The 56145-nt window shown below is 73.7% G+C and carries 52 protein-coding genes and 3 pseudogenes (1 of these 55 cut by a window edge); 36 read left to right on the top strand and 19 right to left on the bottom strand.

Going from position 1 to position 56145, the window contains the following annotated elements:
- Positions 1–91 precede the first annotated feature (91 nt).
- Both V1J52_RS06490 and V1J52_RS06485 read left to right on the top strand, forming a co-directional pair.
- Positions 92–1552 carry an MFS transporter gene (locus tag V1J52_RS06490; RefSeq protein WP_330138623.1) on the top strand — a complete coding sequence of 487 codons (1461 nt, stop codon included), beginning with the start codon at positions 92–94 and terminating at the stop codon, positions 1550–1552.
- Positions 1553–1878: 326 nt separating this feature from the next.
- Positions 1879–2934, top strand: a complete 1056-nt coding sequence (locus tag V1J52_RS06485; RefSeq protein ID WP_330138622.1) for a chitinase — start codon at positions 1879–1881, stop codon at positions 2932–2934.
- 80 nt (positions 2935–3014) lie between these two features.
- On the opposite strand, the gene V1J52_RS06480 is transcribed toward V1J52_RS06485, so the two are convergent.
- The 5 genes and pseudogenes from V1J52_RS06480 to V1J52_RS06460 form a co-directional block, all read right to left on the bottom strand.
- Positions 3015–3353 carry an FG-GAP repeat domain-containing protein gene (locus V1J52_RS06480; RefSeq protein WP_330138621.1) on the bottom strand — a complete coding sequence of 113 codons (339 nt, stop codon included), beginning with the start codon at positions 3351–3353 and terminating at the stop codon, positions 3015–3017.
- 64 nt (positions 3354–3417) lie between these two features.
- Positions 3418–3972: pseudogene (locus tag V1J52_RS06475) on the bottom strand (YdcF family protein); the annotation flags it as partial.
- Positions 3972–4177, bottom strand: a pseudogene (locus V1J52_RS06470) (GntR family transcriptional regulator); the annotation flags it as partial. The pseudogenes V1J52_RS06475 and V1J52_RS06470, both read right to left, overlap by 1 nt.
- A gap of 152 nt (positions 4178–4329) precedes the next feature.
- Positions 4330–4992, bottom strand: coding sequence for a peptide-methionine (S)-S-oxide reductase MsrA (gene msrA / locus V1J52_RS06465; RefSeq protein WP_330138620.1), 663 nt, complete (start codon positions 4990–4992; stop codon positions 4330–4332).
- 29 nt (positions 4993–5021) lie between these two features.
- Positions 5022–6218 carry a hypothetical protein gene (locus V1J52_RS06460; protein WP_330138619.1) on the bottom strand — a complete coding sequence of 399 codons (1197 nt, stop codon included), beginning with the start codon at positions 6216–6218 and terminating at the stop codon, positions 5022–5024.
- A gap of 32 nt (positions 6219–6250) precedes the next feature.
- Between V1J52_RS06460 and V1J52_RS06455 the strand changes: the two genes are divergently transcribed.
- Complete coding sequence (locus V1J52_RS06455; protein ID WP_330138618.1) at positions 6251–7393, top strand: cystathionine gamma-synthase; 1143 nt, start codon at positions 6251–6253, stop codon at positions 7391–7393.
- A gap of 90 nt (positions 7394–7483) precedes the next feature.
- On the opposite strand, the gene V1J52_RS06450 is transcribed toward V1J52_RS06455, so the two are convergent.
- Positions 7484–8005 carry a MarR family winged helix-turn-helix transcriptional regulator gene (locus V1J52_RS06450; protein WP_330138617.1) on the bottom strand — a complete coding sequence of 174 codons (522 nt, stop codon included), beginning with the start codon at positions 8003–8005 and terminating at the stop codon, positions 7484–7486.
- Positions 8006–8319: 314 nt separating this feature from the next.
- Here V1J52_RS06450 and ilvA point away from each other — a divergent pair, with 314 nt between their 5' ends.
- The 3 genes from ilvA to V1J52_RS06435 all read left to right on the top strand — a co-directional run bounded on the left by ilvA (position 8320) and on the right by V1J52_RS06435 (position 11564).
- Positions 8320–9537 (top strand): threonine ammonia-lyase, encoded by a 1218-nt coding sequence (ilvA, locus tag V1J52_RS06445; RefSeq protein ID WP_330138616.1) that lies wholly within the window; start codon positions 8320–8322, stop codon positions 9535–9537.
- Positions 9538–9699: 162 nt separating this feature from the next.
- Positions 9700–10692, top strand: a complete 993-nt coding sequence (locus V1J52_RS06440) for an ATP-binding cassette domain-containing protein (RefSeq protein WP_330138615.1) — start codon at positions 9700–9702, stop codon at positions 10690–10692.
- Between the two features lie 38 nt (positions 10693–10730).
- Positions 10731–11564 (top strand): ABC transporter permease, encoded by an 834-nt coding sequence (locus V1J52_RS06435; RefSeq protein WP_330138851.1) that lies wholly within the window; start codon positions 10731–10733, stop codon positions 11562–11564.
- 390 nt (positions 11565–11954) lie between these two features.
- Here the strand turns inward: V1J52_RS06435 and greA are convergent, their stop codons facing one another.
- Both greA and V1J52_RS06425 read right to left on the bottom strand, forming a co-directional pair.
- Entirely contained in the window at positions 11955–12452 is a 498-nt protein-coding gene (greA, locus tag V1J52_RS06430; protein WP_330138614.1) for a transcription elongation factor GreA, read from the bottom strand.
- A 197-nt stretch (positions 12453–12649) separates the two neighbouring features.
- Positions 12650–13069, bottom strand: a complete 420-nt coding sequence (locus V1J52_RS06425; RefSeq protein ID WP_330138613.1) for a DUF4307 domain-containing protein — start codon at positions 13067–13069, stop codon at positions 12650–12652.
- A 117-nt stretch (positions 13070–13186) separates the two neighbouring features.
- Between V1J52_RS06425 and mca the strand changes: the two genes are divergently transcribed.
- On the top strand, positions 13187–14059 hold the full coding sequence (mca, locus tag V1J52_RS06420) for a mycothiol conjugate amidase Mca (RefSeq protein ID WP_330138612.1): 873 nt from the start codon (positions 13187–13189) through the stop codon (positions 14057–14059).
- 4 nt (positions 14060–14063) lie between these two features.
- Positions 14064–14306 carry a hypothetical protein gene (locus V1J52_RS06415; protein WP_330138611.1) on the top strand — a complete coding sequence of 81 codons (243 nt, stop codon included), beginning with the start codon at positions 14064–14066 and terminating at the stop codon, positions 14304–14306.
- A gap of 55 nt (positions 14307–14361) precedes the next feature.
- Here the strand turns inward: V1J52_RS06415 and V1J52_RS06410 are convergent, their stop codons facing one another.
- A complete protein-coding gene (locus tag V1J52_RS06410) occupies positions 14362–17643 on the bottom strand; it encodes a tetratricopeptide repeat protein (RefSeq protein WP_330138610.1) in 3282 nt (1093 codons plus the stop codon).
- 391 nt (positions 17644–18034) lie between these two features.
- On the opposite strand from V1J52_RS06410, the gene V1J52_RS06405 reads away from it, so the two are divergent.
- The 4 genes from V1J52_RS06405 (at position 18035) to V1J52_RS06390 (ending at position 22918) form a co-directional block, all read left to right on the top strand.
- Positions 18035–18598 (top strand): DUF2087 domain-containing protein, encoded by a 564-nt coding sequence (locus V1J52_RS06405; RefSeq protein WP_330138609.1) that lies wholly within the window; start codon positions 18035–18037, stop codon positions 18596–18598.
- 392 nt (positions 18599–18990) lie between these two features.
- Positions 18991–21033 (top strand): thioredoxin domain-containing protein, encoded by a 2043-nt coding sequence (locus V1J52_RS06400; RefSeq protein WP_330138608.1) that lies wholly within the window; start codon positions 18991–18993, stop codon positions 21031–21033.
- A gap of 123 nt (positions 21034–21156) precedes the next feature.
- Positions 21157–22368, top strand: a complete 1212-nt coding sequence (locus V1J52_RS06395) for a pyridoxal phosphate-dependent aminotransferase (RefSeq protein ID WP_330138607.1) — start codon at positions 21157–21159, stop codon at positions 22366–22368.
- A 136-nt stretch (positions 22369–22504) separates the two neighbouring features.
- Positions 22505–22918 carry an SCO4983 family protein gene (locus V1J52_RS06390; RefSeq protein ID WP_330138606.1) on the top strand — a complete coding sequence of 138 codons (414 nt, stop codon included), beginning with the start codon at positions 22505–22507 and terminating at the stop codon, positions 22916–22918.
- An 82-nt stretch (positions 22919–23000) separates the two neighbouring features.
- On the opposite strand, the gene V1J52_RS06385 is transcribed toward V1J52_RS06390, so the two are convergent.
- A complete protein-coding gene (locus tag V1J52_RS06385) occupies positions 23001–24824 on the bottom strand; it encodes a phosphoenolpyruvate carboxykinase (GTP) (RefSeq protein WP_330138605.1) in 1824 nt (607 codons plus the stop codon).
- Between the two features lie 322 nt (positions 24825–25146).
- Between V1J52_RS06385 and trhA the strand changes: the two genes are divergently transcribed.
- Positions 25147–25899 carry a PAQR family membrane homeostasis protein TrhA gene (gene trhA / locus V1J52_RS06380; RefSeq protein WP_330138604.1) on the top strand — a complete coding sequence of 251 codons (753 nt, stop codon included), beginning with the start codon at positions 25147–25149 and terminating at the stop codon, positions 25897–25899.
- 148 nt (positions 25900–26047) lie between these two features.
- On the opposite strand, the gene V1J52_RS06375 is transcribed toward trhA, so the two are convergent.
- Together V1J52_RS06375 and V1J52_RS06370 are read right to left on the bottom strand one after the other, a co-directional pair.
- Positions 26048–27619, bottom strand: coding sequence for an N-acyl-D-amino-acid deacylase family protein (locus V1J52_RS06375; RefSeq protein WP_330138603.1), 1572 nt, complete (start codon positions 27617–27619; stop codon positions 26048–26050).
- Positions 27620–27656: 37 nt separating this feature from the next.
- A complete protein-coding gene (locus V1J52_RS06370) occupies positions 27657–28988 on the bottom strand; it encodes an alanine racemase (protein ID WP_330138602.1) in 1332 nt (443 codons plus the stop codon).
- Between the two features lie 167 nt (positions 28989–29155).
- Here V1J52_RS06370 and V1J52_RS06365 point away from each other — a divergent pair, with 167 nt between their 5' ends.
- The 6 genes from V1J52_RS06365 to V1J52_RS06340 all read left to right on the top strand — a co-directional run bounded on the left by V1J52_RS06365 (position 29156) and on the right by V1J52_RS06340 (position 34836).
- Positions 29156–30217, top strand: coding sequence for a sugar kinase (locus V1J52_RS06365; RefSeq protein ID WP_443075740.1), 1062 nt, complete (start codon positions 29156–29158; stop codon positions 30215–30217).
- Positions 30214–31026 (top strand): IclR family transcriptional regulator, encoded by an 813-nt coding sequence (locus V1J52_RS06360; RefSeq protein ID WP_330138601.1) that lies wholly within the window; start codon positions 30214–30216, stop codon positions 31024–31026. Before V1J52_RS06365 ends, V1J52_RS06360 begins: the two co-directional genes overlap by 4 nt.
- The gene (locus tag V1J52_RS06355; protein WP_330138600.1) at positions 31023–31436 is read left to right on the top strand and encodes a RidA family protein; all 414 of its coding nucleotides are present in this window, start codon (positions 31023–31025) and stop codon (positions 31434–31436) included. The genes V1J52_RS06360 and V1J52_RS06355 overlap by 4 nt, the downstream gene beginning before the upstream one ends.
- 147 nt (positions 31437–31583) lie before the next feature.
- Positions 31584–32489 carry a S1 family peptidase gene (locus V1J52_RS06350; RefSeq protein WP_330138599.1) on the top strand — a complete coding sequence of 302 codons (906 nt, stop codon included), beginning with the start codon at positions 31584–31586 and terminating at the stop codon, positions 32487–32489.
- Positions 32490–33011: 522 nt separating this feature from the next.
- A complete protein-coding gene (locus V1J52_RS06345) occupies positions 33012–33338 on the top strand; it encodes a serine/threonine kinase C-terminal domain-containing protein (RefSeq protein WP_330138598.1) in 327 nt (108 codons plus the stop codon).
- 103 nt (positions 33339–33441) lie between these two features.
- Positions 33442–34836 carry an Nramp family divalent metal transporter gene (locus tag V1J52_RS06340; protein ID WP_330138597.1) on the top strand — a complete coding sequence of 465 codons (1395 nt, stop codon included), beginning with the start codon at positions 33442–33444 and terminating at the stop codon, positions 34834–34836.
- Positions 34837–34875: 39 nt separating this feature from the next.
- Here the strand turns inward: V1J52_RS06340 and V1J52_RS06335 are convergent, their stop codons facing one another.
- A complete protein-coding gene (locus V1J52_RS06335) occupies positions 34876–36597 on the bottom strand; it encodes a chitinase (protein ID WP_330138596.1) in 1722 nt (573 codons plus the stop codon).
- Positions 36598–36918: 321 nt separating this feature from the next.
- On the opposite strand from V1J52_RS06335, the gene V1J52_RS06330 reads away from it, so the two are divergent.
- From V1J52_RS06330 to V1J52_RS06275, 12 genes are all read left to right on the top strand, one after another.
- Positions 36919–37986, top strand: coding sequence for a hypothetical protein (locus V1J52_RS06330; RefSeq protein ID WP_330138595.1), 1068 nt, complete (start codon positions 36919–36921; stop codon positions 37984–37986).
- Between the two features lie 113 nt (positions 37987–38099).
- Entirely contained in the window at positions 38100–38813 is a 714-nt protein-coding gene (gene cpaB, locus V1J52_RS06325) for a Flp pilus assembly protein CpaB (protein ID WP_330138594.1), read from the top strand.
- Between the two features lie 8 nt (positions 38814–38821).
- A complete protein-coding gene (locus tag V1J52_RS06320) occupies positions 38822–40093 on the top strand; it encodes a CpaE/TadZ family protein (RefSeq protein ID WP_330138593.1) in 1272 nt (423 codons plus the stop codon).
- Between the two features lie 3 nt (positions 40094–40096).
- Positions 40097–40498, top strand: coding sequence for a TadE/TadG family type IV pilus assembly protein (locus tag V1J52_RS06315; RefSeq protein WP_330138592.1), 402 nt, complete (start codon positions 40097–40099; stop codon positions 40496–40498).
- Positions 40495–40947: a TadE/TadG family type IV pilus assembly protein gene (locus V1J52_RS06310; RefSeq protein ID WP_330138591.1), complete on the top strand. Its 453-nt coding sequence runs from the start codon at positions 40495–40497 to the stop codon at positions 40945–40947. The genes V1J52_RS06315 and V1J52_RS06310 overlap by 4 nt, the downstream gene beginning before the upstream one ends.
- Positions 40948–40965: 18 nt before the next feature.
- Complete coding sequence (locus V1J52_RS06305; protein WP_330138590.1) at positions 40966–42303, top strand: TadA family conjugal transfer-associated ATPase; 1338 nt, start codon at positions 40966–40968, stop codon at positions 42301–42303.
- An 11-nt stretch (positions 42304–42314) separates the two neighbouring features.
- Complete coding sequence (locus V1J52_RS06300; RefSeq protein ID WP_330138589.1) at positions 42315–43259, top strand: type II secretion system F family protein; 945 nt, start codon at positions 42315–42317, stop codon at positions 43257–43259.
- A 30-nt stretch (positions 43260–43289) separates the two neighbouring features.
- Entirely contained in the window at positions 43290–44177 is an 888-nt protein-coding gene (locus V1J52_RS06295; protein ID WP_330138588.1) for a DUF5936 domain-containing protein, read from the top strand.
- A gap of 290 nt (positions 44178–44467) precedes the next feature.
- A complete protein-coding gene (locus V1J52_RS06290; RefSeq protein WP_330138587.1) occupies positions 44468–44635 on the top strand; it encodes a hypothetical protein in 168 nt (55 codons plus the stop codon).
- A gap of 62 nt (positions 44636–44697) precedes the next feature.
- Positions 44698–45276, top strand: a complete 579-nt coding sequence (locus V1J52_RS06285) for a pilus assembly protein TadG-related protein (protein ID WP_330138586.1) — start codon at positions 44698–44700, stop codon at positions 45274–45276.
- 27 nt (positions 45277–45303) lie between these two features.
- Complete coding sequence (locus V1J52_RS06280) at positions 45304–45885, top strand: hypothetical protein (protein ID WP_330138585.1); 582 nt, start codon at positions 45304–45306, stop codon at positions 45883–45885.
- A gap of 11 nt (positions 45886–45896) precedes the next feature.
- Positions 45897–46511 (top strand): OmpA family protein, encoded by a 615-nt coding sequence (locus tag V1J52_RS06275; RefSeq protein WP_330138584.1) that lies wholly within the window; start codon positions 45897–45899, stop codon positions 46509–46511.
- Positions 46512–46638: 127 nt separating this feature from the next.
- Here the strand turns inward: V1J52_RS06275 and V1J52_RS06270 are convergent, their stop codons facing one another.
- The 4 genes from V1J52_RS06270 to V1J52_RS06255 all read right to left on the bottom strand — a co-directional run bounded on the left by V1J52_RS06270 (position 46639) and on the right by V1J52_RS06255 (position 49451).
- Positions 46639–47445 (bottom strand): AarF/UbiB family protein, encoded by an 807-nt coding sequence (locus V1J52_RS06270; RefSeq protein WP_330138583.1) that lies wholly within the window; start codon positions 47443–47445, stop codon positions 46639–46641.
- Between the two features lie 201 nt (positions 47446–47646).
- Entirely contained in the window at positions 47647–47811 is a 165-nt protein-coding gene (locus V1J52_RS06265) for a hypothetical protein (protein WP_330138582.1), read from the bottom strand.
- A gap of 156 nt (positions 47812–47967) precedes the next feature.
- Positions 47968–48849 carry an NsdA family TPR-like regulatory protein gene (locus tag V1J52_RS06260; protein ID WP_330138581.1) on the bottom strand — a complete coding sequence of 294 codons (882 nt, stop codon included), beginning with the start codon at positions 48847–48849 and terminating at the stop codon, positions 47968–47970.
- Between the two features lie 251 nt (positions 48850–49100).
- Positions 49101–49451 (bottom strand): hypothetical protein, encoded by a 351-nt coding sequence (locus V1J52_RS06255; protein WP_330138580.1) that lies wholly within the window; start codon positions 49449–49451, stop codon positions 49101–49103.
- Between the two features lie 321 nt (positions 49452–49772).
- Here V1J52_RS06255 and V1J52_RS06250 point away from each other — a divergent pair, with 321 nt between their 5' ends.
- Positions 49773–50567, top strand: coding sequence for an SDR family oxidoreductase (locus V1J52_RS06250; RefSeq protein WP_330138579.1), 795 nt, complete (start codon positions 49773–49775; stop codon positions 50565–50567).
- Positions 50568–51086: 519 nt separating this feature from the next.
- Complete coding sequence (locus tag V1J52_RS06245) at positions 51087–51515, top strand: OsmC family protein (protein ID WP_330138578.1); 429 nt, start codon at positions 51087–51089, stop codon at positions 51513–51515.
- Between the two features lie 113 nt (positions 51516–51628).
- Here V1J52_RS06245 and V1J52_RS06240 read toward each other — a convergent pair whose 3' ends face one another.
- On the bottom strand, positions 51629–52003 hold the full coding sequence (locus tag V1J52_RS06240) for a DUF192 domain-containing protein (RefSeq protein ID WP_443075728.1): 375 nt from the start codon (positions 52001–52003) through the stop codon (positions 51629–51631).
- Positions 52004–52047: 44 nt separating this feature from the next.
- Between V1J52_RS06240 and V1J52_RS06235 the strand changes: the two genes are divergently transcribed.
- The gene (locus V1J52_RS06235; RefSeq protein ID WP_330138577.1) at positions 52048–52776 is read left to right on the top strand and encodes a prepilin peptidase; all 729 of its coding nucleotides are present in this window, start codon (positions 52048–52050) and stop codon (positions 52774–52776) included.
- A 175-nt stretch (positions 52777–52951) separates the two neighbouring features.
- On the opposite strand, the pseudogene mgrA reads toward V1J52_RS06235, so the two are convergent.
- Positions 52952–54001 (bottom strand): annotated as a pseudogene (mgrA, locus tag V1J52_RS06230) (L-glyceraldehyde 3-phosphate reductase).
- 223 nt (positions 54002–54224) lie between these two features.
- Between mgrA and V1J52_RS06225 the strand changes: the two are divergent.
- On the top strand, positions 54225–54992 hold the full coding sequence (locus tag V1J52_RS06225; RefSeq protein ID WP_330138576.1) for an isoprenyl transferase: 768 nt from the start codon (positions 54225–54227) through the stop codon (positions 54990–54992).
- Positions 54993–55299: 307 nt separating this feature from the next.
- Positions 55300–56145: the 5' portion of an RNA 5'-3' helicase PhoH2 gene (phoH2, locus tag V1J52_RS06220; protein ID WP_330138575.1), read on the top strand. 486 nt of this gene lie beyond the right edge of the window; the window shows 846 of its 1332 coding nt (coding positions 1–846); its start codon is at positions 55300–55302; its stop codon lies beyond the right edge, outside the window.

Genomic DNA, 56145 nt, shown 5'->3' with positions numbered 1-56145 from the left:
GGGGGCACTGCCCCGGCGTGCGCCACACGACGCGGTCCGGGCGTGTGCCACGCGACGCGTCCGGGGCGGGAGCCACGCGACGCGGCCTAGCATGACGGGCATGGCCGAGACACCCGCTGACGTACGGATACCCCACGCAGGCCCGCCCCGGCGGCGGAACCCGCCGCTGTGGGCCGTCGTGGTGGCCGCGTGCGCGGGCCAGTTCCTCGTCGTCCTCGACGTCTCCGTCGTCAACGTCGCGCTGCCCGCCATGCGCGAGGACCTGGGCATGAGCCCGTCCGGCCTCCAGTGGGTCGTCAACGCCTACACCATCACCTTCGCCGGTTTCATGCTGCTCGGCGGCCGGGCCGGTGACCTCCTCGGCCGCAAGCGCACCTTCCTGACCGGCCTCGGCCTGTTCACGGCGGCCAGCCTCGCGGGCGGCCTCGCCCAGGAGTCCTGGCAGCTGCTGGTCGCCCGCGCGGCGCAGGGCGTGGGCGCTGCCGTCCTGTCCCCCTCCACGCTGACCCTGCTCACGGTCACCGTCGCGGAGGGCCCGGCACGCAACCGGGCCATCGGCACCTGGATGGCCGTGGGCGCGGGCGGCGGCGCGGCGGGCGCCCTCATCGGCGGCGTCCTCACCGACCTGCTGTCCTGGCGCTGGGTCCTGCTGGTCAACGTGCCGATCGGCGTGCTGGTGCTCGCCGCCGCCTCCGTCTGGCTGGTGGAGAGCCGCGCGGAGGAACGGCGGCGCCTGGACGTGCCCGGGGCGGTGCTCGTCACCGCCGGGCTCGCCTCGCTCGCCTACGGGATCGTGCAGACGGAGTCCGCCGGCTGGACGTCCGCCGCCGCGCTGGTCCCGCTCGGCGCCGGACTCGTCCTGCTGGCGGCCTTCGTGGCGGTCGAGGCCAGGACCCGGGCGCCGCTCATGCCGCTGCGGCTCCTGCGCCTGCCGTCGGTGTGGGCGGCCAACACCGCCATGTTCGCCTCCGGCGCGGCGATGTTCTGCTCCTGGTACTTCCTGTCCCTCTACATGCAGAACGTGCTCGACTTCGCGCCCATCGAGGCCGGGCTCGGCTTCATACCGCTCTCCCTGACGATCGTCCTCGCCTCCAAGCTCGCGCCGCGCCTGATGGCCTGGGCGGGCGCGCGGAACCTCGCGGTGGCCGGTGCGCTGGTCTCGGCGGGCGGCTACCTGTGGCAGAGCGCCATGGACGCCGACGGCACCTACCTGGGGACGGTCCTCGGGCCGGGCCTCACGATGATGCTGGGCGCGGGTCTGGCGGCCACCCCGCTGGCCGCGATCGCCACCTCCGGCGCCCCGGCGGCGGACGCGGGCATCGTCTCCGGGCTGGTCAACACCGCCCGCGTCATGGGCGGTTCCGTCGGCCTCGCCGCGCTCTCCACCCTGGCGGCCGCCCGCACGGCGGGCGGGGAGAGCGCCGAGGCCCTCGCCTCCGGCTACGGCTTCGCCTTCCAGGCTGGGGCGGTGGTGCTGGCCGCCAACGCGCTCCTCATTCGGCTCGCCCTCCCCTCCGCCCGGCGCCCCGCCCCCGGCAGCACGACCGGGTGACCGCGGCCGGGCCCCGGAGCGGGGCATTGGTTCAGACCTCTTGACGGAAGGTCTGGACCTTTCTACGGTGAGCTGCGTCACACCTGCCCTCCCGGCCACCCAGGGGCCGGGAGGACGGATGCGGCGCGGCGCGAGCGGGCCCGTGCGGCCACGCCACCGGTCGCCCCGGCGAGCCGTCCGGACACCGCGCCCTTCCGCGACCACGTCCCCAGCGCACCACGTCCCCGAGCCGCACCGGCGAGCCGCCCGGCGCCTCCGCCCCCCCACGAGGCCGCGCCGCCGCGTGCCCCGCGCCCGTGGTGCGGCCCGTCCGAAGGGAGCACAGCATGATCGGCCGGAAGTTACGCCTGCTGGGCGCCAGCCTCGCGCTGGCGTGCGTCACACAGGCACTCGGCGCCTCGGCGGCCCACGCCGCGCCCCAGGACGCCACCTGCGCGGTCAAGCCGAAACCCCAGGGCAAGGTGCTCCAGGGCTACTGGGAGAACTGGGACGGCGCGGCCAACGGCGTCCACCCGCCCTTCGGCTGGACACCCATCACCGACAGCCGCATCCGCCAGCACGGCTACAACGTGCTCAACGCCGCCTTCCCGGTGATCCGCTCCGACGGCACCGTCCTGTGGGAGGACGGCATGGACCGCACGGTGCGGGTCCCGAGCCCCGCCGAGATGTGCGAGGCCAAGGCGGCGGGCCAGACGATCCTGATGTCCATCGGCGGCGCCACCGCAGGCATCGACCTCAGCTCCCGTGCCGTCGCCGACCGCTTCGTCGAGACGATCGTGCCGATCCTGAAGACGTACAACTTCGACGGCATCGACATCGACATCGAGACAGGCCTCGTCGGCAGCGGCGACATCAGGCGGCTGTCGCCCTCGCAGGCCAACCTGATCCACATCATCGACGGCGTCCTCGCCCGGATGCCGTCGGACTTCGGGCTCACGATGGCCCCCGAGACCGCCTACGTCACCGGCGGCAGCGTGGTCTACGGCTCCATCTGGGGCGCGTACCTCCCCGTCATCAAGAAGTACGCGGACAACGGCCGCCTGTGGTGGCTGAACATGCAGTACTACAACGGCAGCATGTACGGCTGCTCCGGCGACTCCTACCCGGCCGGCACCGTCCGCGGGTTCACGGCGCAGACGGACTGCCTGAACGACGGACTCGTGATCCAGGGCACCACGATCACCGTCCCCTACGCCCAGCAGGTCCCGGGCCTGCCCGCCCAGCCCGGCGCGGGCGGCGGGCACATGGCGCCGAACCTCGTCGCCCGGGCGTGGAACGCCTACGACGGCGCGCTGAAGGGCCTGATGACGTGGTCCGTGAACTGGGACGGCTCCCGGGGCTGGACCTTCGGCGACAACGCCAAGGCCCTCCAGCGCCGCTGAACAGCCCCGGCGCCACCGCCCGGTCCGGCGTTCCCCTCCCGGCGCCTGACCGGCGGGAGCGCCGGTGAGCGGCCGGGCGTCTAGACGAAGCCGTTGAGGCCCCACCACTCGCCGTCGGTCCGCTGACCCGCCGCCAGCGAGCCGTCGCCCCGGCCCCGGCAGGTGACCAGCCAGCCCCAGTGCCCCGCGCCGCCCCCGATCACGTACCACTCGTCGGTCACCGTGGCCAGGTCAGGACGCCCGTCACCGGAGAAGTCGCCGACCGACATGAGATCCGACCTGGCGTTCCAGCCGCCCGAAGCGATCAGCTTCCGCGCACCGACCCGGCCGGCGGAGGTGCCCGGGCAGAACCACAGCCTGCCCGTGGACGCCTCACGGGCGTACAGGTCGGGACGGGCGTCGCCGTTCACGTCACCCATCCCGCCCGAAGGCCACCTCAGCATCAGCCGGGACGGGGTTTCGTCGTGCCGTGCGGTGAGTGCGTCAGTTGTCGGTGACGAGCCGGCTGGTGTACCCGGCGGCCCGGAGCCGTCCGTAGGCGGTGCGGACGTCGTCGGGTACGGGCATGCCGATCATGAATCCCTTGCGGGGGTATACCAGGAGCCGTTGCAAGGCGCCGACGAGCATGCTGAGGACCCGTTCGGTGTCCTTGATGGTGTCGAGGTACTCGGTGAAGCTCATCGGTGTGGACGCGCAGACGAACTCCACGCCGGGCCACAGCCTCCGGGCCGTGGCGTAGGCCCGCCGTTCCTCGTACGGCTTGGTCACCAGGAGCACCGAGTCCACCGGCACGTCCGCCTCGCGCAGCACGTGCCGCGAGAAGACGATGTTCTCCCCGGTGTTCCGCGCCCGCGTCTCGACCAGCACGACGTCCTGCGGCACCCCGGACGCCAGTGCCCGCTCCCGGTAGTGCACGGCCTCGCCCCGCGGCATCGACGCCCGGGTGGTCGGGCTGTTGGCACCGGTGAAGACGATGAGCGGCACCAACCCGCGCCGGTACAGCGCGACGGCAGTGTCCGCGACTCCCAGGTCGTGGCTCCTGCGTCGTACAGGACGCGGAAACCCCCGCACCGGCCGGCGGGTCCCGGCGTCGCGTCGACCAGTCGTGTCCCTTCCACGTGTGCGGGGAGGTAGTAGCTGGTCAGCGTGTGCGTGGGCTGGTCGCCGTCCTTGACGAGCCGGGCTCGCGCGTCACCGTCTGCTTCTGCTCGTCCCGTCGGTACGCCCGCCCGGACGCCAGGCGGCCCACGGCGCCCGGCCGGGCCTGCGCTCATGTCTTGGCTCCGGCCGGGGCGTGACCCGGCCGTGTGCCGCCGGGGCGGACGGCGGCACACGGCGGACGTCAGCCCGACCGTACCCGCGGGGCGGGCCGGTCAGGGGTGCGGGGAGTGCCGGTCAGCCTTCCGCGCGGACGACGCCGACGGGGCAGGAGACGCCCGTGCCGCCGATGCCGCAGTAGCCGGTGGGGTTCTTGTCCAGGTACTGCTGGTGGTAGCCCTCGGCGGGGTAGAACGGGCGGCCGTCGGCGGGGAGGATCTCGGTGGTGATGTCGCTGTAGCCGGAGGCGGCCAGGAGGCGCTGGTAGGCGTCGCGGGAGGCTTCGGCCTCCTCCTGCTGGGCGGTGGAGTGGGTGTAGACGGCCGAGCGGTACTGGGTGCCGACGTCGTTGCCCTGGCGGAAGCCCTGCGTCGGGTCGTGGGACTCCCAGAACAGCTTCAGAAGGCGCCCGTAGCTCACCTTGGCCGGGTCGAAGACGACGCGGACGGCCTCGGTGTGGCCGGTCATGCCGGAGCAGGTCTCCTCGTAGCTGGGGTTCGGGGTGTGGCCGCCCTGGTAGCCGACGAGGGTGGTCCAGACGCCGTCCTGCTGCCAGAAGATCCGCTCGGCGCCCCAGAAGCAGCCGAGGCCGAAGTCGGCGGTCTCCAGGTGCTCCGGGTAGGGGCCGAGGAGCGGGGTGCCGAGGACGGTGTGGCGTTCGGGGACGGAGTAGGCCGGTTCGGCGCGGCCCCGGAGGGCGTCCTCGGGGGAGGGGAGGGGGTTCCTGCGGTGGGTGAACATCGTCGGGCTCCTGGAAGGTGACGGCGGTGTCATTGCGAGGGGGGCGGCGGCGCGGTGGCCGCGTCGCCGTCGCGGCGTTCGTAGCCGGCGACGGCCAGGGCGCGGTAGGCAGCGTAGGCGGCGGCCGGTTCGGGCGACTCGACCCACGGCAGGGCGCCGACATAGCCGTCCACGGCCTGGACGGCCTGCATGGCCTCCTCGTAGCGCTCGGCGCGGACGAGGAAGCAGACGAGCAGGTGCAGGACGTGGGCGCGGACGGGGTGGTCGTCGTCGGCGCCGTCCACCGCGTACTCGGCCGCCTCGATGGCGTCGCGGACGACCTGGCTCTGGTACATGCCGCGCACCAGGTTGGCGTCGGGCAGGTGGTCGTAGACGGCGAACAGCGGCAGTGCGGGCAGCAGGCTGCCCTCGGGGGCGCGGGCGGCGGCGCCCTCGGCGAAGGCGTAGGCGTCCTCGCGGGAGCCGTGCCACTTCTGCGACCAGTAGGGCAGGGCGGCCAGGTGGGCGCCCATGTGGTGCGGGGCGCGGCGGACCACCTCGTCCCACAGGGCCTGGAAGTCGGCGCGGCGGTCGCCGAGGGCGCGGGCGGCGAAGAGTTCGGTGATGTACGGCGTCGGGTCGGCCTCGGCGAGCGCCGCCGCCTCGCGGGCGGCGTTGCGGGCCTCCTCCAGGACGATGCGGTGGTCGGCGGAGCCGGGGTCGGCGAGGGCCTGCCAGACGAGGAACTGGGCGTACACCTGGGCGGCGCCGCGGTCCCCTGGCTGCTGGGCGCGCCAGTCGCGCAGCCAGCGGGCGTCCTGCTGCCGGGCCTCGCTGGGGGCGTTCTTGGTGAAGGAGACGGTGGAGAGGTCGGCCGGGTCGGCCGGTGCCTTCGGGGGGCCCTCGGCGGCGCGGGCCCGGGCCAGCTCCATCGCGGCCGCGCCCGCCGCGGACTGGACGCGCTGCCAGCGCAGCTCCCAGTCGTCGTCGGTCAGGGCCAGGAGGCGGGCCATCGGCTGCCAGTCCTGGGTCCGCTGGGTCTCGGTGAGGGCGTCCACCAGCTCGTGGTCGGGACCCGGCAGGCGCACGTCGAGTTCGTCCGCGGGGACGAAGCCGTACGCGCCGGGGTCGTTCGACCGGGTCATTCCGCCCATCGCCTCCTTGGCGGCCTTGCGCCGCCGCACGGCCGGCAGGACGAAGAAGCCGACGACGCCGCCGACGAGCAAGAGGAACACCACGAACTCCATGGCTCCACGGTACGGCCGTTTAGGCTCGGCGTATGAGCCACCAGCACTTCGAGACGCTTGCCATCCACGCGGGGCAGGAGCCGGACGCCGCGACCGGCGCGGTCGTGCCCCCGATCTACCAGGTGTCCACCTACAAGCAGGACGGGGTGGGCGGGCTGCGCGGCGGCTACGAGTACAGCCGCTCGGCGAATCCGACGCGCACCGCGCTGGAGGAGAACCTCGCCGCGCTGGAGGGCGGCGCGCGGGGGCTGGCGTTCGCGTCGGGCCTCGCGGCGGAGGACTGCCTGCTGCGCGCCGTCCTCACCCCGGGCGACCACGTCATCATCCCGAACGACGCCTACGGCGGCACCTTCCGGCTGTTCGCCAAGGTGGCCGAGCGCTGGCAGGTGCGCTGGTCGGTGGCCGACACCTCGGACCCCGACGCGCTGCGCGCGGCGCTCACCGACCGGACGAAGGTCATCTGGGTCGAGACGCCGAGCAACCCGCTGCTGGGCGTCACCGACATCGCGCAGGCCGCGGACGTCGCCCGCGGGGCCGGGGCGCGGCTGGTGGTGGACAACACGTTCGCCAGCCCCTACCTCCAGCAGCCGCTGGCGCTGGGCGCGGACGTGGTGGTGCACTCGACGACGAAGTACATGGGCGGCCACTCCGACGTCGTGGGCGGCGCGCTGGTCACCGCGGACGCGGGGCTGGGCGAGGAACTGGCCTTCCACCAGAACGCCATGGGCGCCATCGCCGGGCCGTTCGACGCGTGGCTGGTGATGCGCGGGGTGAAGACGCTGGCCGTGCGCATGGACCGGCACTGCGCGAACGCGGCGCGCGTCGCGGAGATGCTGGAGGCGCACCCGCAGGTGACGGAGGTGCTGTACCCGGGGCTGCCGGGCCACCCCGGGCACGAGGTGGCGGCCAAGCAGATGCGGGCGTCCGGCGGGATGATCTCCTTCCGGGTCGCCGGTGGTGAGGAGGCGGCGGTGGAGGTGTGCGACCGCACCGAACTGTTCACCCTGGGGGAGTCGCTGGGCGGCGTGGAGTCGCTGATCGAGCATCCGGGACGCATGACGCACGCCTCCGCCGCGGGTTCGCTGCTGGAGGTGCCGGGCGACCTGGTGCGGCTGTCGGTGGGCATCGAGTCCGCGGACGACCTCGTCGCCGACCTGACGCAGGCGCTGCGGTAGCGCCCGCACGGCGCACCGCCGCGCGGCCTTCCGGGCGCGGCGGTGCGGGGCCCCGTCGGAGGACGGGCGCCGAAGGACGGGGCCGGGCGCTCAGGACGCGGGGACGCCGGGGGAGTGCAGTTCCGACAGCGCGTCGTTGAACCGGGTCAGCAGGGCGCAGAAGGCGTCGCGCTCCTCGGCCGTCCAGTCCTCGGTCAGCAGCGCCATCAGCGCCCGGCGGGACGCCCGCACCTGCTCCAGCCGGGCGGCGCCGCGCGCGGACAGCTCCAGCACGACGGCGCGGCCGTCCTCCGGGTGGGACGTGCGGTTGACCAGGCCCGAGTCCACCAGGGGGGCGACCTGGCGGGTGACGGTGGAGGAGTCGATGCCCATGCCGGACGCCAGCGCCTTCACGCCGGTGGGGCCGTCCTGGTCGAGGCGGTTGAGGAGCAGGTAGGCGGCGCGGTCCATGGAGTTGCGCGCCTGTCCGACGCCGCCGAGGCGGGTCTGCTCGGCGCGCCGCGCGAAGACGGCTACCTGGTGTTGCAGTGTCTCGAACGCCGGTTCTGCGGGGGGTGTCTCACCGGCGGGGCGGGGTACGGAGGGTGTCGTCATGTCCGGTTGCGTGGGCATGGCCGGGGTGCTCGCTTCTGTGGACGTTCGGCTTACGACGTGCATCGGTACGGCGGGGGATCGGTACGGCGGATTCGGGTACGGCGGCCGGCGCGGTGCGCGTGCTGCTCGGTGCGGTGCGCGTGGTGCCGCCGTGGGGGTGGTTCGCGTGGGTGCGGGCCGTTTTGTGTGTTGCTCGGAGTGTTTGGGCGTGCGGTTGCGGTGAGGGTGGCCACAGGGTACGCGGGTTGGGCGCGTCCCGTACCGGTGCTGCGGGTAACGACCTCGCAGCGCCACCGGTCGAGGGCCCCGGGCGGCGCTGCGAGGATGGCCGCATGGATGACGTTCCCCGTTCCCTCACCGTCGATGACGTACGGGCCGCCCACAAGGCGCTCTCCGGGGTCGCCCGGGTCACGGCGATGGAGGGCAGCCGCCACCTGACCGGTCTGGTCGGCTCCCCGGTCCATCTCAAGTGCGAGAACCTGCAACGTACCGGTTCGTTCAAGATCCGCGGCGCGTACGCCCGGATCGCGGCCATGCCCGCCGAGGAGCGGGCGCGCGGCGTGGTCGCCGCGAGCGCCGGGAACCACGCGCAGGGCGTCGCGCTCGCCGCCTCGCTGCTGGGGGTGCGCTCGACGGTGTTCATGCCGGTGGGCGCCCCGTTGCCCAAGCTGGCCGCCACCCGCGAGTACGGCGCGGACGTGCGGCTGCACGGGCACGTGGTGGACGAGGCGCTGAGCGCCGCCCAGGAGTACGCGGCGAGCACCGGCGCCGTGTTCATCCACCCCTTCGACCACCCGGACATCGTCGCCGGGCAGGGCACCGTGGGGCTGGAGATCCTGGAGCAGTGCCCCGAGGTGCGCACGATCGTCGTCGGTGTGGGCGGCGGCGGGCTGGTGGCCGGGATCGCGCTGGCGGTCAAGGCCCTGCGGCCCGACGTGCGGGTGGTGGGCGTGCAGGCGGAGGGCGCGGCGGCGTACCCGCCCTCGCTCGCGGCCGGACACCCGGTGTCGCTGGACGCGGTCTCCACGATGGCCGACGGCATCAAGGTGGGGCGGCCCGGCGACGTCCCGTTCAAAATCGTTGGCGCTCTGGTGGACGAGGTCCGTACGGTTTCGGAGGACGCGCTGTCGAGCGCGCTGCTGCTGTGCCTGGAGCGGGCGAAGCTCGTGGTGGAACCCGCGGGGGCCAGTCCGGTGGCGGCGCTGCTCACCGATCCGGAGTCGTTCGCCGGGCCGGTGGTGGCGGTGCTGTCGGGGGGCAACGTCGACCCGCTCGTGATGCAGCGCACGCTGCGGCACGGCATGGCGGCGGCGGGCCGCTACCTGTCGCTGCGGCTGCGGCTGTCCGACCGTCCGGGGGCGCTCGCGGCGCTGCTGGCCGAGTTGTCAGTGGCCGACGCTAACGTCCTCGACGTCAGCCATGTCCGGACCGATTCCCGGCTCGGGCTCACCGAAGCGGAGGTGGAGCTGCACCTGGAGACGAAGGGTCCCGAGCACTGCGCCGAGGTGACGGCGGCCCTGTGTTCGGCGGGGTACACGGTGCGCGGCTGACGGCGGAACCCGGGGCCGCGGGCCCGGCAGTGACGCGATACATCGCGTTGTACTACGGTACGCGTACTGCGTCGTCTCGCCCCTCCGTCCCCAGATGCCTCACATTTCCGGCGCACGTAACATTCCGTATATATCCCCCCAAACCTTGGGAGAAACCACGACATGCCAGGCGCCATTTACGCCGAAGGTCTGGTGAAGACGTTCGGCGAGGTCAGGGCTCTGGACGGCGTCGACCTCGATGTCCCCGAAGGCACGGTTCTCGGTCTGCTCGGCCCGAACGGCGCCGGCAAGACGACGACCGTCCGCGTGCTCACGACCCTGCTCCGGCCGGACAGCGGCCGGGCGGTCGTCGCCGGGCTCGACGTGCTGAAGCAGCCCACCGACGTCCGCCGGTCCATCGGCCTCTCCGGCCAGTTCGCCGCCGTCGACGAGTACCTCACCGGCCGTGAGAACCTCCAGATGGTCGGCCAGCTCTACCAGATGTCCGCGAAGGACGCGAAGAAGCGTGCCGTCGAGCTGCTGGAGCGGTTCAACCTCGCCGACGCCGCCGACCGCACCGCCAAGACGTACTCCGGCGGCATGCGGCGGCGCCTCGACCTGGCCGCCGCCCTGGTCGTCAGCCCGCCGGTGATGTTCATGGACGAGCCCACCACCGGGCTCGACCCGCGCAACCGGCAGCAGCTGTGGGACGTCATCCAGGAGCTGGTCGCCGGCGGCACCACGCTGCTGCTGACCACCCAGTACCTGGAGGAGGCCGACCGCCTCGCCGACGACATCGCCGTCGTCGACCACGGCAAGGTCATCGCCCGCGGTACCTCCGACGAACTGAAGGCCCAGACGGGCGGCGAACGCATCGAGGTCGTCGTGCACGGGCGCGACCGCATCGGAGAAGCGCGCCGGATACTCGCCGGACGCGCCCTGGGCGGCGGCGAGGTGGCCGTCGAGGAGCACACCCGCAGGCTGACCGTGCCGGTCAGCGGCGGCGCCAAGCTGCTCGCCGAGGTCATCCGCGACCTCGACGCGGAAGGCATCGAGATCGACGACATCGGGCTGCGCCGCCCCACCCTGGACGACGTCTTCATCTCGCTCACCGGCCACGCCGCCGAGCAGCGGGCGGACGAAGGAAGCGACACGGACACGGAGGTCGGCAAGTGAGCGCCACGGCGGGTGCCGCGGACACGAAGCGGCAGGCGGTGGCCCCCCGGGGCCGCGGCGGGATCGGCCAGTCCCTCAAGGACTCGCTGATCATCGCCAAGCGCAATCTCATCCGGATGATGCGCATTCCCGAGGTCGTCATCTTCGGGCTGTTCCAGCCCATCATGTTCGTGGTGCTGTTCAGCTACGTGTTCGGCGGCTCCATGGCGATCGGAGGCTCCACCAACGCCGAGGACTACCGCAACTTCCTGATGGCCGGCATCTTCGCCCAGACGGTCACCTTCGCCACCGCGGGCGCCGGCGCGGGCATCGCCGAGGACATGCACAAGGGACTCGTCGACCGGTTCCGCTCCCTTCCCATGTCACGCGGCGCGGTACTGACCGGGCGCACGCTGGCCGACCTGGTACAAACGGCCCTGACCCTGCTCGTCCTCGCGATAGTCGCCCTGTTCGTGGGCTGGCGTACCGGCTATGCGGAGCCCACCAACCTGGGCAACGTCCTCGGCGGCTTCGCCCTGCTGCTCTTGCTCGGCTACGCCTTCACCTGGATCGGCGCGCTGATCGGTCTGACCGTCCGCACTCCCGAGGCGGCGACCTCGGGCGGCCTGATCTGGCTGTTCCCGGTGACGTTCGTGTCGAACGCCTTCGTGGACCCCAGCCAGATGACCCCCTGGTTGCGACACGTTGCCGACTGGAACCCGTTCAGCGCCACTGTGCAGGCGTGTCGTGAACTCTTCGGCAGCCCAGGAGTGCGGGCCTCGGACGCCTGGCCGATGGAGCACCCGGTGTGGGCCTCGCTGATCTGGTCGGTCGTGATCATCGCCATCTTCCGCACCCTCGCGGTCCGCAAGTACCGCCAGGCAGCCGGTTAGTCCACGGCCTCGCTGGAACGAGTCCGCCGCCTTCTGCCGTCGAGGGCGGCGGACTGCTCTCGCACCGGGCAAGCGAAGGATTCTCCCTCCCGCTGGCCCTTCAGGCCACCCGCCCACCCTCATGCTGCAGGCCATCCGAGAACGCAGGATGGAAACGTGCAGGCTCACGGGCGCCCTGATAGCCGGACCCGTCTGGTTCAGGCCCGCTGACCGGCTTGTTGTCGCTTGCTGCACCGGCGGGGGATTTCGCTGCCGTCGAGTCGGGCAGCGAACCGATGTGCCCGCTCAGCGGACGGCGAAGCCCCCGGCGGCTCGGTCACGAGCCAGGCCGGGGGCTTCGGCGTGCGTGCGGCGCGGGGCGCCGGTCGGCGGGCGGCCGGTCGGCGGGCGTCAGCCCTGGTAGGGCTTCGCCTCCAGGATCCTGACCGTCGCCTTCTTGCCGTTGGGCAGCTCGTACTCGGCGTCGTCGCCCACCTTCCGGCCGTTCACGCCGCCGCCGAGCGGGGACTGCGGGGAGTACGTCTCCACGTCCGTGCTGGCGTACTCGCGGGAGGCGAGGAGGAAGGTCAGCGTGTCGTCCGGGTCTCCGTCGAAGGCGATGGTGACGACCATGCCGGGGGCCACGACACCGGTGTCCGCGGGGGCCGCGCCGACCTGGGCGTTCTCCAGGAGCTGGGTGAGCTGGCGGATGCGCAGCTCCTGCTTGCCCTGCTCCTCCTTGGCCGCGTGGTAGCCGCCGTTCTCGCGCAGGTCACCCTCTTCGCGAGCCGCCTCGATCTTCTTGGCGATCTCGGTGCGTGCGGGACCCGACAGATACTCCAGCTCCGCCTTGAGCTGGTCGTACGCCTCCTGAGTGAGCCAGGTGACGTTGTCGCTGGTCTGGGTCACAGGTGCTCCTTGCGGGTACTGGGGATATAAGCAAACGCCCTGTCCAGACGATGGTGCCTGACTGGACGGGCGAAACATCGACCATAACAATTTCCGGGAAAAACGGAAGATGGCGTGACGTGCGCGTGCCGGGCGCGGCACAGGACCGCCCCGCCGCCCCCGGGGCCTGCGGGCCGCGGGCGGCGGGGGCGGTCCCGTCAGTCCCGCAACGGGCGGCAGCCGACGAGTTCGGTGGCGTAGGCGCGGTCCGTCGTCCGCAGCGTCACGACGCGGTCCACGCGGCGCTCGCCCCCGGCGAAGGTGTAGTCGGCCCGGCCGACCTCGGCCTTGTCGACGGCCAGCGCGCGCACCGAGCACACGCCCGTGAGACCGGCGTCCTTGCGGACCTCCAGGTGCGCCCGCACCTCGCTGTCCGAGACCGTCTCCGACTTGATCACCTCGGCGCTCACCGCGCCGGCCTCGGTGACGTAGGAGTACCCGAACCAGCCCAGCAGCGCCAGGAAACCCGTGCCGAGCACCGCGCCGACGATCTTCAGCTGCCGGTCGGTGCGGGCGTCGTCGTCCCGCCCGGACCGGCCGTAACGGCCTGCCGGGGGACGTTGCTGCTGGTCAGCCATGGTCGCGTCCAGTCGTGTCCGTACCGCTGCGATGCGGGGCGGGACGGGGAATAGATCCGGGTGCTGCTTGAGTCACTATAGAAGCCGTGTTCCGTCACCAGTAACGAGGATCGAGCCTTGACTGAGCAGCTCCGACTCATGGCCGTGCACGCCCACCCCGACGACGAGTCGAGCAAGGGCGCGGCGACCATGGCGAAGTACGTGTCCGAGGGGGTGGACGTGCTGGTCGCGACGTGCACGGGCGGTGAGCGCGGCTCCATCCTCAATCCCAAGCTCCAGGGTGACGCCTACATCGAGGCGAACATCCACGAGGTGCGCCGCAAGGAGATGGACGAGGCCCGCGAGATCCTGGGCGTCAAGCAGGCGTGGCTCGGCTTCGTCGACTCCGGCCTGCCCGAAGGGGACCCGCTGCCGCCGCTGCCCGAGGGCTGCTTCGCCCTCCAGGACGTCGCGGAGGCGGCGGGGGCGCTGGTGAAACTCATCCGCGAGTTCCGCCCGCACGTCGTCACCACCTACGACGAGAACGGCGGCTACCCGCACCCCGACCACATCATGACCCACAAGATCACCATGGTGGCCTTCGACGCCGCCGGGGACCCGGACGCCTACCCCGAGGCCGGCCCGGCCTGGCAGCCGCTGAAGTGCTACTACAACCAGGGCTTCAACCGGCCGCGCACCGAGGCGCTGCACAACGCCATGGAGGAGCGCGGGCTGGAGTCCCCGTACGGCGAGTGGCTGAAGCGGTGGGACGAGTTCCAGCGGGCCGAGCGCACCCTCACGACGTTCGTCCCCTGCGGCGAGTTCTTCGAACTGCGCGACAAGGCGCTGATCGCGCACGCCACGCAGATCGACCCGGAGGGCGGCTGGTTCCGCGTCCCGATGGAGCTCCAGCGGGAGGTCTGGCCGACGGAGGAGTACGAGCTGGCGAAGTCTCTGGTGGACACCTCCCTCCCCGAGGACGACCTCTTCGCGGGCATCCGCGACAATTGACGCCATGAGCCCTACCCACGCCGTGCTGGCCTCCCCCCACTCCGCCGGGCTGCTCCGGCTCGCGGAGGAGTTCGACGAGAACAAGGTGACGCCCGGAGTCCTCGGATTCCTGGTGTTCGCCGCGATGGGGCTGGTGATCTGGTTCCTGATGAAGTCCCTCAACCGGCGGATGCAGAAGGTCGACTTCGACCAGGACGCCCCCGCCGCGCGCCCCGACGCGGCCCGCACCGCCTCCCGGGACGGCTGAGGCACCTCCCGTCCGCCCGTTCCGCCCCGAGCCGGGGCGGAACGGGGCACGGCCGTCAGCGGACGCCCACGCCCATCACGTCGCGGGACTGGCGGTTCGGCACCATGCCCGACTGCCAGATCCGCCACCCCGCCTCCGGTTCCACGCCCCGCTCCAGCATGAGGGCGTACGCCTCCGCGCTGTCGGCCAGCAGCGGGTCCCGGTCGGGGTGGCCCTCGCGCAGCAGCTGGGCCAGCTCCTCCTGGGCGACGGCCGCGCCCACCACCGAGCCGCCGGGTGAGGCCAGCGGCAGCAGGGTGCAGCGCAGGAACCGGGCCCAGTCGCCGCCGCGCCGGTCGGGGCCCGGCGCGTCCGGGTCGCCGTAGCCGGCCGCGAACAGGGCCAGTGCCTCGTCGGCCAGGGCGAGGGCCTGGGTGGCCCTGCCGTTGCCCGCCTCGATGATGACCAGCTCCAGGGCCGACCACGCCTCGCCGTGGACGACGCCGATCCGCTGGAAGTCGCTGCGGGCGTCCTGGAGGAGCTGGCGGGCGAACCCGCTGTTGCGCAGCGAGCCGGAGTCCGCGGCGCGCTGATCGCGGTTGACCCGGCCCAGGTGGTGCCGGGCGCAGGCCAGCCCGTAGCCGTCCCGCATGCGCGAGAAGCCCGCCCTGGCCCGTTCCAGCTCCTGCACAGCCGCGGCCCTGCCGCCCGTCTCCTCCAGCGCGAGCCCCAGGTAGTACTGCGTCCACGCGGCGCCGCGCGGGTCCTCGCCCTCGCGGTGCCGCACCAGCGCGCCGTGCAGGTCCTCGACGGCCTCGTGCGCCTCCCCGGAGGCGAGCCGGGCCCGGGCCAGCTCGGTGAGCGCCCACGCCTCGCCGCGCCCGTCCTGGGTGCGCCGGTACTCCTCCAGCGCGTGGTGCAGCTCGGCCTCCGCGGCCGGGACGTCACCGGCGCGCAGCAGCGTCTGGCCGAGCTGGAAGTGCGCCCATGCCTGGCCGTGGACGCTCTCGCTCTCGCGGTGCCCGGCCAGGGACTCGTGCAGCAGGGCCAGCGCCTCGCCGACGCGGCCCCGGTCGCGTTCGACGGCGGCGAGGGCGTGGAGCGTCCACGCCCGGTCCCCGAGCAGCTCCTCGCCAATCTGGAGCTCCAGCGCCTCGCGCAGCTTCGCGGCGGCCTCCGGGAGCTGCCCCTGGTGGTGCAGCGTGATGCCCAGCTCGCGCAGCGTCCTGGCCGCCCCGACCGGGTGCTCGGCCTCCAGGTAGAGGCTGACCACCGAGGACAGCGTCGTGTGCGAGCGGTCCAGCTCGCCGAGCTGGCGGGCGGCCACGCCGGTGCGCCACTGCACGGAGCGGGTGAGCAGCCCCTGGTCCACCGTCTCGGCCATCTCGTTCAGCTCGCCGAGCCGGTAGAGGTCGCCGCGCAGCAGGCAGTAGTCGCACAGGGCGCCCAGCAGGTGCAGCAGCGCCGACTGGTCCACGCCCGGGTCGGTGTGCCGCAGCGCCGCCGTGATGAAGCTCGACTCCTCGTCCAGCCAGCGCAGCGCCGCCTCCAGGGAGGGGAAGCCGTGGCCGCCGAAGTGCCCGGCGGCGCGGGTGGACGTCTTGCCGTCCACCATGCGGATGACGGTGTCGGCCAGCTCCGCGTACGAGCGGATCAGCCGCTCCTGCGCGGCGGCCCGTTCGCCCGCGTCCTCCTCGTCCAGCAGCCGGGCCAGCGCGAAGTGCCGCACGAGGCCGTGCAGCCGGTACCGGGAGCCGCGCACGTGCGCGAGGAGCCCGGCTTCGGCCAGCGCGGCCAGTTCCCGCCCGGCGCCGCGCTCGTCGGTGCCCAGCAGCGCCGCCCCGGCCCCGGCCCCGAGGCTGGCCCGTCCGGCGAGGGCGAGCCGCCGCAGCAGCGTGCGGCCCTGGTCCGACTGGTCGGCGTAGCGCAGCGCCAGCGCGCGCTGCACCGGGTCCAGCGTGCCGGACGGGTCCAGGGCGGCGAGCTGCCGCGCGACCGCGCCCGCGCCGCGTCCGGGGTCGGCCAGCGCCGAGCCCGCCAGGCGCAGGGGGAAGGGCAGCCGTCCGCACCGGGCCGCCAGCTCGTCGTACCCGGCGGCGTCGTACGCCGCCTCCGCGGCGCCGGACCCGGCCACCGCGCGCAGCAGTTCCTCCGCGCCGCCCGCCGCCAGGCCGTCCAGCTGGAGGTGGTGCACCCAGGCGGTCAGCTCCGGCGGCAGCCGCAGCGCTTCGGCAGCGGTGACCAGGACGAGGCTGTCCGAGCGTTCGGGCACCAGCGACGCCACCTGCGCGGCGTCCGTGGCGTCGTCCAGCACGACCGTCACCGGCAGGCCGTCCAGGTGCCGCTGGTACAGCTCGGTGAGCCGTCTGAGCTGCTGCTCCGTGGCCGCCTGCTCCCGGCCGGAGGGGCCGCGGAAGAGGAGCTGCTCGCGGGGCGCGCCGAGCCGGTTCAGCAGGTGCAGCAGCGCGTCCCTGGTGCCCAGCGGCGTGCCGTCGGCCGTGTCGCCGCGCAGGTCCACGACGCAGGCGGCGCGGAACTGGTCGCGCAGCTCGTGCGCCGCGCGGACGGCCAGCGCGGTGCGCCCGGAGCCGGGCGGCCCGTGCAGCACGACCACGGTGGGCCGCGTCTCGGTGCTGGCCCGCGCCTGGTGGACCCACTGCCCGATCCGGGCCAGCTCGGCCCGGCGCCCGGCGAACGGCTCGGGGGCGGCGGGGAGCTGGTCGAAGGAGTGGGCCAGCACGTTCCGCTGCCGGGCCGCCGCGCTGCGGTCGCCGCCGCGCAGCCGGACCCGCCCCTCGCTCCGTGCCCCGGAGCCGCCACGGGCCCGGGGCACGGTGGCGCGCTGCTGCTCCAGGTAGGGGCGGATGCCGCGCACCTCCAGGGCCGTCAGCCACGCGAGCCGCAACTGCTCGACGCCGCCCGGCTGCTGGCGTGCGCCCGCCCCGGACTGGGCCGCCCACAGGTGCGCCGCGACGATCTGCCCGAGCGCCCCGGCGACCCCGGCCGCCAGGACGACCAGGGCGGCGCCGAGGGCCTGCCCCGAGCCGTACTCGCGGTCCCACAGCATGACCGCCACCGCGGCGACCAGCACCGCGCCCGCCACCGGGCCCAGCGCCCGCGCGGTGAACCGCTCCGCCAGCCGCCCGGGGCCCGCGGCCTCCAGGGCGCCGGTGTAGGCGGCGTACTCCCCGGCGGCGCGCGCGGCGATCTCGTCCAGCGCCGCCCGCCCCCGCGCGAGCAGCACACCACCGTCCGTCCGCCCGCCGGAGCGGCGCACCTCCTCCTCGACGGCGCGGACGAGCACCCGTTCCGCCTCCGCGCGGTGATTCTGTGTCAGTTCCGCCACTGCCCCCGCCATACGCACCTCTCCGTAGGTCCCGGCGGTTAGTTTCCCGCTTCTGCCCGCCCCCCAACCCCGCGACGGCCGCGACCCCGTCACGGCCGCGCCACGCGACGGCGTACGCGCGGCGCAGCGACGGCGCACGGCACGGCTGAACGCGCCGGTGACGCCGGACTGCTCCGCGCAGAAGCGGGCGGGCGGACCTCGGCCTGAGCGCGGACACGCGGGCAGGGCCCGACGGGCCGCCTCCCCTGGAAAGCGCCTGCGGCCTCGGCGAGAACGGGGAGCCCAGCAATCGGCGCTCGCTGGCCGGAGGCACTTTCCGTTTCGCTGATCATCTGCCGGGGAGCCTGCTTCGGGAAGGCGCACGATCACGGACAGACCCGGCGACGAAACGAGGGACGGACTCATGACGGCACAGGCAGTGGTCGGCCTGCTGGCAGACCCGGTGCGGCTGCGGGTGTTCTCCGCGGTGGTGCTCGGCGCGGGCACGATGCCGGAAGCGGCGGCCGCCGCGGGCACCGGGCCGCAGGAGACCGCCATGGCCGTCCAGCGGCTGTGCGGCGGGGACCTCATCGAGGAGTCCGACGGCCGGCTGCTGCCCTCGTTCGCCCACCTCAAGGAGCTGGTGCGGCGCGGCGCGCCGCGGCGGGACGGCGCGGACGGGCACGACACCGGGGACGCGCGGCTGGACGCGCTGCTGAACAGGTTCGTCAAGGACGGCAGGCTGCTGCGCCTGCCGGGGCAGGCCGGCCGCCGCCGGGAGGTGCTGCGCCACCTGGCGGTGGAGACCTTCGAGCCCGGGCGCCGCTACGACGAGCCGGCGGTGAACGACGCCCTGCGGATCTGGGCGGACGGCTCGGGCACCGACCACGTGGCGCTGCGCCGGTACCTGATCGAGCTGAACGTGCTGGCCCGGGCCGCCGGCGAGTACTGGCTGCGCGAGGACCTGGACGAGGAGCCCGCGCGGTAGTCAACCGGTCTGCCACCGCGCCATCCTGACCCGCCTGGTGGAGCGGCACCGACTGGTCGAGGGCAACGCCTCCAGCAGCGAACCCGCGGCGGAGGCGTGCGTCATGCGTCCCGGATGTCGTCGGTGATGTGGATCGCCTACGGAGCGATCCCGATCGGTGCGCTGACCGGCGGCGTCCTGGGCAGCCAGCTGGGGGTGCGGCCGGCCCTGTGGATCCGCGTCCTGGGCACCTGGAGCGCCGCGCTGTTCGGGTACTTCTCCCCCCTGCGCCGTGCAGGCGCGACCTCCCGACGGGCCCCGCGGCCGAGGACTGAGCCCGCCCGTCCTTACCAGCCGTGCCAGGCGACCGGCGTACCGGCGTACCGGACGGGCATTGTGAGAGGCTGAAGCGTATGAACCGGCTGGCTGGTGTGACCTCGCCTTATCTGCTTCAGCACGCTGACAACCCGGTCGACTGGTGGCCCTGGACGCCGGAGGCCTTCGAGGAAGCGCGGCGGCGTGACGTACCCGTCCTGCTGTCGGTCGGCTACTCGGCGTGCCACTGGTGCCACGTGATGGCGCACGAGTCGTTCGAGGACGAGGAGACGGCGGCCTTCCTCAACGCGCACTTCGTCAGCGTGAAGGTGGACCGCGAGGAGCGGCCGGACGTCGACGCCGTCTACATGGAGGCCGTGCAGGCGGCGACCGGGCACGGCGGCTGGCCCATGACCGTCTTCCTGACCCCCGACGGTGAGCCGTTCTACTTCGGCACCTACTTCCCGCCCGCCCCGCGCTCGGGCATGCCCTCCTTCCGGCAGGTGCTGGAGGGGGTACGCGACGCGTGGGCCGAGCGGCGCACGGAGGTGGACGAGGTCGCGGGCCGGGTCGCGCGCCAGCTCTCCGGCCGGGCGGTCGGGTACGCGGAGGACGAGGTGCCCGCGCCGCCCGACGCCGCGGGGCTCGCCGACGCGCTGCTGGGCCTGACCCGGGAGTTCGACGCCGCGCACGGCGGTTTCGGCGGGGCGCCGAAGTTCCCGCCCGCGATGGTGCTGGAGTTCCTGCTGCGGCACCACGCCCGCGCGGGGGCCGGGGGAGCGCTGGAGATGGCGGCCGCCACGTGCGAGGCCATGGCCCGCGGCGGCCTGTACGACCAGCTCGGCGGCGGCTTCGCCCGCTACGCCGTCGACGCGGAATGGGTGGTTCCGCACTTCGAGAAGATGCTGTCGGACAACGCCCTGCTGTGCCGCGTCTACGCCCACCTGTGGCGCACCACCGGTTCGGAGTCCGCCCGGCGGGTGGCCCTGGAGACGGCCGACTTCCTGGTCCGCGAGATGCGCACCCCGCAGGGTGGTTTCGCCTCCGCCCTGGACGCCGACAGCGACGACGGGAGCGGCCGCCACCGGGAGGGCGCCTTCTACGTGTGGACGCCCGCGCAGCTGCGCGAGGTGCTGGGCGAGGCGGACGCGGAACTGGCCGCCGCGTACTTCGGGGTCACCGAGGACGGCACCTTCGAGGAGGGCGCCTCGGTGCTCCAGCTCCCGGACGAGACCGGGCCCCTGGACGCCGCCCGCCTCGCCTCCGTCCGGGAACGGCTGCTGGCCGCCCGGGAACAGCGGCCCCGGCCCGCCCGGGACGACAAGGTCGTCGCCGCGTGGAACGGGCTGGCCGTCGCCGCGCTCGCCGAGACGGGCGCCTACTTCGACCGCCCCGACCTGGTGGACGCCGCCGCCGCTGCCGGTGACCTGCTGCTGGCCGTCCACACCGAACAGCGCGGCGGGGAGCTGCGGATCGCCCGCACGTCCCGGGACGGGATTGCCGGGCCGAGCGCGGGCGTGCTGGAGGACTACGCCAGCAGCGCGGAGGGCTTCCTCGCCCTCTACGCCGTCACCGGCGAGACCGCCTGGCTGGAGCTGGCCGGCCTGCTGCTGGACACCGTGCTGGCCCGCTTCACCGGCGTGGACGGCACCCTCTTCGACACGGCCGACGACGCCGAGCGCCTGTTCAGGCGTCCCCAGGACCCCACGGACGGCGCGACCCCCTCGGGCTGGACGGCGGCGGCGGGCGCCCTGCTGACGTACGCCGCCTACACCGGCGGCGCCCGGTACCGGGAGGCCGCCGAACGGGCGCTCGGCGTGGTGGGGGCGCTGGGCGCGCGGGCGCCCCGGTACATCGGCTGGGGCCTGGCCGTGGCGGAGGCCGCGCTCGACGGTCCCCGCGAGGTGGCCGTCGTCGGCCCGGACGGGGACCCGGACACCGCCGGGCTGCACCGCACGGCGCTGCTGGGCACCGCACCCGGAGCCGCGGTGGCCGTCGGCACCCCCGGACAGCGGTGGCCCGCCCTGCTCGCGGACCGCGGGCTGCTGGACGGACGTCCGGCCGCCTACGTCTGCCGTCACTTCACCTGCGACGCCCCGACGGCCGACGCCGACGGGCTCGCCGAGCGGTTGCGGGCCTGACACACCGGGCGGCGTCCGGGCGGGGAGCCGCCCGGGGTGCGGGGGCCCGGTGCGGGGGCGGCGTCCCCCGGGGTGGTGAAAAACATAACGCGCGGGTGCGGCGCTCGCCGTAGGGTGACGAACATGCAGGTGATCCAGTCCACGAAGCTCGCCAACGTCTGCTACGAGATCCGGGGCCCGGTTCTCGAGGAGGCTATGCGGCTTGAGGCGGCGGGCCACCGCATCCTCAAGCTCAACACGGGCAACCCGGCGGCGTTCGGCTTCGAGTGCCCGCCGGAGATCCTGGAGGACATGCTCCGCAACGTCGGCGGCGCGCACGGCTACGGCGACGCGAAGGGCCTCCCGGCCGCGCGCCGCGCGGTGATGCAGCACTACCAGACGCGCGGCATCCACCTGTCCGTGGAGGACGTCTACCTGGGCAACGGCGTCTCCGAGCTGATCCAGATGGCGATGCAGGCGCTGCTGGACGACGGCGACGAGGTGCTGGTCCCGGCCCCGGACTACCCGCTGTGGACGGCGGCCGTCTCCCTGTCGGGCGGTACGGCCGTGCACTACCGCTGCGACGAGCAGGCCGACTGGATGCCCGACCTCGCCGACATCGAGCGGAAGATCACCGACCGCACCCGGGCGCTGGTCATCATCAACCCGAACAACCCGACGGGCGCCGTCTACAGCGAGGAGATGCTGCGCGGCCTGACGGACATCGCCCGCAGGCACCGGCTGATCGTCTGCTCCGACGAGATCTACGACAAGATCCTCTACGACGGCGCCGTGCACCACTCCACCGCGGCCATCGCCCCCGACCTGCTGACGCTGACCTTCAACGGCCTCTCCAAGGCGTACCGGGTGGCCGGCTACCGCAGCGGCTGGCTCGCGGTGTGCGGTCCCAAGGCGCACGCCGCCAGCTACATCGAGGGCCTGACGATCCTGGCGAACATGCGGCTGTGCGCGAACATGCCCGCCCAGTACGCGGTGGCGACCGCGCTCGGCGGCCGGCAGTCGATCAACGACCTGGTGCTGCCGGGCGGACGGCTGCACGAGCAGCGGGACGCCGCCTACGACCTGCTGACGCAGATCCCCGGGGTGACGTGCGTCAAGCCGAAGGGCGCCCTGTACGCCTTCCCGCGTCTGGACCCGAGCGTCTACAAGATCAAGGACGACCGGCAGATGGTGCTGGACCTGCTGCGGGCCGAGAAGATCATGATCGTGCACGGCACGGGCTTCAACTGGCCCGAGCCCGACCACTTCCGGCTGGTCACCCTGCCCCCGGCCGAGCAGCTCACCGACGCGGTGACGCGGATCGGAACGTTCCTGGACGGCTACAGCCAGCCCTGACCGGCGGGCGTCCGTCCCCGGGCGGGCGGGCCCGGGGACACGTGCGGTTCCTCACCGCGGGCTTTTCTGCATTGGCTACAACTTTAGACAGAGTCCAAGCTAGGATGGTTTCCTGCAACACGTCAGGAGGCCACCCATGTACGAGCCCATCCGTACGAAGTCGGTGCACACCATGGCCGAGGCGGACTCCGGTGTCACGGGCCACCCGCGCCGCTCGCGCGAGGAGGAACTGGACATCCGCCTCGCCGGACACCTCACCGCGCTGCTGACGGTCACCGACGAGCTGCGCGTCCTCGTGCCCGGCCCGGAGCTGGACGCCGCCGCTCACCGGCTGGCCACCCAGGTCGCGCGGCTGCGCGGCGGCACCGCCCCGCAGCGGGCCGAGCCCACCGTCCGTGACACCCCTCCCGGCCGCGTCGAGGCCCTGCACCGCCGCGCCCACACCCTGGCCGGCAACGCGCTCGTCGTCGCCACCGCCCGGGAGGACGTGCCCGGCGAGGCCCTGGCCGCCGCCCGCATGGAGGCGCACGCCCAGGCACTCGGCCTGTAACGCTCCTCCCGGGCCGCGGACCGCGGGCACACGGCCGGTGCCGTGTGCCCGCGGCCCGCTTCGGGGAGGCGCGGCGGGCGCGTCAGCCCAGGCGTTCCACCAGCGCGCGGTACTCGTCCCACAGCTCCTTCGGCGTGTGGTCGCCGAAGGTGTTCAGGTGCTCGGGCACGAGCGCCGCCTCCTCGCGCCAGGCGTCCTCGTCCACGGTGAGGAGGAAGTCCAGCTCCGCCTCGGACAGGCCGAGGCCCTCGGTGTCGAGGGCGCCCCTGGCCGGGACGGTGCCGATCGGCGTCTCCACTCCCTCGGCCTCGCCGTCGAGGCGGCCGACGATCCACTTGAGCACGCGGCTGTTCTCGCCGAACCCCGGCCAGACGAACCGGCCGGTGTCGTCCTTGCGGAACCAGTTCACGTAGTAGATCCTCGGCAGCTTCGCCGGGTCCGCCTCCTTGCCCACCTTGATCCAGTGGGCCATGTAGTCGCCCATGTTGTAGCCGCAGAACGGCAGCATGGCGAACGGGTCGCGGCGCAGCTCACCCACCTTGCCCTCGGCCGCGGCCGTCTTCTCGGAGGCGACGTTGGCGCCGAGGAAGACGCCGTGCTGCCAGTCGCGGGACTCCGTCACCAGCGGCACGGCCGAGGCCCGCCGGCCACCGAACAGGATCGCCGAGATGGGCACGCCCTGCGGGTTCTCCCACTCCGGGGCGATCGTCGGGCACTGCGCGGCGGGCACGGTGAAGCGCGCGTTGGGGTGCGCGGCCGGAACGCCCAGCTCCGGCGTCCAGTCGTTGCCCTTCCAGTCCGTCAGGTGGGCCGGCGGCTCCTCCGTCATGCCCTCCCACCACACGTCCCCGTCGTCGGTGAGGGCGACGTTGGTGAAGACGGCGTTGCCCCACAGCGTCTTCATGGCGTTGGCGTTGGTGTGCTCGCCGGTGCCCGGCGCCACGCCGAAGAAGCCCGCCTCCGGGTTGATCGCGTACAGGCGGCCGTCCTCGCCGAAACGCATCCAGGCGATGTCGTCGCCGATCGTCTCGACCGTCCAGCCGGGGATCGTCGGCTCCAGCATGGCGAGGTTGGTCTTGCCGCAGGCGGAGGGGAAGGCCGCGGCGACGTACTTCGGCTCGCCCTTCGGCGGGGTCAGCTTGAGCACGAGCATGTGCTCGGCCAGCCAGCCCTCGTCCCGTGCCATCACCGAGGCGATCCGCAGCGCGTAGCACTTCTTGCCCAGCAGCGCGTTGCCGCCGTAGCCGGAGCCGAAGGACCAGATCTCCCGCGTCTCGGGGAAGTGGGAGATGTACTTCGTCTCGTTGCACGGCCACGGCACGTCCTGCTCGCCGGGGGCCAGCGGCGCCCCGAGGGTGTGCACGGCCCGGACGAAGAACCCGTCGGTGCCCAGCTCGTCCAGGACGGGCTGCCCCATGCGCGTCATGGTGCGCATCGAGACGGCGACGTACGCGGAGTCGGTGATCTCCACGCCGATGGCCGACAGCGGCGAACCGAGCGGACCCATGCAGAACGGGACGACGTACATGGTGCGGCCGCGCATGGAGCCGCGGAAGACGCCCTGCTCCCCGGTGAACACCTCGCGCATCTCGGCGGGGTCCCTCCAGTGGTTGGTGGGCCCGGCGTCCTCCTCCTTCTCGGAGCAGATGAACGTGCGCGTCTCCACCCGGGCCACGTCGCCCGGGTCGGAGGCGGCGTAGTAGGAGTGGGGGCGCCGGACCGGGTCGAGCGCGGTGAAGGTGCCCTTCTCCACGAGCTCCCCGCACAGGCGCTCGTATTCGGACTCCGAGCCGTCGCACCAGACGACGCGGTCGGGCTGGGTGAGGGAGGCGATCTCGTCGACCCAGGTGACGAGATCGCGGTGCTGGGTGGGGGCTTGGATGGGAGCCGCAGAACTGCGCGCCACAATCGCTCCAGTGGTGTGAGGGTTTTGACCGCACCGCCGGCGGGGCTTCCGGGGGAGCGCCCCGCGGGCGCGCCCCGGCCGTCGTCCGCCGGCGGGCGGTGTGTGTTGTGCACTTCGGCCCCGTGGGGGCTGCGGTCCGGACGCTGCGGCGATGCTCATCCGGTACCGACCACGCTCATCTGATCATGACTGTCTCGCTCTTATGTGTCCAGAGGGACTTCAGGTGAGCGGCGCCACGCCGCAGTGCCGTGCCGAGGACACCCCGGGGACCGGGGGTCGGCCCCGTCCCTTCACCTACGGCGCCGTAGGTACCCTGAGGTTCATGACTGCCGTGCCCGACCCCGCGCTGCCGGATCCCGCGCTGACCGAGCCGGTACCGGCCGAACCGCCCGCCGACCTGGGACCGGCCGCGCTGCCTCCCGGGGCCGCCCCGGCCGCCCCGGTCAAGCCCCGGCTGCGGGGGTGGCTGCACGCCGGGATGTTCCCCGCCGTGCTCGTGTCCGGCGTCTTCCTCACCGCCCTCGCCGACTCCACCCGCGGCCGCCTGGCCTGCGCCGTCTACACGCTGACGGCCTGCCTGCTGTTCGGTGTCAGCGCCCTGTACCACCGCGGCGACTGGAGCCCGCGGGCCGGCGCGGTGCTGCGCCGCCTGGACCACGCCAACATCTTCCTGATCATCGCCGGGACCTACACGCCGCTGACGATCCTGCTCCTCGACGACGGGCGCGGCGACGCGCTGCTGTGGGGCGTCTGGGCCGCCGCCGCCGCGGGCATCGCCTTCCGGGTGCTGTGGGTCGGGGCACCGCGCTGGCTCTACACCCCGTGCTACATCGCCATGGGCTGGGCCGCGGTGTTCTTCCTCCCGGACTTCCTGCGGGCGGGCGGCCTGGCCGTCCTCCTGTGCGTGGTGATCGGCGGCCTGCTCTACAGCGTCGGCGGCATCGTGTACGGCATCAAGCGCCCCAACCCCTCACCGCGCTGGTTCGGCTTCCACGAGGTGTTCCACTCCCTCACGCTCGCCGCCTTCGCGGTGCACTACGTGGGGATCTCGCTGGTCGCCTACCAGCACGCCTGACGAGGCCGTCACGCGCCTGGCCGGGCCGGACGTGCCTGTGAAGCGCCGGACGCGCCTGGCCGGGCCGGACGCGCCTGGCCGGGCCGGAGGCGCCCGGCCGCAGCCGGACGCGTGGGCTGTGCGGGAGGTGCGCCGGGTGCGCGCGCGCTCACGCGTGCCCCGTCCGGGCCGGGGCGCGCCGCACGGAGCGGCCGGCGAGGACGTCCGTGCGGCGGCCGTCGCGCACGGCGAAGCGGCCGTCGACGAGCACGTGCGGGATCCCGGTGGGCCGTGTGCGGGGGCGCTCATACGAGGCGCCCGCGGAAACCGTCTCATGGTCGAAGAGGACGAGATCAGCCCGGTAGCCCTCGCGGACGAGCCCGCGGTCGGGAAGCCTGAGCCGGGCCGCAGGCCGGGAGGTCAGATGAGCCACGCACTCCTCCAGCGAGAGCACCCCCAGCTCCCGCACGTAGTGCCCCAGGTAGCGGGGGAAGGTGCCGTACGCGCGGGGGTGCGGCTTGTCACCGCGCAGGATGCCGTCACTGCCGCCGGTGTGCGCGCGGTGGCGCATGAGGGCCCGCACGTTCTCCTCGTGGCCGACGTGCTGGAGGATCGTGGTGCCCAGCCGGTCCTCGGTCAGCAGGTGCCACGCCTGGTCGAACGAGGTCAGCCGCCGCCCGACGAAGGGGGCGAGCCGCGGCTCGCCCACCCCGGAGATCTCGATCGTCTCCCACTCCACGGGCACGCCGTGGCAGCCGTCGGAGCCGGTCACCTCCAGGTCGTGCCGGATACGCGCGCGGGTGGCGGGGTCGCGCAGCCGGGTCAGCGCCGCCTCGGGGCCGCCCTCGGTGGCCCAGCTCGGCAGCAGCGCGGCCAGCGTGGTGCACCCGGGCAGATACGGATAGCTGTCCAGGCTGATGTCGGCCCCGGCGTCCAGCGCGGCGTCCAGGAGCGCCAGCAGCTCGGGGGCCCGGCCGCGGTTCACGCCGAAGTTCAAGGTGGCGTGTGCCAGGTGCAGGGCGCAGCCGGCGGTGCGGGCCAGCTCGATCATCTCCGCGTACGCCTCAAGCGCTCCGGCGCCGTAGGAGCGGTGGTGCGGGCAGTAGTAGCCGTCGTGACGGGCCACCACGCGGCACAGTTCCGCCAGCTCGTCGTTAGAGGCGTACATGCCGGGCGTGTACGTCAGCCCGGAGGAGAGCCCCACCGCGCCCTGCTCCAGCCCCTCCGCGACGAGCTGCCGCATGCGGGCCAGCTCGGCGCCGGTGGCCGGGCGGTCCTCCCAGCCGACGGCGAGCATGCGGACGGTCCCCTGGGGGATGAGGTAGGCGGCGTTGCAGGCGATGCCCTCGTCCAGCCGGTCCAGGTAGCCGCCGACCGAACGCCAGCCGAAGTCGATGTCCGAGCCGTCGCCGTTCCACCCGGCGATGGCCTGGCGCACTGCGGCGAGGGTCCGGTCGTCCACCGGCGCGTAGGACAGGCCGTCCTGCCCGATGACCTCCAGCGTCACCCCCTGCGCCAGCTTCGCCGAGTGGTCCGGGTCGCGCAGGAGGGCCAGATCGCTGTGGGCGTGCATGTCGATGAAGCCGGGCGCCAGGGTCAGGCCGCCGGCGTCCACCGTCTGGCGGCCGCTGAGCCGGGGTCCGATGGCGGCGATCCGCCCCGCGCTGAGGCCGACGTCGGCCCGGTAGGCGGGGCGGCCGGTCCCGTCCACCACACGGGCACCGCGGATGACGGTGTCCAAGGCAACCTCCGGAAGGGAGCGCGGAAGCGGATGGCGGTCAGAAGAACGTGCGGACGAAGTCGGTCACCGTGCCGTCGGCCGTGACGAGCGGGATGAGCTGCCACTTGTCGAAGACGGTGCAGGGGTGGGACATGCCGAAGCCGATCCAGTCGCCCACCTCGGGCGCGTCCGCGGCGTCCTCGGCCACCTGGAGCCAGGCGTGCTGGTCCGACAGCTTGGTCACGGTCAGCCCCGCAGCCGGGCGCACGGCACCGGTGGCCGCGTCGCGGACGAGCTTCGGCTCGGGCAGGTGCAGGTCGTAGGCGGCGTCCCGCTTGCCCGCGTCGACGAACGCCTGGCCCGGCTCGGGCCGTGAGACGACCCGCGCCCACAGGGTGAACGCCGCCTGGAGGCCGCCCTCGTCCGGCACCCGGTTGAAGGGGGTCAGCGTGCGGTAGTGGCCGTCGTCGTGCGAGACGTACGCGCCCGAGCGCAGCAGCTTCAGCACCGGCGCCGACAACGGCTGGCCGAACTCGCCGAAGACGGTGGCCACCGCGTCGAACCAGGCGCTGCCGCCCGCGCTGAGGACGATCTCCTCCAGCCCGGCGAAGTGGCCGGCGGCGTCCAGGGTGGCCGCGAGCGCGGCCAGCCGCCGCAGCCAGGCCGTCACCCGCTCCGGTGACGCCTGCGGCACCTCGCCCTCGTACCCGGCGACGCCGACCAGCCGCAGGGTGTCCGCCGCCGCGACGGCCTCGGCCACCTCCGTGCACGCGGCCTCCGTACGGGCCCCGGTGCGGGCGCCGTCCCCGGCGCCCAGCTCCACCACGACGTCCACCGGCCGGGTGGCACGCGCGGCGCGCAGGGCCGCGTCCATCAGCTCCACACCGCGCCGGGAGTCCGCGTAGCAGACGAAGCGGAACTGCGGGTCGGCCGCCAGCTCACCGGCCACCCAGGCCAGCGCGGCGGCGTCCACCAGTTCGTTCGCCAGGAAGACGCGCCGGACACCGAAGGCCCGGTACACCCGGGCCTGGGCCACCGTCGCCGCCGTGATGCCCCAGGCGCCGCGCTCGGTCTGCCGGGCGAACAGCTGCGGGGCCATGGAGGTCTTGCCGTGCGGGGCGAACGCCAGCCCGTGCCGGGCGGTGTAGGTCTCCAGGGCCGTGAGGTTGTGCTCCAGCGCCTCGGCCGACAGGGCCAGGACGGGAGTGGTGAAACCGCCGGTGAACAGGTCGCGGCGCTCGGCGGCGAGGGCGCCGACGCTCATCCCGGCGGCGTCCGGCGGCAGCCCCTTGAAGCGGTGGTCGACGGTGTCGCGGCGCAGGGCGTCCAGCGCGGCTGCGGCTGCGGCTGTGGGTGCCGGTGCCGGTGGGGTGTGCGGGTCGTGCGGCATGGCGGCTCCGTCTCCTGGGGTCCCACTCCTGGGCTCCATTGCGTTGCGTTCAGTGCAACACCCGTTGCGGCAATCGCTCAGGGCTGTCTAGCATCTCGCCGGAGCCACGGTCAACGAGGTCCCGGCTGCCCGACCCCCAGGAGCACCCCATCGTGACGAGCACCGGCGTGACCAGCACCGGCCCCGCGCCCGGCCGCAGCACCGCGCCCGGCACCGGCCGGGAGGCCGCGCCGCGCCCCGGCACCGTGGACGTCGTGTGCCTGGGGGAGTCGCTCGTGGCGTTCCGCCCGTCCCGGCCCGGCGCGCTCCGGGACGCCGCCGCGTTCGACCGGGGCATCGGGGGAGCCGAGTCCAACGTCGCCTGCACCCTCGCCCGCTGCGGCCACTCCGTCCGCTGGGTCAGCCGTGTCGGCACCGACCCCTTCGGCGACCACCTGCTCGGCGCCATCGCCGCCGCCGGGGTGGACACCGCCCACGTCACCCGGGACGGGGACCGGCCCACCGGCATCTACTTCCGCACCCACGGCGAGCGCGGCACCGACCTGGAGGTCGCCTACTACCGCGCGGGCTCCGCCGCCTCCGCCATGTCCCCGGACACCGTGGACCTGGCGGCCGCCGACTCCGGGCGCGTCCTGCACCTCACCGGCATCACCCCCGCGCTCTCGCCCGGCTGCCGGGACCTGCTCACGGCCCTCACCGCCCCCCGGGCCGGCAGGCCGCTGCTCTCCTTCGACCTCAACTACCGCCCGGGGCTGTGGCGCGGCCAGGACCGCTCCGCACTGCTCGCCCTCGCCCGCGCCTGCGACGTGGTGTTCGCCGGGGAGGACGAGGCGGCCGACGCCTGGGGCGTGACCGGCGGCCCGGCAGCCGTCCGCGCGGCCCTGCCGGAACCGGAGGTACTGGTCGTCAAACAGGGCGCGCGCGGCGCCACCGCCTTCACCCCCCAGGGCGCCGTGCACGCCCCCGCTCCGGCCGTGGACGTGGTCGCAGCCGTCGGCGCCGGGGACGCCTTCGCCGCGGGCTTCCTCTCCGCCACCCTGCGCGGGCTGCCCGCCCCGGCCCGGCTGCGCCACGGCCACCTGCTGGCCGCGGCCGTCCTCGCCGCGCCCGGCGACCTGGCACGGCCACCGGCCAGGGCACACGCCGACCGGCTCGTCGCGCTGCCCCCCGACGCCTGGGGCACACTGCGACTCGGCCCCCGCTGGACCACCGAAGAGGCGACCGCATGAGCCAGACCGTCGACCGAGCCCTCAGCATCCTGCCCCTGCTCGCGGAGGGCCCCGCCAACCTGGAACAGGTCGCCCAGCGGCTCGGCGTCCACAAGTCCACCGCGCTGCGCCTGCTGCGCACCCTGCACGAGCACGGCATCGTCTACCGCCAGCCCGACCAGCGCTACCGGCTCGGCGCCCGCCTGTTCGCCCTCGCCCAGCAGGCCGTGGAGAACCTGGACGTCCGCGAGGTCGCCCACCCCCACCTCGTCGAGCTGAACCGGGTCTGCGGCCACACCGTCCACCTCGCCGTCCACGAGGACGACGAGGTCACCTACATCGACAAGGTGGAGAGCCGCTACCCGGTGCGGATGTACTCGCGCATCGGCAAACCGGTGGCGATCACCGTCGCCGCCGTCGCCAAGCTGCTGCTGGCCGACCTGCCCGAGCCGGAACGCCGGGCACTGGCCGAACGCCTGGACTACCCGCGCTACACCGCCCGCTCCACCCCGGGCCCGGCCGCGTTCCTCGCCGAGCTGGCCACCGTGCGGGAGCAGGGCTGGGCCACCGACCTCGGCGGGCACGAGGAGTCCATCAACTGCGTGGCCGCGCCCGTGCGCGGCGCCGACGGACGCGCCGTCGCCGCCCTGTCGCTCTCGGCGCCCAACGTCGTCGTCACCCGCGAGCAGCTGCTCGACCTGCTGCCGCTGGTGCGCCGCACCGCCGCCGCCGTCAGCGCCGAGTACGCCGGGAAGCCGCTCGCCGCACCGCACCCCGCGTCCCCGCCCGGTCCCCTGCCCCCGCACCCCTCCGAACAAGGAACGACATGAGCGAGAAGCTGCCCAAGACGGCCGTCACCCCCGCCTCCCACACCACCCCGCCCGCGAAGTTCTCGCACGGGGTGCGGAAGGGCAACATCCTCCAGGTCGCCGGGCAGGTCGGCTTCCTGCCGGCCGAGCCGGGCCGGGCGCCCGAGCCCGCCGGGCCGACCCTGCGCGAGCAGACCCTCCAGACCCTCGCCAACGTCCACGCCGTGCTCGTGGAAGGCGGCGCGACCTGGGAGGACGTGGTGATGATCCGCGTCTACCTCACCGATACCGGCCACTTCGCCGAGTTCAACGAGCTGTACAACGCCTACTTCGCCGACCTGACCGAGGCGCCGTCGGCCCGCACGACGGTCTACGTCGGCCTCCCCGCCGGACTCCTCGTGGAGATCGACGCCCTGGCCGTCCTGGGCTGACCCCCGGCGCGCCCCGGGCTCCCCGCCACTCGCGCACCCGTCCCCCCGTTCACTGGTTCGGCCTAGTGCGCGGGGGCGGGGCGTAACCGGCGGGCGGCGCGCCAGTTCCCCGTACCGAGCAGTGATCCGCGGTACGGGAGGCAAACCATGAGGCGCTCCGCACGGAAGCGGCCGGGCACGTTCCGCTCCGGGGCCGCCGCCCTGCTCCTCAGCGCGGTGCTGCCGCTGGGCCTGGTCCCGGCCCCCGCGGCGGCGGCCCGGCCGCTCCCCGTCGCCCTGCCCGCGCCGGACGCGGCCCCCGGCCCCGCCGTCCCCGCCGATCAGCGGGGCCTGACGGGGACGGTGGCGCTCAGCAACTGCTCGGGTTCGCTGGTGCGCCTGCCGCGCTCCCGGCCCGGCGACCCCGCGCTCGTCCTCACCAACGGGCACTGCCTGGAGGGCGGCGCGCTGGAGCCCGGCGAGGTCGTCACCGCCCGGCCGGCGAACCGGGCGTTCACGCTGCTGGACAGGGACGGCACCGAGCTGGCCACCCTGCGCTCCGTCCGGCTGGTCTACGCCACCATCACCGGTACCGACGTCGCCGTGTACCGGCTGACCGCCAGCTACACCGCGATCGCGGCCCGGCACGGCGTCACCGCCCTCACCCTGGACCACCGCCGTCCCGCCGCCGGAACCCGCGTCACCGTCCCCTCGGGCTACTGGAAGCGCGTCTACCGCTGCGCCATCGACGGCTTCGTCCCCACACTGCGGGAAGGCCGCTGGACCATGACCGACTCACTCCGCTTCACCCCCGAGTGCGCCACCGTCGCGGGCACCTCCGGCGCGCCCGTCCTGGACCGGGCCACCGGGCACGTCGTCGGGATCAACAGCACCGGCAACGACGACGGCGGGCACTGCACGGTGCACAACCCCTGCGAGGTCGGCACGGACGGCACCGTCACCGTGCGCCGGGGCACCAACTACGGCCAGCAGACGTACGGACTCACGCGCTGCTTCCGGCCCGGTTCCCTCCTCGACCTGCGGGCGCCGGGCTGCGCGCTGCCGGGTGCCTGAACGCGCCGCGCTCTGGGGCGGAAGAAGTGCTCCGGTGCACACCGGGCGCCCCCGCCCTGCGCCCCCGCGGGGCCGGGCCAGCCCCGGTACGGTGCCAGTCTCCAACCCGGGGAGCACCATGCAGGTTCCGTCGCAAGGCGTCCCGCCGCCCGCCCCGAAGGCCGGCCGCCCCCGGCGCACCGCCCTGGTGGCCGCGTCCGTCGCCGGGGTGGTGGCCGCGGGCGCGGCCGCGGCGCTGTGGCTCACCCTGGACGGCGACGGGGACGGGGGCCGCGTCGTGGCCTCCGCCTCCCCGACGTCCGCGACCTCCGACGACGCCGCCCCGTCCGGTCCCGCCCCGGGACCGGACGAGCCGCCGTATGGTGTGACGCCCTCCCTCAGCGCATCCGCTCCGGCGACGGCGCCGGAGCCGGGGCTCGGTGACTACCCGGCGGGCTCGGCCTGGTTCGGGACGGACGACTTCACCTTCGTCGCACCCGCGACTTCGGGCAGCGGACGGACGGCGCGAGCACGTTCGTCGGCGTGCCGGACGAGAGCCTGCTCATCCAGGTGTTCCCGCTGGAGGAGGCGAGCCCGGCCGAGTCCATGGAGCTGGCCCGCGCCGAGGCCGGGCGCAGGCCCGGCTACCGGGAGACGGACACCGCGCTGGCGCCGCCGCTCCGGGGCGGCAGCGTGGTGCACGAATACGCCTACGAGACGGAGGACTCCGGCTCCCGCCTCGTCTACGACGAGCGCTTCACCGCCGCCGACGGCACACGGTACTGCGTCCTGACCCACGGTCCGCTCGACGACCCCGCCCTCGTCGCCCGGCACCACCGCGACGCCGTGCGCTCCTTCACCGTCAACTGACCGTTCTGCGACGGCTGCAGCCCCTTGTGGACACCGCGTCCGCACGGTGGAATGCGCCTCACGATTCACACCGGTCACCGGGGACGAGTGCGGAGGAGCCGTCATGACGGAGGCGAGCGACGGGGGACGGCTGCGGCCCGCGCCCGGTCCGGCCGGGGACGGCCCGGGCGCGGGGGAGGGCCGGGGCGCCGGGGAGGGCGCCGGCGGCGGAACGGGACAGGGCGCGGGGGAGGGCGCAGGACAGCGGGTGCGCTGGCGGTCGGTGGGCCCCGGGCTGGTCGTCGCGGCCACCGGGATCGGCGCGGGGGACCTGGTGGCCACGCTCGTCGCCGGCAGCCGGTTCGGCTACGGGCTGCTGTGGGCCGTCGTCGTCGGCTGCGTCATCCGCATCGCGTTCGCCGAGGGCACGGCGCGCTGGCACCTGGCGACCGGCCGCACGCTCTTCGACGGCTGGCGCTCCATCGGTACCTGGACCCTGTACTACTTCGGCTTCTACGCGGTGCTGTGGGGCTTCGTCTACGGCGCGACGGCCATGTCGGCGAGCGCCCTGCCGCTGGCCGCGCTGTTCCCCGGGGTCGCCGACCTGAAGGTGTGGGGCGTGGCGACGGCGCTGCTCGGCCTGGTGTTCGTGTGGTTCAACCGGTACGCCGTCGTGGAACGGGTGCTGACGGTGCTGGTCGGCACCATGTTCGTGGTGGTCGTGGTGCTCGCGGTGCGGGTCGCGCCCGACGCGGGGGCGGCGTTCACCGGGCTGGTGCCGCGCATCCCCCACGGTTCGCTCCTCTACACCCTCGGCCTGATCGGCGGCGTCGGCGGCACGATCACGATGGCCGCGTACGGCTACTGGGTCAACGCCAAGGGCTGGGACACCCCGGGCTGGATGCGGATGATGCGGCTGGACAACGCCGTCGCCTACGTCACCACCGGCGTCTTCACCATCGCCATGATCATCGTCGGGGCCGAGCTGCTGCACGCCACGCAGATCGTGCTGGAGGGCAGCGGCAGCCTGCTGGAGGTCGGGGACGAACTGGAGCGGCGGTTCGACGCGGTGACCGCGAAGCTGTTCCTCATCGGCTTCTTCGCCGCCTCGTTCTCGTCCCTCGTCGGCGTCTGGCACGGCGTGAGCCTGCTGTTCTCGGACTATGTCGCCCACCTGCGCGACGGCGGAGCCGGGGGCGGGAGCGGCCCCGCGGGCGCCCGTGCCGTCGCCTCGGGCGTCCGCGAACGCTCCCCCGCCTTCCGCGGCTACCTGCTGTGGCTGACGTTCCCGCCCATCGCGCTGCTCTTCCTGGACCGGCCCTTCGCCCTCGTCATCGCCTACGGGGCGCTGGGCGCCCTGTTCCTGCCGTTCCTCGCGGGCACGCTGCTGTGGCTGCTCAACCGGGAGCCGGTGCCCGCGCGGTGGCGCAGCGGACCGCTCAGCAACACCATGCTCGGGCTCGCCGCGGCGCTGTTCGTGTTCCTGTGCGTGGAGCAGATCCGCACGCTGCCCTGGTGAGACGGGCAGCGTGCGGACCGGTGGCACCTGGCCGGACGGTCAGGGCAGGTTGTGCACGTGCGGGCCGACGACCGAGGACCAGGCGTTGTTCGCCGTGGCGTCCCAGTTGGTGGACCACGTCATCGCGCCGCGCAGGTCCGGGTAGGTCCGCGAGGGCTTGAAGGAGCCGCAGCGGGTGCCGCGGGTCAGGCAGTCCAGGGCGGCGGTGACCACGCTGGGCGACACGTAGCCGCTGCCCGCGCCCCGGGTGGAGGCCGGAACGCCGAGCCCGACCTGGGAGGCGTCGAGGCCGCCTTCGAGCTGGATGCAGGCCAGCGCGGTGAGGAAGTCCACCGTGCCCTGGCTGTACACCTTGCCGTCACACCCCAGCATGGAACCGCTGTTGTAGTACTGGGTGTTGACGACGGTCAGGATGTCCTTGATGTTCAGCGCCAGCTTGAAGTACTCCGAGGACGTGTTCTGCATGTCCAGCGTCTGCGGCGCCATGGTGACGACCAGGCCGTCACCGGCCTTCGCGGACAGCGAGCGCAGCGCCTGCGTGAGGTAGGTGGAGTTGATGCCGTGTTCGAGGTCGATGTCGACACCGTCGAACCCGTACTCCTGCATCAGCGCCCAGGTGCTGTTGGCGAAACGGGTCGCGGAGGCGGAGTCGTTGACGATCACGTTGCCGATCTCACCGCCCACCGAGATGATCACCGACTTGCCCGCGGCCTGCTTCGCGGCGATGTCCGCCTTGAAGTCGGCCTCGGAGGCGTAGCCGACGGCCGGGTCCAGGTTGAAGACGATCTCGCCCTTGGTGGCCGTCGAGTCGGCGAAGGCGACGGCGATGATGTCGTACGCGTCCTGCACCTCGCGCAGCTTCTGCACCCGCGCGCCGTTGTCGAAGTTCTGCCAGTAGCCGGTGACCGCGTGCCGGGGCACGCCGTTGTCCGGCGTGCCGGGGCCGCCGTCGTCCCGGGGGCGGGTGGTGGCCGTGACCGGCGCCGAGCGGGGCGACTCGCCGCCGGAGTTCGCGGCGCTCACCCGGAACGCGTAGGCGGTGGAGGCGGCCAGGCCCGTCACCGTCGCGGAGGTGCCCGGTACGGACTGCACGCGCGTGCCGTCCTGGTAGACGTGGTAGGTGGTGGCGTCCGGCACGGCCGACCAGTTCAGCGTCACCGAGCCGGACGTGGTACCGCCCACCGCCAGGCCCGACGGGACCGCGGGCGTCTCCGGCTCCTCGGGCGGCTCGCCGGGGCCGGTCAGGGACAGGTCGTCGGCGGTGTAGCCGCTCTGCCCGTACCAGCCGTGCGTGTAGACGGTCACCGACGTGGTGGACGGTCCGGTGCGGAAGCGGGTGGTGAGCTGCTGCCAGCCGGAGCCGCCGGGCGTCCAGGTGGAGACGTCCGTGGTGCCGGTGCCCTGGGCACCGAGGTAGACGTAGGAGCCCTGCACCCAGGCGCTGAGCTGGTAGTCGGAACCGGGGCGCACGGTCACCGTCTGGGAGCAGCGTGCCTGGTCGCTGCCGGCCGGGGTGGCGGTGAGGGCGGCGGAACCGCTGCGGACCGGGCTGCTGACGGCACGGCCGCTGCCGCCCGAGCAGGTCCAGCCGGACAGTCCCGACTCGAAACCGGGGTTGGCGACGAGGTTGGGTTCCGCGGCGGTGGCGCTGCCCGCCGTGGCGATGCCGCCGACGGCCAGGGCGCCGGCGGTGAGCACTCCGGCGAGTGCGCCGCCCAGCAGCCGTCTGCTGCGGCTGCCGGTGGGGAAGGGGCGTTCCACGGTGTGCCTCCAGGCGTGGTGGGGTGGGGGAGACGCGCGGGGGGACGGCGGCCGCCGTGTCGTCGATGCCCGAAGAGTGGTCCAGACCAATGGGGTTGTCAAGACTTCTCGCAGCCGCGCGCGCTGATCACGTGGCCGCCCGCCCGCATCACGCGCCCGCAGCCGGGGAAGTGTTCTCTGACGTGTCACCCGCCGCTAGGCTGCCGTCACAAGAGGAGCACGCAAGGTGAGGAACGGTCGGCCCCGGCGGCCGGCTCCCGGCGGGCCGTACACCACGGGAACCACACGACGGGGAAAGCGACCGACGACGGGCAGGCAGATGTGACCACCGCGATAGCCGTCACCAGCCCCGAGCTGGTGCTCCCGCCACCGGACGGGCACACGCCGGACGCCGTCGTCCTGCCCGCGCCCGGCCGACCCCTCGGCGCGGTCCTCGCCGCCACCCGTGACCTGCTGGAGCGGTACGGCTACCTCGTCGCGCTCTACCCGGCCTCCGTACCCGCAGCCGTCAAGCAGCGCCTGCACACCGTGCGTTCGGTCCTGGAGTCCGACCGGATCGCCCTCGTCCAGACCGAGCTGCCCCCGCTCGGGCTCGCCGTCCTCGTCCGGCAGCTCAGGCAGCTCTCCGCCACCGACCTCAGCCCCGGCGTGCTCGCCTCCGCCGTGCGGCTGCTGGCGCACTACGTGCACGCGGGCGCCGTCCTGGGCTCCGTCGCCAGACTCGACCGCGTCCCCGTCCCGCTCACCTCACACGCCAGGTCCTGGATGCCCGGCAGCCAGTTCGCCGTCGTCGCCTCCCCCACGCCGCAGCTCGTGCGCGTGGGACCCGCCGCGACCCTGCGCGGCCCCGACTACCTCACCCAGCTGACCACCGCCGCGGGCCAGCTCACCTCCGGCTACGCCAGCACCACGCTCGCCGCGCAGTGGCAGGTCACCGGCGTCGAACAGACCGCGCTGCCCCCGGAGTCGGCCCGCTGGTGGGGCACCGGGAAACTCGTGGAGTTCGCCGCCGCCATCCCCGACCTCTCGGTGCTCTACCAGCTCGTCAGCTCCGTGCAGCGCGCCCCGTGCCACTGGTGCGGGCTGGAACTGATCGGCGACCGCTGCGCCTTCTGCGCCGCACCGCTGCGGGCCACCGCCCCCGCGGACGCCCCCACCTCACGCGCCACCCGCCGCGCCCCCGCCGCACACCGGCCCGCCCTCGACCCCCACGACGAGGACGACACCGGCACGGTCATCACCCACGGCACCGCCGCACCCGCCGCCGTCGTCCCCTACGGCGGCGCGACCGGCGCCCTGCCCGACGGCGCACCCGGGAGCGCGCCGCACGACGGTGACGACGGCCAGTGGCGCGGCGGGCACGGAACCTCACGCTACGGGCAGACATGACCGCCCCTCAGACGGCACCATGCCTAGGGGCACGCGTACGTCCGCCCCCGGGCGCGCACCGCAGCGCACCGGCCACCCCCTCCCGACGCCCCGACCAGAGGTAGCTCCCCGCAATGAACTCCCGCCAGCGCCGCGGCATCATCTGGATGCTGCTGTCCACCGTCGGTGCCCTCGCCGCCTTCGTCGGCGTGCTCTCGGTGCTCAACGACGTGGAGTCCAAGGTCGGGCCCGAGGTGACCGCCTACGAGGTGAAGGCCGGGATCGAGCCGTACCAGGCGCTGAGCCGCGACCAGTTCACCGAGGTCCGCATGCCCGAGCGCTGGCTGCCGCGGACGGCCGTCACCGACCTCGCCGCCATCGACGGGAAGATCGCCGTCAACCCGCTCCAGCAGGGCTCGCTGCTCCAGAACGACATGATCGCCGACCGCCCCGCCCTGGAGGCCGGCCAGCAGGAGATCGCCATCATGATCGACGCCGCCACCGGCGTCGCGGGCAAGATCACCCCCGGCGCGCGTGTCAACGTCTACGCCACCTTCCGCGGCGAGGGTGACACCCCCGACGTCTCCCAGGTCATCGTGCAGGCCGCCCGCGTCATCGACGTCGGACGGCTCACCAGCATCGAGTCCGACGGCGACACCGGGCGCGGCGGCCCCGGCGGCACGGGTGAAGCCGTCCCCATCACCTTCGCCCTCGACACCGCGGGCGCCCAGCGCATCGCCTACGCCGAGTCCTTCGCCACCCACGTACGGCTCGCCCTCGTCGCCCCCGGCGACGACGTCGACATCCCGCAGGACGAGCGCGACTACACGCTCTCCGAGGACAGGTGACACGCCCGATGGCCATCCGCATCCTCCCGGCCCTCGGCGACGCCGACCCCGGAAACGCCCTCCTCACCGTCCTCGCACGGCTGCCCGGCGCCGAACCGCTGCCGCCCGTCACCCACTCCACCGCCCTCCTGGACCTGCTGGCCGCGCTCGCCTCCGAATCCGTCACCCGGCTGCCCGAGGTCGTCCTCGTCCACGAACGCATCGGACCGCAGCCCGCCCTCGACGTCGTCCGGGAGACGGCGCTGCGCTTCCCGGCCGTCGGCACCGTCCTGCTCACCTCCGACGCCAGCCCCGCCGTCTACGCCGCCGCCATGGACAGCGGCGCCCGCGGCGTCCTCGCGCTGCCCGCCGGCCCGGAGGAACTGGCCGCCCGCATCCAGGCCGTCGCGCAGTGGTCCACCGGCGTACGCCGCCACCTGGGCACCGGCGGACCACCGCATCCGGCCGGACCCGGCGGGACGCTCGTCACGGTCACCGGAGCCAAGGGCGGGGTGGGCACCACACTCACCGCCGTGCAGATCGCGCTGGCCTCCCAGGCCGCCGGGCACGCCACCGCCCTCGTCGACCTGGACCTCCAGGCCGGGGACGTCGCCTCCTTCCTGGACGTCCAGTTCCGGCGCTCCGTCGCCGACCTCGCCGGCATCGCCGACCTCAGCCCCGGCGTCCTCAAGGACGCCGTGTTCGCCCACGAGAGCGGCCTCGCCCTGCTCCTGGCCCCCGCCGAGGGCGAGCGGGCCGAGGAGGTCACCGACCGCGCCGCCCGGCAGCTCGTCGCCGCGCTGCGGACCCGCTACGACACCGTCGTCATCGACTGCGGCACCCAGATGAACGCCGCCAACGCCGCCGCCGTCGAGAACGCCGACACCGCGCTGCTCGTCACCACCCCCGACGTCGTGGCCGTACGCGGCGTCAAACGGCAGGTACGGCTGTGGGAACGGCTCCAGGTGCGCAAGGCCGAGGACACCCTCACCGTCGTCAACCGGCACACCCGCGGCACCGAGATCCAGCCCCAGCTCATCGCCCAGATCACCGGCACACGCGTCGCCCGCGCCACCGTCCCGGCCGGATACCGCGAGCTCCAGCCCTGCCTGGACGCCTCCCGCATGCACGAACTCGACAGCCGCGGCGCCGTACGGCAGGCGCTGTGGGCGCTCGCCGGCGAGGCGGGCGCCGTGCGCACCGAGCGGCGCCCGGGGAAACCGGGCGCGAGCCTCGTCCCCCACGGCGGCGAACGGGCCGCCCTCACCCGCAGGCGCCGCCGCGGCGCAGGGGAGCGCTGAGCCGTGCACCGGCCGACACCCGGCCGGCGGGACGCCACCGGCGGCGGTCGCCGCGGGGACGCCGGGCAGGTCACCGTCGAGTTCCTCGGCATGGTGCCGCTGATCCTGCTCACCCTCGTGCTGCTGTGGCAGTTCGTGCTCGTCGGCTACACCTTCACCCTCGCCGGGAACGCCGCCGACGAGGCCGCCCGCGCCGGCGCCGTCGGCGACGACTGCGCGGCCGCCGCCAGCGCCGACCTGCCCGCCGCCTGGCGGTCCGGCGCCGCGGTGGGGTGCGGGGAGAGCGGCGGACTGGTGACGGCCACCGTCACCCTCACCGTCCCCGTCCTCTTCCCCGGCGCCGTCAGCTTCCCCTTCGACGTCACCGGGGACGCCGCCGCCGTATCGGAGGAGCCGCCGCAGTGACCCCACGCCCCCGCACCCCCCGGCCCCCCCGCACGGCCCCGGCCGCACGCCCCGCCCCGGCCGCCGCCCACGCCCCGTCAGCAACCGGCCGGGACCGCGGCCAGGCCGCCATCGAGTTCATCGGGTTCCTGCCGCTGCTGCTCCTGGTCGCCCTCGCCGCCGTGCAGCTCGGAATCGCCGCCTACACCGCCCAGCAGGCGGGCACCGCCGCCCGCACCGCCGCCCGCTACGTCTCCCAGGACGACACCCGCGCCGCCGACCCGGCCGGCCGGGCCGCGCTCAGCGACTGGCTGGCCGAACGCGCCGGCTTCACCGAGGCGCGGCCCCCCGGCGAGGTCACCGTCACCGCCACCGTGCCCATCCCCTCCGTCATCCCCGGCGTCGACTTCGGCAGCGTCGAGAAGTCCGCCACCATGCCCCGCGTCCGCGACGTCACCCGCCTCCCCTGAACGGTTGGAAGGAGCCGCATGAGCCTCAAAGCCCGCCTTACCGCCCCCGAGGCCACCGCCGACCGGCCCGAGGAGAGCCACCTCGTCGCCACCTTCCGCGCCAAACTGCTGGAGGAGATCGACCTCGCCGAGATGTCCTCGCTCGGCGCCGCCGAACGCCGCGCCCGCCTCGAACGCGTCCTCGGCCACATCATCAGCCGCGAAGGACCCGTCCTGTCCACCGCGGAACGCGCCATGCTCATCCGGCGCGTGGTCGACGAGGCCCTCGGCCTCGGCATCCTCGAACCGTTGCTGGAAGACGCCACGGTCACCGAGATCATGGTCAACGGCCCCGACCGGATCTACGTCGAACGGGCGGGCCGCGTCGAACGCCTCCCGCTGCGCTTCGCCTCCCACGACCAGCTCATGCAGACCATCGAACGCATCGTCTCCACCGTCAACCGGCGCGTGGACGAGTCCAACCCCATGGTCGACGCGCGGCTGCCGAGCGGGGAGCGGGTCAACGTCATCATCCCGCCGCTCGCCCTGACCGGCGCGACCCTGACCATCCGGCGCTTCCCCCGCTCCTACACGCTGCACGAGCTCGTCGGCCTGGGCACCCTCGACGAGCCGATGACCTACTTCCTCGCCGCACTCGTCCGCGCGAAGTTCAACGTCATCGTCTCGGGCGCCACCGGCTCGGGGAAGACGACCCTGCTCAACGCCCTCTCCGGACTCGTCCCCGACGGCGAGCGCATCATCACCGTCGAGGACGCCGCCGAACTCCAGCTCCAGCAGAGCCACGTCATCTCCCTGGAGTCCCGCCCGCCCAACGTCGAGGGCAAGGGCCAGATCACCATCCGCGACCTCGTCCGCAACTCCCTGCGCATGCGGCCCGACCGCATCATCGTCGGCGAGGTCCGCGGCGGCGAGACCCTCGACATGCTCCAGGCCATGTCCACTGGCCACGACGGCTCGCTCGCCACCGTCCACGCCAACAGCGCCGAGGACGCACTCATGCGGCTCCAGACCCTCGCGTCCATGTCGGAGGTCAAGATCCCCTTCGAGGCGCTGCGCGACCAGATCAACAGCGCCGTCGACGTCCTCGTCCAGCTCACCCGGCACCCCGACGGCTCCCGGCGCGTCACCGAGATCGCCATCCTCGACTCCCACGGCCGCGAGGAGTACCGCCTCGTCTCCGTCGCCCGCTTCCGCCCCCAGCCGCCGTCCGCCGACCACGTCGTACGCGGCCACTTCGACCACCACCCCGTACCGCGCCGCGTTGCCGAACGCCTCTACCTCACCGGCGAGGCCCTGCCCCAGGCGTTCGGCGTCGCCGACTCCGAACTCCAGCTCGCCACGCGGGCAGCACGCTGAGGACGCCGCCCATGACACTCGACCAGCTCGTCTGGCTCACCCTCGGCGCGACGCTGCTCGCGTGCGTGCTCGCCGTCGCCGGCCTGCGCTCCTACGCCACCGGGAGCGCCCAGCGGCGCGACCTCGTCGACCGGCTCAGCCAGACCGGGGCCGCCGCCCCCCACGGCCGCGGCCGCCGCTTCACCGCCCTGGACCGCCGGCTGCGCGCCACCGGCCCGGGCCGCCGCCTCGCCCGGCGCCTGGCCGCCACCGGACTCGACGTCACCCCCGGCGAGTTCACCGTCTACGTGTGCGCCCTCCTCGCCGGGCTGTGGATCACCGCCCAGACCCTGCTGGCCGCCTTCTTCGGACCACTCGCCGCCCTTCTCGGCCTGTGGGCCGCGGCCGCGTTCCTGCGCTGGCAGCGGCAGAAGCGGATCGACAAGTTCATCAACCAGCTCCCCGAACTCGCCCGCATCCTGGCCAACGGCACCCAGGCCGGGCTCGCCCTGCGCACCGCCATCACCATGGCGGCCGACGAGATGGACGCACCGGCGGGAGAGGAACTGGCGAAGGTCGCGCACGCCCTGGCCGTCGGCCACTCCATCGACGACGCCCTCGGCGAGCTGGCCCGCCGCCTGCCGTCCCGGGAACTGGTCGTCCTGGTGACGACGCTGGTCCTGTCCCACCGCGCGGGCGGCCAGGTCGTCGGCTCGCTGCGCAACCTCACCGAGACCCTGGAACAGCGCAAGGAGACCCGCCGCGAGGTCAAGACGCAACTGTCGCAGGTGATGATGACCGCCTACGCCGTCCCCCTCATCGGCCTCGCCGTCCTGCTCCTCATGGACCGCGCCGCCCCCGGCACCCTGGAACGCACCACCAGCTCCTTCCTCGGACAGGCCGCCGTCGTCATCGCCCTCGCCCTGTACGCGGCCGGGTTCTTCGTCATCCGCCGCATGTCCCGCATCGACGTCTGAGGCCGGAAGAACCGGAAGGAGACGCGCCCCATGACCCTGCTGCTCGCCGCCCTCGCCGCGCTGTGCTTCGCCGGCCTCGCCCACGGCGTCCGCCTCTACCGGGCCGATGTCAGGCTCCCCGCCGACCTCGCCGTGGCCCTGGAGGTCGGCGCCGCCCGCACCACGCCGGTCGGCTCCGCCGTCGACCGCCTCGGCATGCGCTGGGCACCGCTGGTGCTGCGGCTGATGGGCGAGAAGCGGGTGAACTCCGTCCGCCGCCGCATCGACCTCGCCGGCAACCCCGGCGGCCTCACCCTCGACCGCTACGCCGCCCGCCGCGCCGTCTACGGCTTCCTCGGCGCCTTCGGCGCCTTCGCCATGCTCACCCGCGGCCAGTGGCTCCTGGCCGCGCTCATGGTGGTCTTCGGCCTGTTCTGGGTCGAAGTCGGCATCGCCGCGTCCATCCGCGTCCGCCGCGACGAGATCGAACGCACCCTGCCCGACTTCCTGGACGTCCTCGCCGTCGTCGTCTCCGCCGGTCTCGCCTTCCGCCAGGCCCTCGACCGCGTCGCCGACCGCTACGAGGGCCCGTGGGCCGACGAACTGCGCATCACCCTGCGCCAGATGGACATGGGCGTCAGCCGCCGCCACGCCTTCGACGAACTGCGCCGCCGCAACGACAGCGAGCAGGTCGCCATGTTCGTCACGGCCCTCCAGCAGGGCGAGGACCTGGGCGCACCCATCGTGGACACCCTCATCGCCATCGCCGCGGACATGCGGCGCACCGACGCGCAGAACGCCCGCCGCCGCGCCGCCCGCGCCGTCCCCAAGGCGACGCTCGTCATCACGACGGTGATGGTCCCCGCCACCCTGCTCCTCCTCGTCGCGGGCCTGTTCCTGGGCACGGAGACGGAGTTCGGGCGGATCACCGGTGAGTAGGACACCGGTGGCCGGGCATCAATTCACACACAATTCCCCCGACCCCCTTCGCGTGCGCAACCCGTTGTGGCAGAGTCACTCTCTGGCACGACGTGTGCCCCGCGACCACGCCGACGGAGCAGCGAGGAGGCCGACCGCATGCCCCCAACCCGGTACCGCCGCCCCGCCTTCGCCCGCCTTCCCGCGACGGGCCGCCCGGGGGCCGCCCATGCGTAGCCGGCGCCCGCACACGGCAGCGGCCCACCCCGCCGCCCCCACCACACCGCCCGAGCCCGGAGAGGGAGAAGCCCATGCGCTCCGTCAAACCCCGCCTGAACGACGCCGGCCAGACGGCCATCGAATATCTCGGCATCCTCGCCGTCGTGGCCGCCATCATCGCCGTCCTCCTCACCACCGACTTCGGCTCGACCATCTCCGACGCGATTGCCGACCAGATCAGCAAGGTCACCGGCGGCTAGCAGGCATCCTCGGATCGTCTCTTCGAGACGGTGGGCAGACGTTCCCGATCTACATCACCGTGGTGGCGGGACTGTTGTTCCTCGCCCTCGCCTACTTCGCCGTGGGCCAGGCCACGGTCACGCGCAACGAGGCGCAGGGAGCGGCCGATGCGGCGGCGCTTGCGGCCGCCCATGACGCGAGAGCGCAACTGGGTACCGAACTCGTTTCCAGGCTGAGCGAGCCGGATACACCGGATATGTGGGACCTACTCGAAGGTCGGACGTATAACGAAGCTGCGGCGTGCGCGGAGGCTGAGCGTTTTGCAGCCATGAACCATGCCGACGCACGGTCCTGCACAGGCTCGTACGGAACTCGTCAAGCCTTCACCGTCGAGGTGAAGACGCGTCGTGCCGTCGGAAAGAGCGTGATCCCCGGTACGGAGACCCAGCACGCCGTTGCGATCGCCACGGCCGTCATCGAACCGCTTTGCACGGCAGCCAGCCCGGCACCGGGAAGTGATGACGGAGAAGGCGACGGAGATGGCGACGGGGCCGCTTCCATCGAGCTGGTATGCGAGGGAGAAGAGATGCTCGTGGACCCGGAAAGCATCGACTCGGTACCCGGGGTGGACTCTCTCTTCGCTGTTCGCTTGATCGACTGACGTAATCCATGACCGAAGGAAACCTCGATGAGCATCCGGCACCCCCAACGACGCAGTAAATGGGTGAGTAACGCTGCCATGGTGATCGGAACGGTGATCGCCCTGTCGGCCTGCGGAGCTGACGACCCTCCTGACGGCAGCCCCGAGTCGGAGAGGTCCGCGAGTACCGAAACGGTCGACGACGCCGCACCGGCGGAGGAAGTCGACACCGACACCGTGATCGGCAAGCTCACCGGTTCCGATGACATCGTGATCGAGATTCACTCGGCTGTGCGTGATTCCGGTGGCTTCGTCACGGTAGACGGGACACTGACCAACACCGGAGGCAAAACTTTCAACTACAACAGGTGGAGTTCCCCGGAAAACGCTTTGCGGTCCAAATCGTCCATCTCCGGGGCGACGCTCATCGACCCGGTGGGTAAAAAGCGGTACATGATCCTGCGGGACACCGACGGTGAATGTCTATGCAGCACCGGCCTCACCAACATCAAGTCCGGCGAGAGCCGCTCCATTTACGCACAGTTCCCCGCACCTCCCGCCAGTGTCAACGAGGTGGAGCTTCACCTGCCCTCCATGTCGCCGGCCACGATCTCGCTCACCGAGGGGTGAGGGGCGTGGGGATGAGGGGTGGTTCCGGGGGGGCCGTGGGGGTGGCGACGCTGACGGCCGTCGCGCTGACGCTCGCCCTCGCTCCGCCCGCCGCCGCCGAGGACCCGCCGGGCGTACCGGTGAGCGACGAGGCACCGGTGGAGCTCGACGGGAAGTCGCCGCAGTTGCGCATGCGTGACGGCGCCACACTCGACGCGCCCCGGGTCATCGACATCGTTCAGGTGGTCGAGGACGAGGCGGGTGAGGAACGGCGTGAGGACTCCAACGCCAAGACGAAGTTCACTCTTCAGGCTGAAGTTCTCTTCGGCCGGGACAGTGCCGAGCTGAACAGCCAGGCCAACGCCCGCATCGCGGAGATCGCCCAGGAGATCGACGAGCAGGGCTCCACGGAGGTGAACGTCTACGGCTTCACCGACGACCTCGGTTCCTACGAACACGGCGTCACCCTGTCCCAGGAGCGGGCCGAGGCCGTGCACGCGCAGATGACGAAGAGCCTGGACGACTCCGGCATCACCTTCAACATCCGCGGATACAGCGAGGACTACCCCGTCGCCTCCAACGCGACGGAGGACGGCCGGAAGAAGAACCGGCGGGTGGAGGTCTCCTTTCCCCGCATGAATGAGTAAGCACTCCGTAGTACCCTGGTCACACTGAGCCGGTCCGCACACCTCTCCCCCGTGACGGACCGGCTCAGGTTCTTTTCCCGCGCCGGAAACCGTCCCCGCGCCGGAATCGCGCACCGCCCTCCCGTGGTCACCGGTTCTTTCCCCGGCGCCGCGGCGCGGCCAGCGCGGCGAGTGCCAGGGCCGTCTCCCTGGAGCCGAGGTGCAGGCCCGCCCGGTCTCCCGGTGCGGAGTGCTCGTCCATGACGATGCCGGCCAGCTCCTCGGAGAACACGTCGACCAGGGACAGTTCCGGGCACAGGTGCCGGATGGACCCCTCGATGTTGGCGAACGACTTGCCGAGGTTGGCCACCATCGGGCTGGTGCGGATGCCCCGGCGCGTCGAGTGCTGGAGGACGGTGGTGAGCGTGACGCCGAATCCCAGTTCCTCCAGGGACGCGGTGGCGACCTGGGGGACCAGCGCGGCCATGTCGTCGGCCATGACGTCACGGACGCCCGGGCGCTGGATCCTGACCGCCACGGGCAGCCCGTCCGGGAGGACGCCGCGGTAGACCTGGGCGAGGGACGCGGTACCGAGGGGCCCGGCCGTGTCGATCTCCTGGAAGCCGTCCGCCAGCCGGGGCCCAGCTCTGCGCCAGCACCGGTTCGAAGGCGGCGATCTCCGTCCGCAGGCGCCTGATCTCCGCTCTTCCGGCGTGGAACCCCGCCCGGGTTCCTGCCCGCGGTCCGGCGGGCGTTCCCTCGGGCGTTCTCCCGGCCGGTCGTGCGGGCACTCGCGGGGAGGGTGCCACTCGCGCGGACGGCGCCAGTCCCCTGTCCCTGTCCCTGTCGTCCCAGTCGTCGTCACCGTCCAGCGCGTCGCTGAGACCGCGGAGGACGTCGCACTCGACGTCCTCCGCGCTGTCGAGGACGTCGTCCACGAACTCCTCGGTGGCATCGGCGATGTCCTTCACGTACCTGCTGACGCTGCTGCGTTGCCTGTTCCTCCGTGGGGGCGGCGTCGTGGCATCGGTGCACCTTCCTCTTGGTCCAGTGGCGCCACCTCATACGTTGACCTCGCGGTGCACGCCCATGCCGTCCCCGTCCCGCCCTGGTGTGAACGTGTCGCGCGGTGCCCCGCGCACCGGGGCGGGAGGCGTCACGCCGTTCGCCGTGCGGCTGTGTCCGCCCGGTGCAGCAGGGCGCGGACGGTCCGGTGGGACGTGTGGCCCCGCAGACCGCCCCGCAGTTCGCCCAGCGCCCGGTCGGCGCGGCCGGATTGCAGGTGGGGGAACTCGTCGAGGACCGGTGCCAGGCGGCACACGCCTCCTCCAGCCGGCCACCGGCCAGCAGCAGGCGGGCGATCTCCGCGTGGGTGGGCGCGCGGGGAAGGTGTGCGTCGCAGGAGGGGTGTTCGAGCGAGCGGCGCAGGGCGGACAGCGCGGCCGTGCGCTTCCCCAGCGCCGCGAGCGTCCAGCCCTTACGGCAGGCGAGAGAGGAGGGCAGGCAGACCCAGGGCAGGCAGGGCACACTCGTGTCCGGCACGGCGGCCCTCCTCCTCCGCGCCGGTGAGGGCGGCTGCGGCGCCGTGGTGGTCGCCCGACGCGGCCCGCGCCAGCGCGAGCTGGGACAGCAGGAGGGCCCGGACGCCCGGCGGGGCGTCCGCCGGCGCGGTGCGCAGCGCCGTCCCGGACAGCCGCACGGCCGTCTCGTGGGGTCCGAGGCCGAGCGCGTGGCTGCTCGTGCCGCGCAGTACCGCCGCGTAGGACGTGCGGTCACCGGCTTCGACGGCGAGGTGCAGAGCGGCGCGGTGGTACTGCTGTGCGGCGCCGTTGCGGACATCGTCCACGTACATGCGGGCCAGTACGTGCGCGAGCCGGGCGGCCTCAGCCAGCAGCCGGCGGTGCGCGGGTCCGGCCGCCGCGCGTACAGCCGGGGGGTGACGTCGTCGTTGAGGTAGGCGATCAGCGCGGTCCGGGCGTGGCGGCCGCCGAAGTCGCCGGCGTGGGCGAAGAAGCGCACCGCCGACCGCAGGCCCTCGACGTCCTGTGCGTCCTCGCCCGCCGCGCCCCCCGGCGGCGGTGTCCGTATCGCCCATGCCGAGGTCCGCGAGGGTCACGGGGCGGTGCAGTCTGCGGGCGGACGCCTCCGTGAGCGGCCCGCGGGTGTGCGGCCGCGGCACCGAGCCCGTCAGCCAGCGGGCCACCGAGGTGCGGTCGTAGGTCAGCGGGACGCCGTTCTCGGAGCCGAGGGCGTTGACCGCCCGTGCCAGGGCCTCGTACGTCCAGTCCGCGGCCGTGAGCAGCTCCCTCAGCGACTGGTTCTCCGGACGGCGGCTGGTCGTGCCCGGCTCTTGGACCACGGGACTGCTGACCTCCGAAACGGCGCGGTGCCTCCGCCCGCGCGCCGGTCCGCCGGACTCCTCCGGCGCATGATCACTTTCTGTGACGAAGAGTGCCCGTCCGGGTGATGAGGGATTCCTCCGCTCACCCCTTCGGGGTAATCAGTCGCATGAGTCACCCGGTGATCTGCGCCCAGCGGCGTGCGCGACCCCCGCGACCCCCGCGGCCGGGCGGACGCCGTGCGCGCCCGCCCGGCCGCGGGGCGCGTGCGTCAGCCGGCCAGCCGGTCCCGTCCGCTGAGGGCCGGGGGCCAGACGACGAGGGCGCCTTCGGGGCCCTCGCTGTCGTCGAGTGTGACGAGCTGTCCGGGGAAGGCCCGCTTCAGCGGGAAGGTGTCGGCCTCGGTGAAGGTGCCGCGCAGGACGAGCGCCTGCCCGATCGCGTACACGGACCGTGTTCCGGGAGGCATCGGCCAGTCCTGTTCCAGGAGCCGGGGCCGGTCCCCGCCCTCGCCCCCGCGGGGCGGCCCGTCCCTCAGGTAGGCGGCGAAGCGGCTGGCCGCCTCCCGGGCGTGCTCCAGCCCCGCCGCGTCGCCGCGTGCGCGGTCGTCGAACGTGTCCACGGTCCCCACCCCTGTCGAGCGTTGCGGCACGGGCGTCGCCGACCGTGCCTGCCTCGATGAGATACGAAGCTAGAAGATTTGCTCACGCGACATCAAGATGTTTCGCAGATCTGCTTTGAGTCACACTGGCGAGAACAGTGCCCGGCATCCGATGACTTTGCTCTGCGAATATGCCGCAAACCCCGGGTGGAGTGCGGAGCGGGAGGGTGCGCACGGAGGTGCGGGGAGGGAACGGCGCCGTGCCGCGTCCGCCGTGTTCGCGTGGCCCGCGCGTGGGCACCCGCCAGACACGCGAACGGGCGGCACCGAGAAGGAGACAGCATGGATCAGCAGCGCACCGCCGTGGTGACCGGAGCGGATTCGGGCATCGGCCGCGCCACCGCCGTACGGCTGGCGGAGATGGGCATGGACGTGGGCATCACCTGGAACAGCGACCAGGAGGGCGCCGAGGAGACGGCGGGGGAGGTGCGCGCGCTCGGGCGCCGCGCCGAGATCGAGCACATGGACCTCTCCCTGCTGCCCGAGGCCGCCGCCGCCATCGACGCGCTCGGCGACCGGCTCGGACGGCTGGACGCGCTCGTCAACAACGCCGGGACGGGCACCTCCACCCCCTTCCTCGACCTGCACCACGAAGCGGTGCGCACGGTCATCGACATCGACCTCATCGGTCCCTTCCTGTGCTCCCAGCGCGCCGCCCGCCGCATGATCGCGCAGGGGGACGGCGGCCGGATCGTCAACGTCACCAGCGTCCACGAGCACCAGCCGCGCGTGGGTGCCGCGCCCTACTGCGCGGCCAAGGGCGGGCTCGGGCTGCTCACGCAGGTGATGGCGCTGGAACTGGCCGAGCACGGGATCAACGTCAACGCCGTGGCCCCCGGTGAGATCGCCACACCGATGACCGGCAACGAGGGCGCCGACGTCACCGAGCACCGCCGGCCCGGCGTGCCGCTGGGCAGGCCCGGGGACGCCCGAGAGGTGGCCGCGGTCGTCGCCTTCCTCGTCGGCCCGGACGGCAGCTACGTCACCGGGGCGTCCTGGCCGGTGGACGGCGGCATGCTCCGCATGGGCCCGCAGGCCGGGTCCCACCTGGAGAGCGACTCCTGGCGCCGCCCGTGACCCGCCCCGGCGCCCCGGCCGCCGCCGGGACGCTCCCCGGCGCCGCGGCGGCGCCGGGGAGTGACCGGGCGACGACCGGGCACCCGTAGCGGGAGCACCGGGGCCGGCAGCGGGCCCCGGACGCCGAGGAACAGGAGGTTCCCGTGGCAGCGCAGCGCACGTCCGCCCGGGACGGGGCGGCCCCGTCCGGAGGCCAGGTCCCGCCCCCCACCGAACCCGACCCCGTACCGCCGTCGCCGACCCCGGCACCGCCCGGCGGGCCCGAACCCGGTCCCGCGCCGGGACCCGTGCCCGGCCCCGCGCCGGAACCGCCGCGGCCCGCCCCGCCGACGCCCACGCCGCCCTCGCCCGGCCCGGCCCCCGTGCCGCCCACGCCCGGGCCCGACCCGCAGCCCTCCCCGGCCTGACGCGCGGCACACCGGCCCCCGGGTGTCCGCCCGGGGGCCGCTCGACACGGAGTCGGGCGGCGGCCAAGATGGTGATCACCGAAGACCGCACACAGGGTGAAGGGGAACCACGATGGCCACCACGCGCACCGCGAAGACGCACTGGGAAGGCAACCTGCTGGAGGGCAAGGGGTCGGTGGAGCTGGCCTCCTCCGGCGTGGGCACCTACGACGTGAGCTGGCCCTCCCGCGCCGAGCAGCCCGGCGGCCGGACGAGCCCCGAGGAGCTCATCGCGGCCGCCCACTCCTCCTGCTACTCCATGGCCTTCTCGCACGGCCTGGCGGGCAAGGGGTACACGGTGGAGAGCGTCGACACGCAGGCCGACGTCACGTTCCAGCCCGGCGAGGGCATCACCGGCATCGTGCTGAACGTGCGGGCCAGCGTGCCGGGCCTGTCCGAGGAGGACTTCCAGGCGGCCGCCGAGGACGCCAAGAAGAACTGCCCGGTCAGCCAGGCGCTCGCCGGTGTCAAGGACATCACGCTCAACGCCGAACTGGTCTGACCCGTCCGGCCCCGCGGCCCGGCCCGGCACCCGCCGGGCCGGGCCGCTCCCGTCGCCCGGGTCCTCGCCCGCCGCCCCCGAACCCTTCGCCGGGCTCCGGCCGCGCCCACCGCTCAGTCATCGGCCGGTTCCACGGCCACCCGCACGCCGCGCCGCAGCCCCCACCCGGCCATCGTCCCGGCGGCCGACTCCACCACGTGCCGCGCCCGCGGGCGGGGCAGCCCGAGCCGTCCCGGCTGCATGGTGCGCACGGCCAGCACCCGCAGGTCGCGGGAGAGGTAGGCGACGTCGAGGGGGAAGCGCATGCGGAACGTGTGGACGCCGCCGGCCGGGGTGAGCAGCAGGGCGCCCACCACGGTGTCGCGGCCCAGCAGGCCGCGGCTGCGGGCACGGAAGGTGGCGGCGATCTCCAGCGGGACGGCCGTCGCGCCGACGCGCAGGACGGCCGGGCCCTCGGGCCAGCGCGGGCGGTGCGGGAAGGGACTCACACCGGCGCAACCTACCCGCGTCGCCGCGTCCGTAGGCTCGGGGCGTGGCTGAACTCCTCGTCGTCGCGGCGGCCGCGGCCTACGGCGCCGCCGCCGGGCCGCTCACCGCCCGGCCCGCCTTCCGGCTGTCCGTCCCCGAGGACGCGCCCCGCGCGGACCGGTGCCCCGGCGGCCACCCGCTGCCGGGGTGGCTCGGGCCGGGTCGGTGCCGGCCGTGCGGGGGGACGGCGTACGGCCCCTCCGGCCGGCTCCTCGCGTTGCTCACCGCGGCGGTGTGCGCCGGTCTGGCGGCCGGTGCGGGGCCGCGCCCCGAGCTGGTGGTGTGGCTGCTGCTGACCCCCGCCCTGGTGCTGCTCGCCGCCGTGGACCGGTCCGTGCACCGGCTGCCGGACGCCGTCACGCTGCCGCTCGCCGCCGCGGCGCCCGCCCTGCTCGGGCTCGCCGCCCTGCTCCCGGAGGCGGCCGGGAGCTGGCCGGGCGCCCTGCTGGGCGGCGCGGTCCTGGGCGTTGCCTACTTTGTGCTGTTTCTCATCAACCCGCGCGGTATGGGCTTCGGTGACGTGAAGCTCGCGGTCACCTGTGGGACGGCCCTCGGCTGGTACGGCTGGGGGGTGGTGCTGTGGGGCACGTTCGCGGCGTTCGTGCTGGCCGCGGCGTACGGGTGGGGCCTCGTCCTGCTCGGCCGGGCCCGCCGCACGTCCGCCCTGCCGTTCGGCCCGTTCATGGTGTTCGGCACGCTGGCGGCGCTCACCGCCGGGGGACTGGCGGTGTGATTCCGGCCGGGTCTGCGCGGAGCACGCCCGGGGAGGGGCTATGGTGGAATCCCCCCTCGGGCCGGTCCGTATCCCCCCCCACGGACCGGCCCGCTTTCCGTTGCGGGCCCGCTCCAGGGCCGGTGGGGGCCGCCCGGTCCGCGCGGACACCCGGCGTGGCCAACCCGGCGGCGGCTCAGCTCTCGCTGCTGCGGGCCCACAGGTTCACACCCGGCGCCGAGACCGCGTGCGTGTCGATCTCCGCCAGCTCCTCCGCCGTCAGCGCGGGCGCGTCCAGCGCGGCGACATTGGCCTCCAGCTGCGCCACGCTGCTCGCCCCGATCAGCGCCGACGTCATCCGCTCGTCCCGCAGTACCCAGGCCAGCGCGAGCTGGGCCAGGCTCTGCCCGCGCCGCGCGGCCAGCGCGTCGAGGGCGCGCAGCCGCCGCACCACGTCCTCCGTCAGCAGGCCCGGGTCCAGTGAGGTGCCGCGGCTGGCCCGGGAGCCCTCGGGCACGCCGTTCAGGTACGTGTCGGTCAGCAGGCCCTGGGCGAGCGGGGCAAGGCGACGCATCCCATGCCCGCGTCCTTGAGGGTGCCCAGCAGCCCGTCCTCCTCCGCCCACCGGTTGATCATGGAGTAGGACGGCTGGTGGACCAGCGGTCGCACCCCCATGCCGCGCAGCAGCGCCACCGCCTCCCGGGTCCGCGCCGAGTTGTACGAGGACAGCCCCGCGTACCGGGCCTTGCCCTGCTGCACCGCGGTGGCCAGGGCACCCATCGTCTCCTCCAGCGGGGTGTGGGGATCGAAGCGGTGCGAGCAGAGGATGTCGACGTGGTCCAGGCCCGTCCGGCGCAGCGAGGCGTCCAGGGACGACAGGAGGTACTTGCGCGAGCCCCACTCCCCGTACGGCCCGGGGTGCATGAGGTAGCCGGCCTTGGTGGAGATGACGAGTTCGTCGCGGTGCCCGGAAGTCCCGGGCGAAGACCGTGCCGAAGTTCCGCTCGGCCGAGCCGGGCGGCGGGCCGTAGTCGTTGGCCAGGTCGAAGTGCGTGACGCCCAGGTCGAAGGCGCGGCGCAGGATGGCGCGCTGGGTCTCCGGGCAGCGGTCGTCGCCGAAGTTGTGCCACAGCCCCAGGGAGACGGCGGGCAGCCTGAGCCCGCTGCGGCCGCTGCGGCGGTACTCCATGGTGGTGTAGCGGGTGTCCGCCGCGCGGTGGTGCGGGGTGCCGGAGGTGCTCGTCATGCCCCGTGCCTGTCACGCGGCCCGCCCGGCGTTCCGGGTGCGCGGCCCCGGTGTGCGTCGGTGGGCGCCCGGTGCGCGGACCCCGCCCGTCCCGTACCGCCTCGCCCCGCGCGACGCGCCGTTATCACCGACCTGTGACACGTCCGGGTGAGTCGCGGTGCCGAACTGGCAGTAGGCTTCCCGTGGCTTGGGACGGCGGCAGTCGAAGGGGCGGACGGCACAGATGAAGGAGAAGCTGCGCAACCTGGTGGTTCGCCTCTACTCCCGCCGGGTGGAGGGCCACCTGGACCACGCGCAGGTCCCCAAGCACATCGGCGTGATCCTGGACGGGAACCGCCGCTGGGCGAAGGCGTCCGGCGGTACCACGGTGGAGGGCCACCGGGCGGGCGCGGAGAAGATCAGCGAGATGCTGGGCTGGTGCGCCGAGACGGACGTCGAGGTGGTCACCCTGTGGATGCTGTCCACGGACAACCTCGACCGGCCCGCCGAGGAGCTGGAGCCGCTGCTGGGCATCATCGAGGACACCGTGCGCCGCCTGGCGGCGGACGGGCGCTGGCGGGTCCACCACGTCGGCACCCTCGACCTGCTGCCCGGCCACACCCAGCGGGTGCTGAAGGAGGCCGAGGCGCTGGCCGGGGACCGCGACGGGATACTCGTCAACGTCGCCGTCGGCTACGGAGGCCGCCAGGAGATCACCGACGCCGTGCGGTCGCTGCTCACCGAACGCGCCGGACGCGGCCAGACGCTGTCCGACCTGGCCGACACCCTCACCATCGACGACATCGCCGAGCACCTCTACACGCGTGGACAGCCCGACCCCGACCTCGTCATCCGCACCAGTGGCGAGCAGCGGCTCTCCGGCTTCATGCTGTGGCAGAGCGCGCACTCCGAGTACCACTTCTGCGACGTGTTCTGGCCCGCCTTCCGCAAGGTGGACTTCCTGCGGGCCCTGCGCGACTACGCGGCCCGGCACCGCCGTTACGGCGGCTGACGCCGCGCGCCTCCCGCTCACCCGGCCCGCCGTTCACCGCGAGATGCCGGAATGTTCGCCTCCCTGACGGCATATGCCAAGGCATGCGGCGCGGCGTAGGTGGGAATATCCCTGGCAGGCTGACGCCCGATCACCGGGCGCCGGCCTCGGGAGGCCCCTTGCGAACCACGGACGACGCACCCGCGGTGCGGAGGACGGGGAGGGCCGGTGCCCGGCCCGCGCGCAGCGGCCGGCCCGGTCCGTTCCGCAGCGGCGCGCACGCCGCGCACGCCGCGCACCATCCTCGGCCGAGGGGGTTCGTCCTTCCGTGGTGACCAGCAAGAAGCGCCGCGACAACGACCGGCGCACCTATGTGATCGACACCAGCGTCCTGCTCGCCGACCCGGCGGCCATGGCCCGTTTCGACGAGCACGAGGTCGTGCTCCCCGTGGTGGTGGTCACGGAGCTCGAAGCCAAGCGACACCACCCCGAGCTGGGCTACTTCGCCCGGCAGGCCCTGCGGCGGCTGGACGAGTACCGCGTCCGCTTCGGCCGTCTGGACGCCCCCATCCCCATCGGCGCACTCGGCGGCACCCTGCGGGTGGAGCTGAACCACTCCGACCCCGGCATCCTGCCGGCCGGCTTCCGGCTGGGGGACAACGACTCGCGCATCCTCGCCGTGGCCCGCAACCTCCAGGCCGAGGGGTACGACGTCACCGTCGTCTCCAAGGACCTGCCGCTGCGCATCAAGGCATCGTCGGTCGGGCTGCTCGCCGAGGAGTACCGCGCGGAGCTGGCCGTCACCGACTCCGGGTGGACGGGCATGAGCGAGCTGACGCTGCCCGGTGACGCGATCGACGAACTGTTCGCGGCCGACGGCGCGGACACGGTCACCGTGCCCCAGGCGGCGGAACTGCCGGTCCACACCGGGCTGGTGCTCCAGTCGGAGAAGGGCCGCGCGCTCGGCCGGGTGACACCCGACGGGCAGGTCAGGCTGGTGCGCGGCGACCGCGAGGCGTTCGGCATCCACGGCCGCTCGGCCGAGCAGCGGATCGCGCTCGACCTCCTGCTCGACCCGGACGTCGGCATCGTCTCCCTCGGCGGCCGGGCGGGCACGGGCAAGTCGGCACTGGCGCTGTGCGCGGGGCTCGAAGCGGTCATGGAGAGACGGCAG

This window comes from Streptomyces solitudinis, from assembly GCF_036323765.1.
Taxonomy (GTDB): Bacteria; Actinomycetota; Actinomycetes; order Streptomycetales; family Streptomycetaceae; genus Streptomyces.
Note: the sequence above shows the minus strand (reverse complement) of the source record. Positions and strands in the feature narration are given on the sequence as shown.

What these genes read in the sequence shown, in the direction of transcription:
- trhA (WP_330138604.1), top strand. Translation starts at nt 25,147, where the DNA reads ATGACTGCCGTGCCCGACCCCGCGCTGCCGGATCCCGCGCTGACCGAG.
- V1J52_RS06270 (WP_330138583.1), bottom strand. Translation starts at nt 47,445, where the DNA reads ATGCCACCGAGGAGTTCGTGGACGACGTCCTCGACAGCGCGGAGGACG.
- V1J52_RS06300 (WP_330138589.1), top strand. Translation starts at nt 42,315, where the DNA reads ATGACACTCGACCAGCTCGTCTGGCTCACCCTCGGCGCGACGCTGCTC.
- V1J52_RS06415 (WP_330138611.1), top strand. Translation starts at nt 14,064, where the DNA reads ATGAGCCCTACCCACGCCGTGCTGGCCTCCCCCCACTCCGCCGGGCTG.
- V1J52_RS06355 (WP_330138600.1), top strand. Translation starts at nt 31,023, where the DNA reads ATGAGCGAGAAGCTGCCCAAGACGGCCGTCACCCCCGCCTCCCACACC.
- V1J52_RS06350 (WP_330138599.1), top strand. Translation starts at nt 31,584, where the DNA reads ATGAGGCGCTCCGCACGGAAGCGGCCGGGCACGTTCCGCTCCGGGGCC.
- V1J52_RS06360 (WP_330138601.1), top strand. Translation starts at nt 30,214, where the DNA reads ATGAGCCAGACCGTCGACCGAGCCCTCAGCATCCTGCCCCTGCTCGCG.
- V1J52_RS06320 (WP_330138593.1), top strand. Translation starts at nt 38,822, where the DNA reads ATGGCCATCCGCATCCTCCCGGCCCTCGGCGACGCCGACCCCGGAAAC.
- V1J52_RS06405 (WP_330138609.1), top strand. Translation starts at nt 18,035, where the DNA reads ATGACGGCACAGGCAGTGGTCGGCCTGCTGGCAGACCCGGTGCGGCTG.
- V1J52_RS06250 (WP_330138579.1), top strand. Translation starts at nt 49,773, where the DNA reads ATGGATCAGCAGCGCACCGCCGTGGTGACCGGAGCGGATTCGGGCATC.
- V1J52_RS06450 (WP_330138617.1), bottom strand. Translation starts at nt 8,005, where the DNA reads ATGCCCACGCAACCGGACATGACGACACCCTCCGTACCCCGCCCCGCC.
- V1J52_RS06290 (WP_330138587.1), top strand. Translation starts at nt 44,468, where the DNA reads ATGCGCTCCGTCAAACCCCGCCTGAACGACGCCGGCCAGACGGCCATC.
- V1J52_RS06455 (WP_330138618.1), top strand. Translation starts at nt 6,251, where the DNA reads ATGAGCCACCAGCACTTCGAGACGCTTGCCATCCACGCGGGGCAGGAG.
- V1J52_RS06410 (WP_330138610.1), bottom strand. Translation starts at nt 17,643, where the DNA reads ATGGCGGGGGCAGTGGCGGAACTGACACAGAATCACCGCGCGGAGGCG.
- V1J52_RS06340 (WP_330138597.1), top strand. Translation starts at nt 33,442, where the DNA reads ATGACGGAGGCGAGCGACGGGGGACGGCTGCGGCCCGCGCCCGGTCCG.
- V1J52_RS06390 (WP_330138606.1), top strand. Translation starts at nt 22,505, where the DNA reads ATGTACGAGCCCATCCGTACGAAGTCGGTGCACACCATGGCCGAGGCG.
- V1J52_RS06485 (WP_330138622.1), top strand. Translation starts at nt 1,879, where the DNA reads ATGATCGGCCGGAAGTTACGCCTGCTGGGCGCCAGCCTCGCGCTGGCG.
- cpaB (WP_330138594.1), top strand. Translation starts at nt 38,100, where the DNA reads ATGAACTCCCGCCAGCGCCGCGGCATCATCTGGATGCTGCTGTCCACC.
- V1J52_RS06280 (WP_330138585.1), top strand. Translation starts at nt 45,304, where the DNA reads ATGAGCATCCGGCACCCCCAACGACGCAGTAAATGGGTGAGTAACGCT.
- msrA (WP_330138620.1), bottom strand. Translation starts at nt 4,992, where the DNA reads ATGTTCACCCACCGCAGGAACCCCCTCCCCTCCCCCGAGGACGCCCTC.
- V1J52_RS06480 (WP_330138621.1), bottom strand. Translation starts at nt 3,353, where the DNA reads ATGGGTGACGTGAACGGCGACGCCCGTCCCGACCTGTACGCCCGTGAG.
- V1J52_RS06425 (WP_330138613.1), bottom strand. Translation starts at nt 13,069, where the DNA reads ATGGCTGACCAGCAGCAACGTCCCCCGGCAGGCCGTTACGGCCGGTCC.
- V1J52_RS06440 (WP_330138615.1), top strand. Translation starts at nt 9,700, where the DNA reads ATGCCAGGCGCCATTTACGCCGAAGGTCTGGTGAAGACGTTCGGCGAG.
- V1J52_RS06400 (WP_330138608.1), top strand. Translation starts at nt 18,991, where the DNA reads ATGAACCGGCTGGCTGGTGTGACCTCGCCTTATCTGCTTCAGCACGCT.
- V1J52_RS06395 (WP_330138607.1), top strand. Translation starts at nt 21,157, where the DNA reads ATGCAGGTGATCCAGTCCACGAAGCTCGCCAACGTCTGCTACGAGATC.
- V1J52_RS06460 (WP_330138619.1), bottom strand. Translation starts at nt 6,218, where the DNA reads ATGGAGTTCGTGGTGTTCCTCTTGCTCGTCGGCGGCGTCGTCGGCTTC.
- V1J52_RS06305 (WP_330138590.1), top strand. Translation starts at nt 40,966, where the DNA reads ATGAGCCTCAAAGCCCGCCTTACCGCCCCCGAGGCCACCGCCGACCGG.
- ilvA (WP_330138616.1), top strand. Translation starts at nt 8,320, where the DNA reads ATGGATGACGTTCCCCGTTCCCTCACCGTCGATGACGTACGGGCCGCC.
- V1J52_RS06370 (WP_330138602.1), bottom strand. Translation starts at nt 28,988, where the DNA reads ATGCCGCACGACCCGCACACCCCACCGGCACCGGCACCCACAGCCGCA.
- V1J52_RS06275 (WP_330138584.1), top strand. Translation starts at nt 45,897, where the DNA reads ATGAGGGGTGGTTCCGGGGGGGCCGTGGGGGTGGCGACGCTGACGGCC.
- V1J52_RS06490 (WP_330138623.1), top strand. Translation starts at nt 92, where the DNA reads ATGACGGGCATGGCCGAGACACCCGCTGACGTACGGATACCCCACGCA.
- V1J52_RS06295 (WP_330138588.1), top strand. Translation starts at nt 43,290, where the DNA reads ATGACCCTGCTGCTCGCCGCCCTCGCCGCGCTGTGCTTCGCCGGCCTC.
- V1J52_RS06225 (WP_330138576.1), top strand. Translation starts at nt 54,225, where the DNA reads ATGAAGGAGAAGCTGCGCAACCTGGTGGTTCGCCTCTACTCCCGCCGG.
- V1J52_RS06245 (WP_330138578.1), top strand. Translation starts at nt 51,087, where the DNA reads ATGGCCACCACGCGCACCGCGAAGACGCACTGGGAAGGCAACCTGCTG.